The sequence below is a fragment of the Ruminococcus flavefaciens ATCC 19208 genome, from assembly GCF_000518765.1.
GTDB classification, from domain to species: Bacteria; Bacillota; Clostridia; order Oscillospirales; family Ruminococcaceae; genus Ruminococcus; species Ruminococcus flavefaciens.
In genome coordinates this window covers 73792-131462 of the sequence record NZ_JAEF01000017.1, presented here as the reverse complement: position 1 = coordinate 131462, position 57671 = coordinate 73792, and the positions used below count along the sequence as shown (strand labels likewise).

Sequence of the window (57671 nt, the reverse complement as noted above, 5' to 3'; positions counted from 1 at the left end):
CCGTATTTTTCAGCGATCTTGCCGAGAGCCTTGTTCATGATCTCCAGCTTGTCGAGAATGGGGTTATAGCTGTCAGCTCTTGCGGAGCCTGCGGGCATTGGGTGAGCAGTATCATACTTGCCGGAAAGTGCGCCCTGTTCAAGCACCATATAGGAGAAGAACGTAATGCCATTTTCATTGCAGTAGTCCAGAATACCGGACTCCTCCGAGGAACGGTTGATAAGGCTGTAATGGTTCTGAACCGCTGAGAGTTTCAGACCATGCGCTTTGAGGATTTCATCCGCCTGCTTTATCTCCGCAAGGTTATGATTAGAAACACCGATCATTGGCACGTTGTCTTTACCCTCAAAGTATTTTGCAAGCTCCTCTGTCCATTTAGGAGCGTCCCAGACATTGTGGATCCAGTAAATATCAAAGCGGTCAAGCGCCATAAGTTTGAGCTGCATCTCGATCATATCTTTCATGGCTGTCGGAGATGAAGCATCAGCACACTGGGGTGTGAACTTGTCTGAAATCAGGAAGCTGTCTCTCGGCAGGTCTTTCACGAAGCCTGCAAGCACCTTCTCTGAAGTACCCATACCGTAAGCATAAGCGGTATCCCACAGATTCAGACCGTTTTCCATAGCCTTGTCAAATATGGGGCGGAGAGTATCCGCTGTCAGGCTGCCGCCGAATGTTCCGTCATTTCCCCATGCCCACGCACCGAGAGCGATCTTTGGTAAATTGTTCATATTGATTTCCTCCTTAGATTTTCTGATTGCCCGTACCCCAGACGTGTTTGTCATTCTTGTTTGCAGGCTTGTTCTGCGCCATAACGCCTGCCAGCGCATGAGGGACATAGGGTTCTTCGAGATAAGCGATTTCCTCAGCAGTCAAATTTAAATCGACTGCCTTTGCAGCACCCTCAATGTGATGCAGTTTCGTCGCACCGACAACGGGGGATGTTACCTTTATCAGCAGCCACGCAAGAGATACCTCTGTCATTGAAACGCCGTGCTTTTCAGCAAGCTCTGCAACTCGGCGGATGATAACTTCATCCTGTTCTTTCGTGGCATCATACTTGAATTTTGCATAGTTATCTTCTTCGGCACGTTTTGAAGTTTCGCCGGGAAGTCTTGATAGTCTGCCGCTTGCAAGGGCACTGTATGGTGTCATAGCGATATTGTCTTCAGCGCAGAGCATAGCCATTTCTCTCTCCTCCTCACGGAAGATCAGATTGTAATGTCCCTGAACACTGACGAACTTTGCAAAGCCTTCTTTCTCAGCGAGAGCATTTGCCTTTGCAAGCTGCCATGCATAACAGTTTGAAATGCCGATGTACCTTGCCTTTCCTGCCTTGACGATACGGTCCAGACCATCGAGTATATCGTAGATAGGCGTATTCCAGTCCCACATATGATAAATGTACAGGTCCACATAGTCCATTCCGAGATTTTCAAGGCTCTTGTTTATCATACGCTCTATATGCTTCTGTCCGCTGATACCTGCCTCAATATCCGCATGAGTTCTCGGCAGGAATTTTGTTGCAACCACAACTTCATCACGCTTTGCAAAGTCACGCAGTGCTCTGCCGACATACTGCTCGCTGGTTCCGGACTGATAACCGATCGCGGTATCATAGAAGTTTACGCCGAGATCAAGCCCGCGCTTGATGATCTCACGGCTGTGCTCCTCGTCTATCGTCCATGAGTGCTGACCGTTTGACGCATCACCGAAGCCCATACAGCCCATACATATCCTCGAAACGTTCAGATCTGAGTTACCAAGTTTTGTGTATTTCATTTTGTACCTCCTAATAGTTGCATCACGCAGGAATAAATTATCTCATATATGCTGTGCATCCTGAATTTCATTTTTGCATCACGCATGGCGTCAAGCTGTTTTTGTGTCGCTACCGAATACGGATATACACCGAACAGAAACGGAAAGAATACGAAGATAAAGCTTTCGCAGTCCGTTGCGGGAAAGAATTTTCTGACACATACTCTCACTGCATCAAGAGAAGCACCGTAAGCGACCTTGAACTCCGTCAGCCGTTCGGGGCGAGAGTTTTCCTCCATATCGTAGTGATTCATCGCAAGGAGCTTCAGAAGCTGCTCGTGTTTTTCAAGAGAGTGTGCAAGTGCTGATGAAAACTCCTCAGTGGTCATAGTTTCATTTTCCTTTGCAAGCTCGTTCATTTCCTCAGCCCACAGCTCGTACTCACGCTGCATCAGGGCAAGAAAAATTTCCTCTTTCGTCTGAAAATAGTTGTAGATAGAAGTCCTTGTGAATGATGTCACAGCACCTATATCCTTTATTGTGATCTCCTTGAAGCTCATTGTCTGATAGAGCTTTTCGCAGGCGTTCACGATCTCTTCCTTACGTGAAGCTGTCAGCTCCGGTGAACCTTTTGGCATAGTACATTCTCCTTCTTCCTCGTCACAATCAGTGTTTTTTCGCATGGATATTGTCCATTATACGTTGGACAATCTATTCTGACATCGTGTCACTATAGTTAGTATAGCACTATTCTGACACGGTGTCAATATAAAACCCTAACATTTTTGAATTTTCGTCATTACTTACTATATCGGATTTTGTTTTTATAGCAAATTACACAAGCATACTTTATATCAAAAAAGCCTCCCTCGGGAGGCTTTAACTATCATTCAACCGGCAAATCTATAAATGTAGGTTCATGCTTAGCTTCTTTGACATATCCGAGCATATCATCACGGAGCAAGCCTTCTATTAAGTATTGATGTCATATGGAGAAAAAATACTTTATACTTATTCTAAAAAGGCCAGCTCCCTCACGGGAGCTGTCTTATCTATAACATTATATCGCCTTTTCTTCGTGTGAATTCATGTAAAAAACGCCTGTTTTTTCTTCACACGAATCTGCAAAAATGCATTTAAAACTGTTTTCTACAGGCATGAGAAAAGCCTGTATTTCGGTGTTTTTATCGAAATACAGGCTTCTTTAAAAGAGCGGACAGAGAGGGATTCGAACCCTCGATACGCTATTAACGTATACACGAGTTCCAGTCGTGCGCCTTAGACCAGCTCAGCCATCTGTCCATACATTGGTGCGAGTAATGGGACTTGAACCCATACGTCTCTCGACACACGCCCCTCAAACGTGCCTGTCTGCCTATTCCAGCACACTCGCAAAGTACTTAAATATTATACAGCAAAACAATAATAATGTCAATAGACGTCAAAATATTTTTTTATTATTACCTACATTGATATATAATATAACAAATAAAAATATAATTCGCCATAAGCAAAAACAATAAAAATACAAAATATCTCAAAATTCGACAATTTACGCTAAAACCACCTATTGAAATTCCTCTACAACGGGTGTAGAATAGTAAACATAGTAACAAAAGAAAAGGAGTCCTAACATGGAAAATGAAAGAATCAAAGTATTGATCGGTGACGATTCAGCATCAAACGGAGTAAAAGTAGCAGCAAAGCTTAGGGAAAGCGGCATAACAGCCTATACCCGAAGGAAAAATAGCAGAGCGATACTTGATTCCATTCTCAATGACAATCCTGATGTAGTCATGGTAGATCTGACATTACCTGATGCAGATGCCCTGATGATAATGAAGCAGGTAAAGGAAGCTTTTGTTTCACCTCCTGCTTTCATAGTTGTTTCGGATGTAAGAAACAGCTTTATCGAACGTCAGGTAATGGAAAATGGTGCTTCGTACTTCTTGTCAACGCCGTATGATCTTGAAACTATCAGCTATATCGTAAAATCGGTATGCCGAAAACCAATCCCTCTTAACTGTGCCGATACAGAGATCATGGTAACAGATGTTATACAGAAGCTTGGCATTCCTGCACACATCAAAGGCTATCATTATCTCCGTACAGCAATTATAAGCGCTATTGAAGACAGTCATCTTATGGAATGTATCACAAAGCAGCTTTATCCCTGTGTAGCGAAGAAATACGATACTACATCATCACGTGTCGAAAGAGCTATACGCCATGCAATCGAAATTGCATGGGATCGCGGTAATTCAGAGATCATAAACAGCTTTTTCGGCTATACCATAGACAGTTACCGTGGACGTCCGACTAATTCGGAGTTCATCGCACTTGTCACTGACAAAATAAGACTTAAGCTAAAAAATGCATCTATGTCAAACTAATAAACATAAAAATATCAAAAAGCCCGTATCTCTACGGGCTTTTATTTATCTGTCTCTGAATACTCTGCGCAATGGGAATACAGCGGTCGACAGTACAAAAGCTCCTGTCAAAAGCCACTTTTTTTCCGCAAAGCTGCCATGCATCATTGAAAACAGATAGAAATATCCAAGCTTTGTGCCAAATGAAAAATTAAGGATATAATACATCACAGAAGCCATATAGCCTATTATGACATTTCTGCCGATACCAGCAAATGCAAAACCAATTGCTCCAAGTAAAAAAGCAGTTGCCGATGAACCTATAAAATGCCTTACTGTGACCTGTGAATTACAATGCTTCATATACAGCACATATGCACCTATCATAACAGCAGCTATAACCACAGAACACAAAAGTCTTATAATACATACTATATCATGATTAAACTTTTTCGAGCGGACTACATCATATATACTTTCGTTCTGTTCAGGCAAAAATACAGGAGTCATCAGGACTATGCCTATAAGAGGCACATAAACTTCAAGAGGCTGAGCTGCAAGAATACAGTCGAGCTGTGAAAGGCTGAAAAAGATCGGAGAAGCAAGCAGTATTCCCAGTGCAACTATATAATGTATCAGAAAATTATGTTTTACGTCTGAATATACTACCCTTGCCAAACAGCCTGATACCATTAAAGCTTCCTCCCCTCTTCAGTTCATAAATACCAACTGTGAATAAAACCGCTGCTATAGAAATCACCATGTAAAAGACACGGTTAAAAACGAAATTATCCCAATTCATAAGAAATTCGTTTCTGTTTCCCAATGCATTGTGACGGCATATAAACGTAAACTTTCCTATCCGTCCTGATAATCCTGCCGTTCCGCCTGCCATAAGTCCCATAAACCACCATACGAACTGTACAAGTATGGCAGCACCTGCTGACAGTATTTCCGTAACCAACATTCCGGTTGCTGTGGCAGCCATAATATTGGGAAGCAGCCAGAATGTAGGCAGCGTAAACATCGCTGTCATATCTATATCCGAGCCATTATATCTTATAAGTATCTGTATAAGTGCGATGACCATAAATACAAATACAGGAATGAACATTGTTGTCACAAGAGCAATAAAACGAGTGAATACTATGCGTAACGAGGACGATCTGCGCGAATAGACAAGCTCACTCATTCTGCGCCGCCTGTCGGCTGCTGTAAGCGCAGCTGCAACGAATACAGGCAATATCGCAAGTACTATCCCTGCATAGTCACCGAATAATCTTGCATATGCATTTGTTACCCTGTCATCGTTGAAAATGCTGTTATAATCATCAACCGCGTCCTCATATGTCATGGGTACACGGGAGAATTGATAAACCAATCCATCAACAGCGTAATCAGAACCGCCGCCGAGGATATTATCAACATCTTCCATTATATCGGTAAAACGCTCATATGTCATACTCTCGCTTATGGGCATATCTCTAATAGCATATTCGCCGTAATCATGAGTACCGTCCGTAATATAACAAACCTCTGCACTTTTCTTCTTTTCAGCAATACCTGTGCTATCAAGACCTGTGATCTCGCATATGTACTTTTCTATCTTTGCTTGCTCCTCATTATCAAGGTGAACAGCTTTATAAAAACCAAAGGGATAGCATACATACCTGTTTGACAAGAATTCAACTGTCAGTGCGTCTGCAGCTGTTGACATAATAAGATCGTGGTCTTCAACAATCTTTTCACCGTAATCATAGTCACCTTTACTTGGCGGATAAAGCCTTTGACCGCTGTCAATGAAATACTGGCTTATTATCATCAGAATAACGAGCAGACAATATAAAATGTATGTCAGAGAACAAAATATCTTGCCGCATTCTTTTCTGAACAGCATCATTTCTCACCTCCGACAATATCACAGCCGTTACTGTGCAAACAGTAAACATAAGCCCCTTCAAGGTCAGGTTCTGTGAGTACTGTATTCGGCAGATCAGGCTCTGAATCCGATACTATCCTTACTGTAACATAATCCGTCTGTGCAAGCATACCTGTTACTATATACTCGTTTTTTATCTGCGGAAGAAATCTCTTCTCAACATTTGCCGTATAGATATGCCCCTTTACATTTTCAAGTATTTCGTGAACTGTTCCTTTCCAGAGTATCCTTCCTGAGTCCATTATAGCTATATTCTCACAGGTAGCTTCAATATCGCCCACAATATGGGTTGAGAGTATAACTATGCGCTCCTGAGCTACCTCACAGAGCAGATTTCTGAAACGGATACGTTCTTCGGGATCAAGTCCTGCTGTAGGCTCGTCAACTATGAGCACCTTCGGCTCATGTATAAGCGCCTGAGCAATACCGAGCCTGCGCTTCATACCGCCAGACAGTTCCTTTACCTTTTTGTGGCGGTGCTCAATAAGGTTTACCTTCCGAAGAAGCGAAGTAACACGTTTTTTACATTCAATCTTTGGTATGCACGAAAGATACCCGAGATATTCAAGAGCCTCATCGCACTTCATATTGGGATACATTGAAAAATCCTGAGGAAGATAGCCTGTCATCGCTCGTATTTCCTTAGCCTTTTCAATCGGAACACCGCATACTGTTATTTCTCCGCTTTTCTTTTTATGAAGAACAGCAAGTGTTTTCATAAGCGTGGTCTTGCCGGCGCCGTTTCTTCCGAGGAGTCCGAACATTCCCTTTTCAATAGTAAGATCAATGTCAAACAGTGCCTGCTTTTTGCCATAGAACTTATTGACATTTTTTATTACGATCTTTTCGTCCATTTTATCGCCTCCAAAAATAATGACATGATAGCTTTTCCTATCATGTCATTATAATAATCTATGAATTTCAACTTTTTATCTACTTTCTGATTTTTTTACAGAAAATTCTGCCGTGACCTTCCCGCCGCCTTTTTCACCATTGGTAATATAAAGATCACCGCCGCATTTTCTGCATAATAATCGGCAGATGTAAAGTCCGAGACCGAAATGTTCTATCTCATCCTCATTTTCACCGCGGTAAAATGGCTGCCAAGCTTTACGCAGAGCTTCCTCCGAGAACCCCTCACCGTCATCGGAAACCGTAACTCTGAGCCGTTCATTCTCAATTTCTGCAAGGCACTTTATCTCGTTAATTTTATACCGCTCTGCATTTGACACAATATTTTCAAATACCTGCATTATCAGTTCACGGTCACTATAAATAACATCTTCAGCTGCTTCCTTTGCAGTAAATGAAAAAGTATCTTCTCCGCATATGAGTTTTCCTACTTCATCAAAATTACTGCAAAGCTCATTAAATGATATTTTCTCTTCCTCTGGAATGATATCCTCAAGCTTATGTGCCGAGCTCATCTTTTCAGTATAATGCTCAAGACGTTCGATCTGTACACTCATTTTCCTGAGTATATCTGCCTGTTTTTCGGGACTTATCCTTCCGTCAAACTTGTTAACAAGCTCGGTATAACCTTTAAGGACTGTTATGGGAGTGCGAAGATCGTGTGAAAAGGCTGAATTAAGTCTTTTTCGTTCTTCAAGGGATTTCCACAGCTCGTAGTTGCTCGCATACAGATTTTTGCGCATATTCTCAAATGAAACGCAAAGCTTGCCCAATTCATTTTTGCACTCAGTACGGACTTCAAAATCAAGGTCGTCATGAAGTATTCTTTCAGATGCAGATAACAGCGTATCAATAGGCTTTTTGACTTCCGCTGTATAAAAAGCTGTCACAGTGAACCAGATACAAAGGCAGGACCAAAGTGAAACAGCAATATATCTGCCGTAATGAAGCAGATCGTAGATCCACATATCTTCGGGAAGACTGTTCCATACCCGATACTCATCCATTGAAAAATATTCCGGTAAAAACACATTTACATAACGATCAACATACCATCTCTGAAGATAATCGAAAAGCGCATAAATCATCCAGTTACCTATAACGCATATAACAAAGCATACTGCAATGTACTTTACAAAAGAGCCTTTAATTCCGACTTTTTTTACTTTATCCATTTATACCCCATTCCCCACACAGTACCGATATGCTTATCCTCTCCGTATTTTCCCAGCTTTGCTCTTATACGCCTTATATGCTCGGCAATGACCGAGCTGTCACCCTCAGCGTCATAGCCCCAGATCTTTTCGTAAATACGCTCCTTGTCAAAAATCTGTCCGGCATTCAGCGAAAGCAGCTCTATTATGCGGAATTCTTTATTTGCAAGATCAATTATATCATCGCCTGCTGTTATTTTCTTCTCGGTATAATCAATGACAAGATCACCGTAAAACCGAACATTCTTTGCCGCGCTGACGCGCCTGTCCCTGCGGATATGAGCAGCTACGCGAGCTCCGAGCTCGTCAAGTGAAAATGGCTTTATTATGTAATCATCTCCACCTGCCGCAAAACCGTTTATCTTATCCTCGTCTTCGACTTTAGCAGTCAGAAAAAGTATCGGACAGCTTACGTGGTCTCTTATTTTCTGACACACCTCAAAGCCATTGCCGTCAGGCATATTCACATCAAGAAGTATGATATCGGGAGATTTTGATACTGCTTCAACTGCCTGTGAACCGCTGTACGCCGTATATACACAGTATCCCTCAAGCTCAAAATAATCCTTCAGTAATCCTACAACGTCCTTTTCATCATCTGCGATAAGTATACTGTACATATTTTCCGCTCCTTTCCGTATTATTCTAAAACCGAAAAATCAACTTTTTATCAACTGTTTTATTATAACTCCAAATACTTCTGTTGTCAATTGTGATCATATGTTAATTTTCATTTTTTATTCAGTTGTTTACCTTGTTAACATTGATTTATCCGTAAAAGTATGTTATAATTGTAACAAAAAAACAGGAGCAATATCATGTCAAAACTGATATCAGATAAATTTAAAGAATGGGAAAAGCTTTGCGACGAGCGTTTCACCAGACTTAAAAAAAACGAAGAAAAGATCAATAAATTTTTTATCTCCGCATACGGTCTTGAAAAGGAGCTCACACCTGATGTAAATGATGAGGACGTTACTGTGCGCCGTGCTGAACTGCAAAGAGAAATAAAAAGCCTTATAAGCTATGCAGTAGGCTGTATCTTCGGGCGCTATTCACTTGACCGTGACGGCCTTTGCTACGCAGGGGGAAGCTGGGACTCCTCTGCATATTCCACTATTATCCCCTGCACCGACAATATTATGACTGTAAACAGTTCCGACAGCGGTCTGACGGCTGCTGTCATAAGCTTCATCGAAAAAGCTTACGGACAGGATACTCTTAACGAAAACCTTTCCTATATCGCTGTAGCTCTCGGCGGCAGCGGCGATGCCCATGAAGTGCTATATGACTATCTGAGAAAAAGCTTTTTTAAGGAGCATTGTAAGGTATACCGAAAGCGCCCGATATACTGGCAGTTCACATCGGGAAGCAAAAAAGCTTTTAAAGCAATAATGTATATTCACCGCTACACACCCGATACACTGTCGGTACTGGAGAAAAAATACGCGCTCCCCTATTTTGAACAGTTAAAAAGCAGACTATCAGCTCAAAATACGCAGCACAGACTCTCCAACGGCAGTGAAAAAACAGCCATACGAAGAAACATAAGCCGAACACAGGCACTTATAACTGAAATGGAAGGCTTTATACAGCGGCTGCATATACTGGCAGAAGAGAAAATAGCCCTTGACCTTGATGACGGCGTAAAAAACAACTATGAAAAGCTAAATGATATACTCGAATAAACTCTGCTGCACCCACAGATAAGGTAATTTTTTCACTTGACTTTTATATATTATTAATGTATAATAATCGCTGATACATCAGACAAGGAGGATAAAATGAAAAGAATAATCCTGAATATGGCACCATACTGGCATATCGTACTTATCATACTGGTGTTCCTCGGAGTACAGGCATACTGTGACCTTTCACTTCCGCAGTACACCTCAGATATGATAGACATCGGTATCCAGAATCACGGTGTTGAGTATATCCTTCCAGAGAAAATGACATTGGAAGATATGCTTTATTCAACTCTGTACATGACAGAAAATGAGAAACAGGAATGGGAAAGCCTTTACTCTAAGAACGGTGATATTTACGAGAGAAATGCTTCTGATAAGGAGCTTGAAAACTCCACCGAAAAATTTCTTATACCTGTTGCCCTGACTCAGCAGACAGGCAATATGAGTGAAGAGAAATTCAAAGCTAATCTGAAAGCATCAATGGAGAAGGCTCCTCAGCAGTCTCCCGATGAGCTTGATATTGAAAAACTCACTCTTGACGAAATAAGCGAGTATATGCACCTTGACCTCAAAACGCATGAAGCCAAGGACGAAAATGGCGTTCTCATCACCTATGTGGATATGCGTCCCATTATGCTCGGACTTATAAATAACGGTCAGCTTGATGCAGAACAGATTTCAACTCTACGCAGTCAGCTCGAAGATACAGTATCTAAAGTGGGCAGCAATACCATGAAATCAATGGGTATCTCCTATGCTATTTCTGCCGACAAAGCCGCTGGAGTGGACGTAGACGGCATACAGAAGAAATACCTGTGGTTACAGGGACTGAAAATGCTATGCATGGCTGTTCTGATGCTCGCTGCTTCAATGGGAGCAGGCTATTTCGCTGCACGAACAGGTGCCGGCATAGGCCGTGACCTGCGCGAAAAGATATTCACTAAGGTCATCAGCTACTCAAATACAGAGATAGACAAATTCTCAACAGCCTCACTCATAACAAGAAGCACAAACGATGTTCAGCAAATACAAAACGTAACGGCAGTACTGTTAAGAGTTCTTATGTATGCCCCTATACTCGGTATCGGCGGCGTTATAAAGGTACTTAATACAGGCGCACATATGGGCTGGATAATAATTGCTGCTGTTTCTGTTATACTTATGCTTGTACTTGTCCTTATGATAATAGCGCTTCCGAAATTCAAGATCATGCAGAAGCTTTTGGACGGACTTAATCTAATATCCCGTGAGATACTTACAGGTCTCAGCGTTATAAGAGCCTTCGGACGTGAAAAGGAAGAGGAAAAGCGCTTCGACAAGGCAAATACCGAGCTTATGAAGACACAGCTTTTCACCAACAGGGTAATGACCTTCATGCTGCCGGGTATGATGCTGGTAATGTACGGAGTTTCGCTTACTATCGTATGGGTATCGGCTCACAGGATAGACACAGGTGATCTTCAGGTAGGTGCAATGACAGCGTTCATCAGCTACTCAATACAGATAGTCATGTCATTTCTCATGCTTACGGTCATGTCAGTTATACTGCCACGTGCAGGAGTTGCAGCAGACAGAATAGATGAGGTACTCAAAACAGATACAACTGTACTTGAACCCTCAGCCCCCAAGACAATTACATATCCTACGGGAACAGTCTGCTTCAATAACGTTTCATTCAAGTATCCAAATGCCGACGACAACGCGGTAAGCAATATAAGCTTTACAGCAGAATCAGGCAAAACAACTGCTATCATAGGCAGTACGGGCTGTGGAAAAACCACTCTCATAAATCTTATCCCCCGTTTTTACGATGTCTCTGAAGGAAGTATCACCGTTGACGGTGTAGATGTCCGTGAACTGAGCAAATCCGACCTCAGAAGCAGGATTGGTCTTGTACCGCAAAAGGGTGTGCTTTTCTCGGGCACTATAAGCTCTAACCTTAAATTCGGCAAGCCAGATGCTTCAGATGAAGAGCTTGAAAAGGCAGCTCAGATAGCTCAGGCTATGGAATTTATCTCAACTGATGAAAACGGATTTGAAAGACCTATCTCACAGGGAGGAAGCAATGTTTCGGGCGGTCAGAAGCAGCGTCTTGCCATTGCAAGAGCTATAGTAAAGTCACCTGAGATATACATTTTCGATGACAGCTTCTCTGCTCTCGATATGAAAACTGATGCAGCTCTCAGAAAAGAGCTTGAGAAATACGTTAAAAATTCCGTAGTCATCATAGTCGCTCAGCGTATCAGCACTATCATGAACGCAGATCAGATAATCGTTCTCGATGAAGGCAGGATAGTCGGCAAGGGCACTCACAAAGAGCTTATAAAGTCCTGTGAGACCTACAAGCAGATAGCAGGCTCTCAGCTGTCCGAGGAAGAACTGAAAAAGAGCGTGGGAGGTGAGGATAATGAGTGAAAATAATAAAAGCAGTATGCCTGTACAGCGTCCACACGGACACATGGGCGGAGGCGGCAGATTTGCTCCCGGCGAAAAGCCCAAGAACTTCAAGGGGTCGATAAAAAAGCTCATATCCTATCTCGGAGCTTACAAAATAGCGATTTTCATAGTTATGATACTTGCCGCTGTTGCAACCATATTCTCAGTTGCAGGTCCTAAGATAATGGCGAAAGCCACAAACGCCCTATTTGACGGGCTCATGAGCAAGATTGCCGGCACAGGCGGCATCGACTTCGGATACATCGGTAAGATACTCCTCTTTACACTCGGACTCTATATTTTCAGTTCAGTCGTAAGCTTCGTACAGGGCTGGATAATGACAGGAATATCGCAGAAGATATCCTACAGACTTAGAAAGGACATATCCGAGAAGATAGCACGTATGCCAATGGGATATTTTGAAAGCCGAACATACGGCGAGGTGCTCTCACGTATCACAAACGATGTAGATACTATGGGTACAACACTTAATCAGAGTATCACACAGATAATCACATCTGTTGCAACTCTTGTGGGCACACTGATAATGATGCTTTCAATATCACCGCTTATGACTCTCATATCAATAGTGATACTCCCAATATCAGCTGTTCTTCTCTCGTTTGTCATAAAGAAGTCTCAGAAGCATTTCCGCACTCAGCAGGAATATCTCGGACATATCAACGGTCTTGTTGAAGAGACCTACAGCGGACACACAGTAGTTCAGGCTTTCAACAAGGAAGAAGAAACACTGAAGGATTTCTGCAATACAAACAATGTACTCTATAAATCAGCATGGAAGTCACAATTCATATCGGGTATAATGATGCCTATAATGCAGTTCGTCGGAAACCTCGGCTATGCAGGAGTTGCTATTTCTGGCGGACTCCTCGCTATCAAGGGTGTTATCGGTATCGGTGATATACAGGCATTCATACAGTATGTTAAGCAGTTCACCCAGCCCATACAGCAGATAGCTCAGGTCATCAATCAGGTACAGTCCATGACTGCGGCTGCTGAAAGAGTATTTGAATTCCTTGAAGAAGAGGAAGAGGAACAGATACCTGCTGATGCAGTTATACCTGAAAATATAGTCGGCGACGTAAGCTTCGACCATGTTTCATTTGGCTATAACAAGGATAAGATAATCATTGACGATTTCAGTGCAGATATCAAGGCAGGTCAGAAGATAGCAATTGTCGGACCTACAGGTGCAGGAAAAACTACTATGGTAAAGCTGCTGATGCGTTTCTATGACGTAAACGGCGGTACCATCTCTCTCGACGGAACTGATATACGCAGGATACCTCGTTATGAGCTGAGAAAGAGCTTTGGCATGGTACTTCAGGACACATGGCTCTTCAACGGCACTATCATGGAAAATATCCGCTACGGCAGACTTGATGCCACAGATGAAGAGGTCATTGCTGCTGCTAAAGCCGCTCACGCTCACCATTTCATCAAGTCGCTTCCAAATGGCTATGATATGGTACTGAATGAGGACGCAAGCAACGTATCTCAGGGACAAAAACAGCTCCTTACTATTGCAAGAGCTATCCTTTCAGACTCTAAGGTTATGATACTCGATGAAGCTACTTCTTCCGTTGATACACGAACCGAGATACTGATACAGGATGCTATGGACCGCCTTATGAACGGCAGAACAAGCTTTATCATCGCTCACCGCCTTTCAACTATAAAAAATGCCGATATCATACTTGTTATGAAGGACGGCGATATTATCGAACAGGGCAGTCACGAAGAGCTGCTGTCGAAAAACGGCTTCTACTCTCAGCTATACAACTCACAGTTTGAAAGTGCATAAACAAAAACGGTCTCGAATGAGACCGTTTCTTTTACGTTGATTTATTATAAAATATATGTTATACTTATCAATGGAGGTAATATCTATGACTTTTGAAAGACTTGAAAAGAACATATGCGATAATATTTACGAAGCTCAGCTGAAACTCGGTTACGATCACCGTCCCATGAGCCTTAACTATATAAATTCCTCATTATGTCATCTTATGGGCATAAACGACTCTGAGAAACTGCCGCAGCTCCTGGAAAGCTTTGCTGACAGTGTGGCACAAAAGCTTGGAAAACTCTCTTTTCACAGTACAAAAAACAGTTTCTGCATAACTATACCTGTTGAGGGAACAGCTTATGTTAACGCTCAGAGCGACGGCTATGGCTTTATGGAAAAGCTTGTGGAATCAGTCAGGTGTCATGCCGATACAGAAAAAATACTTGATATATTCCGAGAAGCTTCCGAGAATGTTTCCATAACCGAGATCAACAATGAAGAATTCCGTTATCTTGTCTATTTTACCGATATGATACCCGATGAGTATTACTACTGTATATCAGAGGAAGAGGAAATAGACGGAAGTATCCATGCGTCATATCACAGATTTATCCGCGAGGACTACGAAGAACTTGGCTTCTGAAATGGACAAAAGCTGTATTCGCCTAAGAATACAGCTTTTCTGATCTGTCCATTACAAAGAAAATGCCTCAGCTGATCATGTGCAGATATCAACGTCGGCTTTGCTCAAATAATAACCCAATTATTCTTGCAATATAATTATAGCACTTATATCCAACCATGTCAATATGAAAGAGCGTTATCTGTTAAAAGAATACAAATAACGCTCTGTTTTTTATATTTTATATTATTTTTTTGCCTTTTCTATCTTTTCACTCTTAACAATAAGTATATCATTTATCTTTATCTTTACATTATCAACAGGAACTATAGTAAGCTCACCTCTTAAAATAACGTGTATGCTTAGATTATATTTCTCTCTTATATCCAATACACTTATTCCGGAGAAGCCGCTTTTTCGGTCAACAAGTATCTCTCCAACTTCCTTGATATCAGGAAATCTAACATCTGACTGCTGATTTTTGGTGTACTGCTCCACAAAACCTGCACTAATGATACCAGTCGGGATAGCAACTACTCCTACGCCGAGGAAAGCTATACATATTCCTATAAGCTTGCCTATGACAGTTACCGGATAGATATCGCCGTATCCAACGGTAAGAAGTGTTGAAACGCTCCACCATATGCCCGAAAACGCATTGCTGAAAACTTCGGGCTGTGCCTCGTGCTCCACACTGTATATACCCAGCGACGATGCAAGCATCAGCACGATAATAATAAAAACAGATGAAAAGATCTGATTTTTCTTCTCGATCAGTACTGTTGTAATAACATGGAACGAGTCATAATGTGCATTGACTCTGAAAAGATGAAATATTCTGACAACTCTCAGCATTCTGAATACGATAAAGCCATCAAGGAAGAAGAATGGCAGTATAGTAAGCAAGTCAATTACGCCGTCAAAAGATACAAGGAACCTCATTCTTGCCTTGAATTTGCCAAGCTTGGGATAAAGCAGATCAGCTGTCCATATTCTGAGTACATATTCAAAACAAAAGATCGCCATAGTTGATAACTCAATGACAGTAAATAAAACGCTGAATCTTTCAAGCTGATCAAAGGTAGAGAGAAAAACAGTAAGTATATTCAGAATAATAACCGTTACTATAAGGAAGTCAAACGCTCTGCTTGGGAAATCATACTTGTTTCCGATCTGAATAATATCAAAAATACGCTTTTTAAGCTTATTATTCTTAACTTCACTCAATTCCGCTCAGCTCCCTGTAAAGTTTTTGTGCATAGCCGTCTGTCATTCCGCAGATAAAGTCAGTTACAAGCATAAGCCTTAAATACAGCTTTTCATTCTCCTGCTTCCCCTCTGAGCTTATTTTGTAAGCCCGTATATAGTTCTCGGAGACAAGCTTCATTATGCGCTGCTCAATAGCTGAGCTTTCAAGCTCTGTATCATAGAGTACAGCCGCATTGGCAAGCTTGCTCAGGAGAAATTCATATATCTCCCCTGCGGCTATTTCCAGCTTATATATCTCCTTGGACTGAAAAACATAACGGCAAGCCATATCGCCAAGTGCGTATGCAAGTGCATTTCCGTGTGATACTGCAAGGAGCTCCTTTGGAAAGCTTCCTTCCATTATCTCATTATAATTGCTTGTAAATCCGAAAGCTGCACATTTTAAAAGAACGCCCTGCACATAGATTATCCAGCGCTGAACAGCGTTCTGCTCGGGTGATGAAAGCTTCTTTTCGCAAGCCTGTGCATAATAATCCTCAAGCTTATTTACAGCCTTTGCGTATTCCTTACGCTCGGAAGCATCTGCACATCTGTCTATATATCTGTTTTTAAGGTCGTTCAGCAGCTGCTCATATCTCACAAAGCCCTTTTTTACAGCGTCCTCCATATCAGCGGTCTTGTATGCAATGTCATCAGCCGCTTCAAGTATGAATGCAAGAGGGTGACGACAGTTTACAGCACCCGTGCTGTTGACTATGTCCTCGAATATATCCTTATCAGCATAATAATAGCCCATTTTCTTGTCCTTGATGTTTCCGCTTTTTTTATTTATCTCCGTAGACGGTACGGGATACTTTATGATAGTATTCAGCAGAGTATAAGTCAGATTCATGCCGTTTTCATCAACAAGGAAATGCAGTTTTGTCAGCAGTCTCAACGCCTGTGCATTACCCTCGAAGTGGTAAAAGTCGTTAAGCATCTGAGGGGCAAGAAGCTCATCAATTTTCTTGCCTTTGTATTCAAGCTTATTCAGATTTTTCCTGAACCAGTCACGTACATAGTCTTCGCCGAAATGTCCGAAGGGAGGATTGCCGATATCATGGATAAGTCCCGCACATTCAAGTACACTGCATATCTTGTCTATATCCTCAAATGTCAGGTCTTTATCCTTTCCGTATTGCATTATATTGCGGAATATCATCTGTCCGAGAGACTTTGCAAAGGATGATACCTCAAGAGAATGAGTAAGACGAGTACGGACAAAGTCTCCCCTGTCAAGGGGAAAGACCTGTGTCTTGTCCTGTAAGCGTCTGAAAGATGCACTTCCGATTATCCTGTGATAATCACGCTGAAACTCATTTCTTGTATCCGTACTGACAGAAGTAGTTGAATAGCTTCTCCTGCGCTTCTCACATAAAAGTTTTTTCCAGTTCATATTACAGCTCCGTTCTGACGATAATAGGCTTGTCAATTACTATACTATCTGGCTTAACGATACAGTCATAGGCAAGGATATTCACTCCTGCTTTCCGAGCTTCTCTCAGTGCATCGCCAAACTCCCTGTGCATCTCATCATTTGGTCGGAATTCAGTTATTTCCTTCATCTGGATAACAAAAAGAAGGTATGCTCCGTATCCCTCGCCTGCTGCACGAATAAGCTCATATATATGCTTTACCCCGCGTTCCGTAGGAGCATCTGGAAAGCTTGCAATTCCGTCATTTTCAAGAGTAACTCCCTTGACTTCAAGAAATGATGTCTTTCCATCATCTTCTATCTTAAAATCGAAGCGTGAAGCCCCGTATGTACATTCACGGCGTATCACAGCCTGCTCCGAAAACAGCTTGCCTCTTTTCAGCCATTCCTCAGCCGCTGAATTCGGTATCTGAGAGTCCATATTTACAAGCAGAGGATGAAGTCCGTCACGCAGTTTCTCAACTGCCACAAGATCATATGCAGTCTTTCTGTCGGGATTTTCGGAACGCTCAAGGTAAACCGCAGCGCCCTCCCTTAAAAGCTCCCTGCATCTTCCCGTATTCTTTACATGAACTCTTTCCTTTTTGCCGCCGATCATCACATCTGCGATAAATCTGTTGGGACGAGATATGAATACAGCTTTTTCAATATGTCGATATTTCATATTCCTTACCGTATATTTCTTTATAGGTATCCTTACTGCACATTACATATACATTGTAGATATCACATTTATCCTTGAATATTCTTCTTCCCTTTCCCACATAAGCAGTTGCAGCATAGTCGTCATCTATTCCCAGCTCACTACATATAAAAGCAGTTTCATTAGGAGTATCACATATCATAAGATCGGGCTTTCCTGCCTGCTTCCACTTGTTTATTGTCTCCTTACGTTCATTATCATCAACTACTATATGAGTTATGAACGGCAGATCATAATTAAGGTTATAATAGATATTTCTGTCAAAATATGCATTTACAACAATACTCGAAGCATTGACGATAAAAATATCGCTTTCAGCCCATGTTGTAAGCAGCTTTTTATCTTCAGCACCATTGTCCTTTATCCAGTCTGCCAGAGCAGGTGCAGGATCATAAGGGAGCTTTATTTCACGGTAAAAGCTTAAACTATCCCAGTAAATATTGATAGCCGAGAATGCAGCAGCCGTACCTATGATTATCTTCTTTGTAAACGACTCAGACAAGCCCGCTTTTTCCGCAAGCTTTGTAAATTCACTCATTGTTACAGGCTCTTTGTCTGTCGCAGTCCACAGAATAAAGAGCAGATACATAAAGAATATGCCGAAATGATGAGGGCTTATATGCAGTGAAGTAAGTACAGCTATAAAAGAATATGGTATGAAAAGCTCTGCCACCATACGTCTTTTTTTGCATATCACGAACAGCACTGCCCATATGAGGAATGATATTACTCCTGCTGCAATAACTTCACCGACAGGGTTTACTTCCTCTCTCATGTAGAGCAATTCCGACGAGAATGAAGTAAACAGGTTTTCCGACGGAATAAGCAGCCAGCTGAAAATATAGCAAACAGGCAAACTATGAGCACTCTCGCTGACAGTCTGCTTTGCGGCATATGTATCCGAATGCGGCATGATATCTGCGATCATTGCCATTGCAGCCGCTAAAAGTATAATATAGCTGAAAAGAAGCTTCTTATTTGTAATGATGCCCATACACATCTTTTTAACACTGCGTTCTCTTATGGCTTCACCGATCATATCAGACAAAACTATACCGCCTGCAAACGCAATACCGTATGAATGAGCAGTACACATAAAAATAAGGGCAAGGCAGTATCTCACAGGCTTTTCATGTCTTTCCTTGTAGCACATTGCAGCCAGCAGGCATGAAAATGTGAGCATCATATACGGACGCGATATCACACTGTACTGATAAAGCAGGAAGAAGCTCAGAGGTATAATAGTTTTGGCTATCCTGCTGAAAGGTGAACGGAACTGTATAAGCAGCAATACTGCTTCAACAAAAATAAAGTTCACGGATTTTATTGCTGCTTCAAAAGACAAACCTAATGATGCTGCACATTTTAACAGTATATGCCACATGGGAGGATGTCCCTCATAATGAGTCCAGTGTGTGAGAACATCGTGCCATGTGGAATTCTTTGCCAGCAGATACGCCTGAGCTTCATCAAACCACGGCTCATGACAGTAAAGTCCAATTATTGCCAGAACCGATACAGCCACTGTAACAATGGCCGATATCATATGATCAGTCTTATTATTCTTTGAAACCATTTATAAGCACCTCTTTATTTATTCTGCTCCATAACGTCCAGATAGTGCAGTTCCCTGAACTTTTTCGGAGTGATACCGTCTATTTTCTTAAAAACGCTGATGAATGCGCTCTGCGATGAAAAACCAAGTGCAAGAGATATCTCAAGGCATGAAAAATCAGAATATCTCAGCAGATTTTCAGCCGTTGCAACCTTTGCCTGTATTATAAAGCTTTTTATGCTCATTCCCTTTTCCTTTGAGAAAAGCTTTGAAAGATAAGATGGATTAAGTCCCACATGATCTGCAAGCCGTGTCAGCGTAAGCTCCTCATGCAGATGCTCATATATATAATCAATACATTTCCTTACATGAATAGATATTACATTTTCCTTTTTAAGAGTACGCATTCTCTCGGTAAAATCAAGCTGCATCTCTCCGAGAAGGTCAATTATCTTTTCTGCATCGCTGAGCTTGTCGGCGCGCTGTATATAAATATCACTGAGAGTATATGCAGTATTCAGCTCCATGCCGCCCTCGATGCAAAATCTTGCCACCAATGCAACAGCAGTTACAAAATGATACATTACATTCCGCACGGGATCATTTGAAAGAGTTCCCTTGCCCTCGAAAAAATTCCTGCGTATGATCTCGAATCTCTTTTTGATGCCTTCTATATCTCCTGACTGCACCATTCTGTAAACGCTGAGCTCACGCTCAAACGGGCTACGCATAAAGCCGTCATTTCTCTGTATATATAATCTGTAATTAAGATCACGGTCTGTTTTCATAAACTCCCCCCAATCCAAAAATTGCGGTCAGCTCCTCATAAATTGCTGTATTTCTATTATATCCTATTTTTGATACAAATGCAATATTTCTGATATAATTTATTTGTTTGTTCGACTATAATAAACACAATGAAAGACAAAGGAAAACAACGTGATTTTGCTGTAAAGGAGGAGTTTTATGGCTAAAGCAAATGATCTTACACAGGGAAATGTAACAAGCCTTATACTTAAATTCTATTTTCCCATGCTGCTCACAAATATGCTTCAGCAGCTTTACACTATCGCTGATACAGCCATAGTCGGAAAAGGTCTTGGTGACAATGCTCTTGCCGCAGTCGGAAATATGTCCTCTCTTACCTTTCTCATATTCGGTTTTTCAATGGGACTGGCAAACGGATTTTCAGTCATAATTGCCCAGAGCTTCGGTGCAAAGGATTATTCCAAGCTCAGACGCTCTGTAGCTTCATCGGCCATGCTTTGCTTTATGATTGCAATTCTGCTCACCGCAGTAAGCATCTCATTCCTGAGACCTGTGCTGCGTCTCCTGAGGACCGACGAAGCTATTATGCATGACGGTCTTGTATACGGCTACTTCATTTTCGGCGGACTTATAGCTACCATAACCTATAATCTCTGCTCATGCATACTCCGCGCACTGGGCGACAGCAAGACTCCTTTCATTGCTATAATCATATCCAGCGTAGTCAATATATTCCTTGACAGCTTCTTTATATTCGTCCTGAAAACAGGGGTTGAAGGAGCAGCTATAGCTACCATTTTCTCGCAGATAATGTCAGCCTTCATCTGCTGGCTGAGAATACGCAAAATAGAAGAGCTTAACATTACCAGAGCGGATTTCTGCGGCAACGGCAAGCTCTACAGCGAACTGTTCAAAAACGGTCTGCCGATGGCATTTATGAATTCTATTACAGCTGTAGGCTGTATGGTAATACAGTATTTCGTAAACGGTCTCGGAGTTGCTTATACCACAGCTTATTCCGCATGCAGCAAATTTCTCACTATGTTTATGCAGCCTGCCTGCACAGCAGGATTTACGATGTCATCGTTCACAAGCCAGAATTTCGGTGCAAAGAGATTTGACCGTATCCGTGACGGGCTCCATGTCTGCCTTACTATCGCAACGATCTCTTATATTATCCTTGGCTCTGTAATGGTATTCTTCCCGGGAGCACTTGCAAGACTTATGGTAAACGGAACAGAGCCGGTTGAAATCGCAAAGACTTATCTCCCTGTATGCGGTATATTCCTCTTTGCAGTTGACTTTCTCTTCGTATTCAGAAACGGCTGTCAGGGCTTCGGAAAGCCATTTATACCTATGATATCCGGCATTGCCGAAATGGCTCTGAGAATAGCTGTCATCGCTTTATTCATATCTACAGTTGGCTTCAGAGCTACAGCATACGCAGAAGCTTCTGCATGGATAGGAGCGCTTTTGCTCAATATGACTGCCTTTGAGCACACTCTTAGGAAAAACCTAAGCTCGCCTGTAAAAAGCAGGAAAGAGGTAAAAACTGTTGCTTGACCCCCGACTGTTTTATCAGTCGAAATATACACCCAATCACTTCCTCACTCAGCTGTCTGCATATCTTGCAGACAGCGCTTTTTTTGTAAATAATCATTCCCCGTCAAAGACGGGGGTTCAGAAAAAAATCCCCTGTTTTTCACAGGGGATAATTTTTATCTCTTTACAAAATACTCCTCATACCATACAAGGAAAGTATATATAGTCCATACCTTACGCCAGTTATCGGAATTTCCGCCAACATAGTCCTTATATATAGCATTGATCTCATCAACATTAAAGAACTTTGCAGCCATATCACTGTTGAACTTTTCGCGTACATCTGCATTATATCGCTCATCAGCAAGCCATATTCTGACAGGAACGATAAATCCTAACTTTTTCCTGAAAGCAATTTCATCAGGAAGTACCTTTGCAGCAGCAGTTCTGAATGCCACCTTGTTCTGCTCCTCGTTTACCTTATATTTTGAAGGCATACGTGAAGCTATGTCGAATATTCTTCTGTCGGTAAGCGGCATACGTATCTCAAGTCCACAGGCTGTACTCATCTTGTCTACATTGAGATAAATGTCTCCTTCAAGCCATATCTGTATATCTACATCTGACATCTTTGTAAGCGGATCAAGTCCCTCTGTTTCATCATAAATGTACTTTACAAGATCAATAGGAAGGACATTCGGATCATAATGCTTGAGTATGCGCTGCTTCTCATCTTCCTTCATAATATTTGTGTTGCCAACATAGAAGGTCTTGAGGTTGTCGCCGTAACGCTCTGCATTGCGGTACATATTATATCCGCCAAAGAATTCATCTGCGCCCTCACCCGAATAACAAAGCTTGGTGTGCTCAGCCGTAGCCTTGCAGCCAAGTGTGAATACAATAGCAGAAGCATCGCCGAGAGGCTGCTCCATGTTGTACATTACAAAAGGAACAATATCAAAGAAATCCTTAGGCTGTATATTTGCTACACTGTGTTCAACTTTAAGAAGCTCGGCTGTCTTTGCAGCAACACGTGATTCATCAAATCTTTCCTCGTCATATCCGCATGAATCAGCTCTTTTTGCATCACTCATCGCAAGGACATATGATGAATCAACGCCGCCTGAAAGGAAGGATTCAGCAACTTCATCTTCATCCTTGACCTCAGAGAATATATTAGTCAGCGTATCGTGTATCTCATCTGCCCAATCATTAAGGGACTTGCTTTCGTCGGGCTTGAATGTGGGAGTCCAATAGCGCTCTACAGTGAGCTTACCATTCTTGAATTCCAGCCAATGTCCCGGCATAAGCTTTTTTACACCCTTGAAAAAAGTGTCATCACCTGCAACATAGGTAAGTGTCATATAGATCTGGAGCATATCAACATTCAGTTCTTTTACAAAGCCTTCCCTACCGATTATGCTGCTTATATTTGTACCGAAAAGCAGCTTATTGTCAGCAGTTATATAATAATAAAACGGCTTTGTACCAAACTGATCTCTTAAACAGAAATACTTATCTTCTGCGTCATCATAAAGTCCAAATGCAAACATACCGTAAAAATGGTCAGCCATTTCTCTGCCCCATTTTTCATATGCTTTAATAATTATAGCCTTTTCGCGCTCTTCACGTAAAAGTGTATTATCAATACCAAGCTCTTCGCAAAGTCCGCGCCAGTTTCTTATATGACCTCTGTAATCACAGATTTTTATCACTTTTTATTCACCTCTGATAGTATAACTTATATTTCTTCATAGATCTGTGGTCTGTTCATGAGTGCTCCAAGTGCATGTCTGACATCTCCGCCATTGAAAAGCACTTCGTTCAGCTGCTCTGTTATAGGCATTTCAACGCCAAGTCTTTTTGCAAGTGCATATGCAGCTTTACAGCAGAAATAGCCCTCAACAGTTCCGACACGCTCAACAGCCTCCTCGGGAGATACTCCCTGACCGATAAGTATGCCTGCACGTCTGTTTCTGCTGTGCATACTTGTGCAGGTTACTATCAGATCACCAATGCCTGTAAGTCCGCTGAAGGTAGTAACATCAGCTCCGCAGGCTTTTCCGAGACGAGCGATCTCATGTATTCCGCGAGTCATAAGTGCAGCCTTGGTATTATCACCGTAACCCAGACCGTCACAGACGCCAACGCAAAGTGCAATAATATTCTTCAGCGCACCGCCTATCTCACAGCCCTTAACATCGTCATTAAGATATATTCTCATAAAGTTGTTGCCGAATTCACGCTGAACATACTCAGCAGCTTCATGATTTGCAGACGCTGCAACAATAGTTGTAGGCACACATCTTGCAACTTCCTCGGCATGAGAAGGACCTGAAAGAACAACCATTTTTTCAGTATGTATCTCCTCAAGTATCACCTCGCTGAGAGTTTTAAGACTTCCTTCCTCAAGACCCTTACCTGTGTTGACGATCACCATATGTTCGTCAACATATGGAGCAGCTTCCTTAGCTACATCACGAACAAAAGACGAAGGTATTCCGAAAACGAGCATATCACAGCCCTTAACACAGGAGATATCACTTGTCATTGCTATACTCTCCGAAACAGGAACTCCCGGAAGCTTCTGAACGTGTTCTCCGTGTGAACGGATATCATCAATCTCAGATTGAAATTTTGACCATACCGTAACGTTATGTCTGCCGCAATGCTCAGCCATTATCGCAAGACTGAGTCCAAATCCGCCCGAACCAAGTATTACTATATTTGCCATAGCATTTTACTCCTTTCGTCTGATAGCCTCAGTTAATATTTATTTTGTTGAACGAAAATTTATTCTCATTTCCATCAATAAGACGTTGAATATTTGATCTGTGCATCCATATTACCATTGCCGCCATCGGAAGAGACAGCAGCATATAAATAAAGCTTCTTCCGAATGAATAGCCGTCTATAAGCCATGACATAAGCAGTGTAGCCAACGGACAGTAGGTGGTTGAGATAACGGAAGCAAGTGAGACATACTTTGAAAGTGCAAGTATAACTGCAAAAATAGCTATAAGAGCTAAAAACACCTTGTAATCAACTGCAAGGAATGAAGCTGCACCGACAAGCACGCCCTTACCGCCCTTGAATTCGTAATATATCGGGAAAACGTGACCGATTATAGCAAATAATCCTGCAATGTAACCGATATAATGGGTATCATTTCCCGGCATCATGCCTGCATGGAGCAGATGACAAACACCTCTTGCAAGAGCAACTGCGATTATACCTTTTGCAAGATCACCGATAAGTGTCAGAAGAGCACAGCTTTTTCCTGCACATCTTAATGTGTTTGTAAGGCCTGCATTTTTGCTGCCCATATCACGGATATCTTTTCCTGTCATCATTCTCACAACAATGATTGAGAAATTGATACTGCCAAGAAAATAACCTAATCCGGCAGCTGCAATAATTGAAAAAAACACCTTCATTATTTATCATTTCCCCCTCTCTCACGCACTATAAATCTTACAGGCGTACCTTCAAGACCAAATGTTGAACGTATCTGGTTTTCAATATATCTTCTGTACGAAAAATGGAAAAGATCAGCCCGATTTACAAAAGTTACAAATGTCGGCGGCTTAGTTGAAGGCTGAGTCATATAGTATATCTTCAGTCTTCTTCCCTTATCCGACGGCGGCTGGACTCTTGTAGTGGCGTACGCAAGTACATCATTGAGCATACCTGTAGATATTCTCATGCTGTTCTGCTCGTAAACGTACTTTATAAGCTCATAAAGCTTGTTTATACGCTGTCCTGTCTTGGCAGAAATGAACACAAAGGGAACATAAGACATAAAGCTGAAATCGTTTTCAAGCTTTGTTCTGTACTCCTGCATAGTTTTGTCATTTTTTTCTACAAGATCCCATTTATTTACAGCAACAACACAGGCTTTTCCCTGCTCATGGGCATATCCTGCAACTTTTGAGTCCTGCTCTGTAAAGCCTTCGGCTGCATCAAGCATTATCACGCATACATCAGCTCTGTCAACAGCCATATAAGCTCTGAGAACACTGTAATGCTCGACCTTTTCAGTTACCTTTGACTTTTTTCGTATACCTGCCGTATCAATAAATACGAATTTACCGTACTCATTTTCAATAACAGTATCCGTTGAATCACGTGTAGTTCCTGCTATATCAGAAACGATAACACGTTCTTCGCCTGCGATCTTGTTGATAAGTGAAGATTTTCCCGCATTAGGCTTACCGATAACAGCTACCTTGATATGATCCTCGTCATATTCTGTTTCTTCACTTTCAGGTAAGCTTTCATAAACCTTATCAAGCATATCTCCTGTACCATGACCATGAACAGAAGATATGGGATACGGATCACCAAGTCCAAGATTATAGAACTCGTACAGCTCCATAGGCGGATCACCGAGGCTGTCCACCTTATTAACAGCAAGAACGATAGGCTTTCCGCTTTTCAGAAGCATCTGAGCTACCGCATAATCATCGGCTGTTACACCGCATTTTATATCTGTAACAAAAACAATTACATCAGCTTTTTCAATAGCCAGCTCAGACTGTCTTCGCATCTGAGCGAGGATAACATCATCGCTGTCAGGCTCAATACCGCCTGTATCAACCACCATAAACTCTTTTCCGCGCCATTCACATTTGGAATAGATACGGTCACGTGTAACACCGGGAGTATCCTCAACTATTGACAGTCTCTGTCCGATAAGCTTGTTGAATAACGTTGACTTACCAACATTAGGTCTGCCAACAACTGCAACTATCGGTAATGACATATTTCTGCCTCCCCTTTCATATCTTAAAGTGTGATAATTCACAACTAATATTCAATTCCCATTATTGCGTCAAGCAGTTCATAACCATCGCTTGGCGTAGTTCGTATTTTTACATTAAGTGCTTTCTCAACATCATCTATAGTAAGATCGTCAAGAAAAACATCTGAATCTCTTCTGATCATAGCCTGAGACAAAAGAAGATTGTCCCCAAGATCTCTGCCGCTGAGCTGTGCAATAAGATCCTGAGCTGTTATAAGTCCCGTAACGGTTATAGTATCACCGAAAAAGTCATTTCGGATACGGTAAACATCACATTTCAGCATTGGAAATGATTCCTCAGCCTTTTTTGCAAGCATATTTATTGTACCAAAAGCGGAATAGCCGGTTGCAATGGAAACATGGCGTTCTCCGCCTTCCCATTCGGCTATTTCAAGTGCTTTTTCAAACTCATCGATCAATGAACGAAGCATTCCCACACCATTTTCATACTGTGAAAAATCTTCATATGCTTCCATTGGAGGAAGCTCTCTCTCTGCTATCAGATAAAACTCATCTGAGGGAAAAACAGTTCGTGTGCCGAATTTTTTGAGGAATATCTGCTGAAATTCTTCAATTATATCAATAGTTTCTCCTGCGCCCTTCTTATCAAAGCCAACAAGAGGGTAAAGTCCCTGGCGAAATTTAGTAACTCCAACAGGAACAACAGCCATACTTGTTATATTTGGCATAAGCGTACCAAGGTCAGTCAGAGAACGCCTGAGTTCGTCACCGTCGTTCAGGCCGGGACAGCAAACGATCTGACAATTAAGCTTTATGCCGCTTTGAGCAAGCTGCCAGATGAATTTAAGCTTTTCGCCCGCAAAGCGATTATGCATCATCTTTACGCGCAGTTCAGGATTGGTCGTATGGACAGAAACATTGATATTAAGCTTCATTTCAATGATTCTGTCAATATCCTCCTGTTTCATATTGGTAAGGGTAACATAATTTCCCTGCAAAAAGGAAAGTCTTGCATCATCGTCTTTGAAATAGAGAGTTTCTCTCATTCCGGGCGGCATCTGGTCAATAAAGCAAAAAACGCATTTATTGCTGCATGACTGTTTGCTGTCCATAAGGAACGTCTCAAACTCAAGACCGAGATCATCATATTCGTCCTTAATGATATGTATTGTTAAAGGAATGTTATCTCTTTCAATTTCGAGGGTAATATCAGTATCCGCAGCATAATACATATAGTCAAGGACATCTTTGATGTCATGACCGTTTATTCTGACAAGGGTATCGCCGCCTTGAATCCCGTGCTTATCACACGGAGAACCATGCATAACGCTGTTGATCTTAACCATAAAACTACTCCATACACTTAAAAAGGAGAGAAGGATCTCTCCTCCTCTCCTTCTCTTTTATCGGATCAAGCCGATTATTCAGCGTCGATCTTAAGGACCTCAACGCCCTTATAGAATCCGCAATTTTTGCAAACCTTATGCGGAGCCTTATATGCGCCGCAGTTATCACACTTTGACATTGCGGGTGCTTCAAGCTTCCATACAGCACTACGTCTCTTATCACGTCTTGCCTTGGAAGTTTTTCTCTTCGGTACAGCCATTCTGGCACCTCCTTAAAGAGCTTCACAGCTCAGATTAATTAAGATGATCACACTGAGACTCATTCAGATCACAGCCGCAGACCATACAAAGCCCTTTGCAGTCTTCCCTGCAAAGATTTTTTGTAGGCAGACTGAGAAGCATATCAGTCAGTGCGATTTCATTCAATTCAATGCTCTCACCATCTGTAACGATATAATCATCGTTATCATCATTGCTTATGGAAGGAACAACAATATGGTCGAAGCTGAGATCATAATCTCTCGAAAACTCCTTCAGGCATCTGTCACAAGTATGCATCAGCCTGAATACAGCAGAATAGTCAAGATAAACCACTCCTGCTCTGTTATAGAATTTTCCGCTCAGACTTACAGGCGTTTCAAAAACATAGCCTTTGATATCACCAAATTCATCTGCTGATATCTCGTAAGAGAACTCTTTTGATTCTCCGACAATATTGAATATCTGCTTTAAATTGATCTTCATACAACAATCCTTCAGAGCACTATAAGATATATTATACACCAAGCCAAGAAATATGTCAATAGTTCAGTGTAAAAATTTCAAATTTTTTGCAGAATTACTTAATGAACTGCTTAACGCTCTCAGGAAGCTCAGAAGCATCAGCTGAAACTGTGAAAACGATAGTAGCTTCTTCACCTGTAAGCTTGTCGAGCTTTTCAAAAAGTGCGCCAAGTACATCATAGTCACGGCCAACGATCTTGAGGATACCGTCAACGAAAACGTCCTTTATATCATAGTTGCCTGCGAGCATACCTGCAACGAAGCCGTAAAATGCATCTGCACCCTCGATAGCAAAGCTTTCAGTATCGCACCATCTAACTCTGAAGCTGATAGAACGTCTGATATTGTCGCCCTTTTCGATGCAAACAAGGTTGCCGTTTGTTGACTTTACAGCCTCATTGATATTGTCGATGAGTATCTTTGTTTTGCCTGTGCCTTTTTTTCCTGTAATAAGTTTAATCATAATTTACTCCTTCCGTGCCTTGCGGCATTTATGACGTATTTAGTTTTGCATTATGAGCTAAACAGACTTATCAGCCAAGCTTAGCCTCAAGAGCAGCCTTTGCCCCCTCATATCCCGGCTTGCCGAGAAGAGCGAACATATTTGATTTATAACTCTCAACACCCGGCTGATTGAACGGATTTACACCAAGTACATAGCCTGAAATTGCGCAAGCCTTCTCGAAGAAGTATATCATATAGCCGACGCTTTCTTCTGTAGTGTCGTCAAGTTCAAGAATAATATTAGGAACTCCGCCCTCTGTATGAGCGAGAACAGTACCCTCGAATGCCTTTCTGTTAACAACAGACATATTCTGATTTGTAAGGAAGTTAAGACCGTCAAGATTTTCAGCATCTGCTTCAAGGAAAAGATCAGTCTTTGGCTTCTTTATATCAACAACAGTTTCAAAGAGTATTCTTGCACCGTCCTGTATATACTGACCCATAGAGTGAAGATCAGTTGAGAATACAGCTGCTGACGGGAATATACCCTTGTTGTCCTTGCCTTCGCTCTCACCGAAGAGCTGCTTGTACCACTCAGACATCATAACGAAGCTTGGATCATAAGAAACGAGCATTTCTACAGACTTACCCTTTCTGTAAAGGATATTTCTGAGTGCAGCATATTTATAGCAGTCATTATTATCAAAATCAGCGCAGAAATCAGCCTGTGCCTTTGCAGCGCCCTTCATAAGAGCATCTATGTCACAGCCTGCAACTGCGATAGGAAGAAGACCAACAGCTGTAAGAACAGAGAAACGTCCTCCGACATCATCAGGAATAACAAAAGTTTCATAGCCCTCAGTATCAGAAAGGCTCTTGAGAGTTCCTCTTGCCTTGTCTGTTGTAGCAAAGATACGGTTTTTAGCCTCTTCCTTACCATATTTATCCTCAACCATTTTCTTGAAGATACGGAAAGCAAGTGCAGGCTCTGTAGTTGTACCTGATTTTGAGATAACATTTACAGAGAAGTCCTTGCCATCGCAAAGAGCAATGATCTCGTTAAGATATGCAGGATTGATGCTGTTTCCGACATAGTAGATGTCAGGTGTATCCTTCTTCATATTATTATAAAGAGGTGATTTAAGAAGCTCGATAGCAGCTCTTGCTCCGAGATAAGAACCGCCTATACCGATAACGATAAGGATATCGGAATTAGCCTTGATCCTCTCAGCAGCAGCCTTTATACGAGAAAATTCTTCCTTATCATAAGCAGTAGGAAGATCCACCCATCCTAAGAAGTCATTTCCAAGACCTGTTTTGTTCTGAAGAGACTGAGCAGCAGCCTCCACCTGTGCCTTGATTCCTGCAAGCTCGTCATCATTGACGAAATCCTTCAAGTATTTGGTGTTGAGTTTTAATGACATTAAAATTTACCTCCAATATGTATGGAAAGCCATACAAATATAATTTACCATCTTTATGATACTATATTTTTGATTTTTTTTCAAGTACCTTTACATAACATTTCCAACATTTGTATAAACCCTACAATTTTGATATCATTTTTCTATCATTTTAAGCAATGTTTGCTTTAAAACATAGCTCCACGATAGTTTATGAACAGCGCTTTTGGTTATGATATCAGTCTCAAAAACAATAGTATCACCGTTATAAAACGCAACCGCTCCGACAGGCTGACCTTCACGCACCGGAGCTGTAATATATTCGGGAATAACGACCTTCGCCCTGATAGTTTTATTCTCTTTGGGTACAGCCGCGCTCCCCTGTTCTTTTATACCTATTTCGACTGCCGATTCAACGCCGTTTTTAACCTTGATCGGGACAAGCATTTCTTCGGGAAATTCGGTCGAGACAACTCTGTATTTTGAAAAAGCCTCTTTAAGGAGTTCTTTTCCCTTCTTAAAAGATATATCTTCATTTTCTGCCCCAAAAACGGCCGCCACAAAAGTGTTTCCGTTTGAATTTCTGCCGCCTTCTGCTAAAAAGAAGCCTGTATCCTCAGAATGACAGGCTTTGAACCCGATATGCGGCTCATAAGTCCTTGTAAGTGTATTCTCGCTCACAAGCTCTACCTGTTGATTTTTTACGAAATCCCGCCATGTCTTGAAATACGGCTGCAAAAAATCATATTTTGAAAGTTCCGAGCATACAAGAGCAATATCGTATGCCGTCGTATATTCAAGTTCGTTATAATAACCGTAAGGAGATACAAAATAAGAGTCACGGAGCCCAAGTTCAAACGCCTCGGCATTCATGTCCATAACAAAAGTTTCGATATCACCTGAAACAGCTTCTGCAAGAACGGTCAGTGCATCATTGGCATTGCCTATTATAACAGCCTTCAGCAACTCATCGACAGACAATTTATCTCCGCTCTGAAGCCAGATGACCGAACCTTTAGTTCCGTTTACTCTTTCAGAAGCTGTAAGCTCATCGGAGATCGAAAGTTCACCATTATCAATATGCAGTGCAATTACAAGAATGCTCATTAATTTTGAAAGATAGCCTGCATTCATTCTCGTTTTTTCGTTTTTGGCATTAATAATTGTTCCTGTATCAGCTTCCATAACCACATAAGCTTCAGGCTCTGAGACCTCTGTTACATCAGCGCTTATGAATGTAAGCGAAATCAGAATAAAAGCAAGAAGAAACAGCATTTTAAAGCAGCTCCGCATAAATATCACCTCATATAACAATATGCGATGACAACGAATAAAATGAAAAGGAGCGGTACAAAAACCGCTCCGTAAAAATCAATTTTTCTGCATTATTATAAACGAATTCCTGTTATCACCCGACAATTCGTAATTTCCCGATATAGGCACTCTGGTCTCGAGTCTGTCGTCATTGCCCGAAACGCTGTATATCTGGTATGACTCGTTGTTGAATGTAAAGGAATATGGTTGTTCAAAGGTATACTGTTCAAGATAATCAATATACTCTTCGAGACACATTTCCTTACTTGCCATAATAGCTGCGTGAACTTCGCCTACAAATCTGAGATGCCACGGACAATAATCATTGCCTGTTTTATTCTTCTTACCTTCAGGATATCTAACTACAAAACCGTACTTCCAACAGTTCTCGTCTACCCAGCCTTCAGCATCACAGCCATCGTATTCAAGAATATTTCCGTACGCATTTAAAGCAAGATCAACACAATATCCCGCTTTAGACTCGCTAAATCCCTTCGAGCACGGAGAATCCTCTCCTGTATCTGTATCCGTAGTTCCGTAAACCATAAAGTCCGCAAGCCCCGTCTCGTTAGCATAATCCTCCATCATACGATTGAGAGCGTCTGCTGCATCATCATCGAGATATAATCTTTTTTCATCAGCAAGAGAATAGAACTCGTTTTTCTCTTCTGCAAGATCTACCAATTGTCCCTGGTCGCTTGCTCTTGCAGGAGCTTTCTCCGTATATAATGAAAGAATACCCTTTGATACATCATCTTTTGAAAGCTCATATTCTGAATAGCCCAGATATTTTATACCTTCAAAAGCTGTTGTTGCCTCATTCGTTGTTTCGTATGAAAGGCCGGTGCTTGCCGAAAGCTCTGCAACTTCCAAAGAATTGCGGAAGTCTCCGTGAACCTTTATATTATACGGCTGCTGACTTTCAAAACTTCTTCTTAAACAATCAGCTCCGAAAAGTGTCCCAACTGTTATACCCATTGCAAGAAAAACACGGCCTACTCTGAGCCTGCATTTCTTTATCTCACTCATCTTTCTATGTCCTCCAAGGTTTTGTTCTACACTAAAAGCCGCCTATTTATCTGCTTTTTTATATTTATTCAGGCGGCGTATATGCTTTACCGCCTGTGCAGTAAACGCTGTACGCGCTTAACGTATTGTATACATTGTTCCAATTTGTATTGCCTCCGCAGAGCACGAGTATATATGTCTTTCCGTTTATCTCTGCAAAAGTTGCCATGCAGTTTCCTGCTTCATCTGTAAATCCGGTTTTTCCGCCGATTATCTTTACCCCGGGCATTTCGTCACCGTACATTCTGCTGAAAAGTGTACTTTCAAACGTAAGACCATCGGGATTTTGTTTTGTAGGCGGAACTTTATACTCAACTGCTGAAAGAACTTCCCGACAGACAGGATCTTGTATTGCATATTCAAGCATCATAGCAATATCCTCGGCTGTACTGTAATTATCTTTATCATGAAGTCCCACAGCATTTGTAAAATTCGTATTTTTTAAGCCTATTTCCCTGCATTTGTCATTCATAAGCCTGACAAACGCTTCCTCACTGCCTGCAACGTATTCAGCCGCTGCAAGTGAAGCATCTGCTCCCGAGCACAATATCATGCCATAGAGAACATCCTTTAGTGACGGAGTCTCATCAGGCTCAAATCCTGCCCTTGAAGCATCCAGAGCAATATAAGGTGCTACCATATCATATGTGATCGGTACAGTAGCTGAAAGATCATCTATATTTTCGACAGCAACGATCAGCGTCATTATTTTTGTAAGCGACGCGGGATACAGTTTAATTTGTTCATTTCTGTAAGCGACCACTTCACTGTCGTCAACATTTATCAGGATAGCATTTTTCGCGTCGTAATCTTTTGTAAATTCCTTAGACTTGTCCGTCTTTTCAGGGAAAATAATAAAAGGCACCGCCGCTTCTCCTGTATGTTCTGTAGTAGTTTCGGAAATATCAGACAATTCGTCTGTATGTGCAGCAAAGCTGTCCGATACAGCACTATCAGGAACAGTACGCCTGTTATGCTTTATCAGATACTTCGCAGCAGTTATTCCGCCAAATATAAGAACTAAAAGGAAAAACGCTGTGCCTGCTTTTAACAAGTTAGCATTGCGCCATTGCTTCCTTCTTTTGTTCATTCTACACCTCAATTTTATATCTCTGTATCTTTCATTATAATACAATCTTCATATATTGTCAACAAAATTTGCAAAATCTACACTTTGCACAAATTTGAACATACTTAATATTGCAAAACGCTATATGACATGTCTGACCATATATAGAAAAAGTCCCTGTAAATCTGAATATACAGGGACTTTCCTTTATATCTCAACTGCAATATGTTTTTTAAGTTCAAACGAATACAAAAAGGCTTCTTTGACCTTCTTGCCTGTTGTGAGCTCAATAGCAGCTTTATACAGTTTAAGCTGCATAGAATACCTTTCTTTCAGCTTGTCCAGAGACACTCCTCTGTCCGACTTGTAATCAACAATAACAATTCCGTCTTTTTCTTCAAACATAAGGTCAATAATTCCCTTTATCATGCCGTCGGAATGCTTGAGCTTCTCAAGAGCTTCGTTCTCAGCGTTTAGCTGTGAAACAGCCACCATGAACTTCTTTTCTCTGACATAAGATATCGAAGCACATATGCGTTCATATAATGAACTTACAAAAAATGCTTTTACATTATCAATATTTATCGACTCTGCTTCCGCTAAGGATATATATCCTTTGTTCATTACATTCTCGATCTCTGCCTTTGTGTCGTTGATAGCATTTTCAAAATTACAATACTGAAAGAAGGTATGTATTGCTGTTCCTCTTTCAGCTCCGCTTAGTCCTGAACCTGTTGACTTGAATTTAGGACGCTTGAGCTTGAAATCGAAGATTTCCTTGCTGTTTTTCAGCTTCTTTGTGATCTCGGTAACACTTAGCTTTGCAGGAGTTTCCGAGAGAGTTTTATCGTATTGATATGAGATTATGGCTTTCATATCCGATATCAGTTTCTCATCAGGCAATACTTCGTCATTTTCATCGTCCTGCTCCGTAGCTGATATATCTATACCGTCAACAAATTCGTACTCAAAAAGACGCGTTTCATTTTTTAGTGAACCGCCCGAAGGTACTTTATCAAGCTCATAATGCTCTGATATCTCCGTAAACGACGCATCACGAATAATACTTGCCCATATCCAGTCCGAGAAGCTCTTCGCTTCGCATACACTGTCAGTTATGTCTCCGTTATGAAGTATGCAGCTCTCTGCAATGGAATTCACTCTTTTCAGTGCTTTTTCGCCGCATTTCAAGTTGATAAAAAGCTTCTGCTTGGCTCTTGTAAGTGCAACATACAAAAGGCGCATTTCTTCGCTTCTTGTATCCTGTTCCTCCTCAGCAGAAAGCATTACCTGCTGAAAGGTCTTGTATTTTCTGTAGAGAGCAGGATCATACAGCACATAACCTATCCTTCCGTCAGGACTGCACATAACTATTTTAGAGTCGAACTGAAAATTCACCGACGTTTCCGCGATAAAAACAAAAGGAAATTCCAGTCCTTTTGATCTGTGCATAGTAATCACCGAAACATAATCACCGGAGGAGGCTGCTACCTTTCCCTGAGCATAGTCTCCGTTTTCCAATACTCTGTCAAGATGTCTCAGAAAGCCGTTAAGACCGCCTGAGCCATCAAACATAGCTGTCTTTTCGTAATTCTGAGCATACTGTATAAGCGCGCGCAGATTGGCTCTTTTCTTTTCTCCGTCGCTATAAAGCTGCATAACTGATATAAAGTCTGTTGAGTCGTATATCTCGCCTATAAGCTCGCCTATAGTCATGGTAACTGAATCAAGACGAAATGCATCTATAGATTCAAGGAAATCACAGCATCTGTCACGAAGGAACATATCATCGCATTCAGGATACTCTCCGTCTGCTATTCCGCGTATTATCGGAAAGAGCGCTCTCTTTTTATCATAAGACCTTATAACGGCTATATCCTCGATACTGAACATATACATAGGCGAAGTCATTACGGCTGCAAGAGGTATATCCTGTATCGGATTGCTTATTACTCTTAACAGATCAATAAGCACAGCTATCTCTCGTGCTTTAAGATATCCCGATTCCTCGCTGCCCTTGGCAGCAATGCCAATTTTGTTAAGTTCTTCCGCATATGTGTTTATATGCTTGTTGTTCCTTACAAGTATGCAGAAATCAGAAGGACAGCATGGACGCTCCGAGCCGTCTTTATCTGTGACTGTTACACCTGCTCCGAGCATATCCGATATTTTCTTCGCTGTATATACCGCCTCAATATTCAGCTTTTCAGCTTCTTCATCTTCGGCTGCATCATCGTTTATAAATGCAATGTGGGTAAGTCTCTGCGGCGCATTATTTTCCGAGTAATATTCTGCACCGAAATATAGCTTTTCATCGTCTGTATAGTTTATATCTCCGCATCTTTCAGTCATTATCTGAGTAAAGACAAAATTTACAAAATCAATTACCTGCGGTGAGCTTCGGAAATTCTTATTTAGAATAACAGCCTGATTCTTACATATGTTTTCAGGCGAATAAGGTCGAGAGCTGTGAAGAGTATTTATAAAATTCTTCGGATTTGCGAGTCTGAAACGATAAATAGACTGCTTGACATCACCTACAAGGAATACATTTGTTCCGTAAAGAGGCTCTCCGTTATCATCAGTACGGAAATTCTTTGAGATAAGCTTAAAGATCAGATCCTGCTTGTTGTTTGAGTCCTGATACTCATCTATCATTATGATGTCGTAATAATCAGCTATCCTCTCAGCTATTTCACTTCTTACAATATTTCCGCTGTCATCCGACTCGGTAAGCAGCTCCAACGCTAATCTTTCTCCGTCATCGAAGGAAAGACCGTTTTTCTCGCATTTCTTTTCCCAGATAAGCTCCTGATACTTTTTCAGCATTTCCGCAAGAATCACAGTTACTTCTCCGCACTCTCTGTAATCGCTCTCAACAGACAATACACTGTTAATTACTTTTACCGCAGTCTTTTTTATAAGATCCCGCCTTTTCTTGTATACCTCACGCAGCGCTTTGTCATGCGGAGTTTTTCCTACTCTTACAAGGTCGGAGAACGCCTGTGCATTTGCCGCTTCGTTTTCATCGGGAAGTCTGTCAGTTCTGAAAACAGCAAGAAGATCGGATATTCTGTCATAGTCCTCTTCCGCAAGTGCATATGACTTTACCGCAGCTGCCGATGACATATCAGGGAAGATCCTGCTGATAAGACCTATATTATCATCGGCTGTTTTTAGCGCTTTTTCAAGCTCTGATATCATAGAAGCCGTAAGGCTTCTGAAATAATATGAGTCCTTTATATCGCCCTTATACATTTCAACAGCTTTACGAAGCCACTTATCCCTGAAAGCTACAGACGAAAGAAAATTATCTGCTCTTTCTATTACTTCAATGAGTCTTTTCTCGTCCTTTATGCAGAATCTGTCATACATGAAGGATATCTTTTCGTACTCATTCTCACTGTAATAGTTTATAAGCTCGTCCATAGCACGTGCTCTGAGCACCTTGTTATCACTGTCATCAAGTACCGTAAATCCCGAAGTAACACCTGTTTCGCCCATATTGTCACGTATAAGGTCAAAGCAGAAGGAGTTTATAGTAGATATTCTTGCGCTCTGGAGAAGTATCTGCTGTTTTAAAAGATGTTTATCGTCGGGACGTTCATTTATAAGCTCTCTCAGCTTTATATCAAGACGTTTTTTGAGTTCGGAAGCCGCGTCATTTGTAAATGTTACAACGACCATTCTGTCTGCCCTTACGCCTGAGCTGCTGTCTGCAATGAGCTTGATAAGCCTTTCTGTAAGAACTGCTGTTTTGCCGCTTCCAGCCGCAGCCGAAACAATAAGAGATGTATCTCTTGCATCAATGGCGTTCTGCTGTTGTTGCGTCCAGCTCATGTTCACTTCTCCTTTCCGCTGAATTTATTGCCGAGTATCTCCTCTGCTTCCAAGACCTGAGATATATCAGGTGTCCTTTTGTGTTCAAGCTCGGAATTATCACATATATTTGAGTATTCGCAGTAGGTACACGGTATGTTTCCGTCGATAACAAGAGGCTCTGCTTCTGCATTGCCATCAAGAAGGGACTCCGCCATGCTTACAAGCTTGGAATAGGTGTAATTTCTCAGCTGTGTCATACCCTCTGCGGATACACAGGAAGAGTTTTTATCGGGTACTCCGTTCTTATCAAGCTTTACAGGTATGAATTCTCCGCCTACATCTTTTTCCATAGCCTCAAGTATATCAATATCTCCCAGCACAAGACCGCTTGTTTTTAATGATGACTTTACCGCACTGCTGTTTCTTGATGCTACCTTATGTGATTCAAGATGAACATCTGATATCCTTACGGGAGAATAAAGAACTCCCGCAGGCTCATAGCCTTCGTATAAGCCGCCTTTATCGGTTGAAGCGAACAGATAAAGCAGCATCTGCATATTTATTCCGCAGGCGAGAGTTTCGGCAGTTATCTCCTTGCGGCTGCTCTTATAATCTATTATTCTGAGGTAATCCTCGCCGTTTATACTGCAAACATCTGCTCTGTCGACTATACCTCCAAAGCTCAGATTCTTTTTATCAGCGAACGGAAGAACCACCGAGTGACTTTCACGAAGGTCCAGCTCAAAGTCATGTGGCACAAAATCCGAAGCCATAAGAGATTGCTGCGTATAAAGAAACACATCTGACATACGCTCGGTAAGCTTGTTGAATATCAGCTCAAATTTCGCATCTTTACCGAAATCACCTGCAAGGGTTTCGTTCTTATACTTTTCAGCACACCTATTCACTTCATTCTTTACATCATCATATGACATATTTACAAAGTCAGACTTTGTACGTAAAGCAAGTATACCGTAGAAGCACTCATGTGTAAGTTCACCTGCTATCCTTGCGTCAAGGCTGACTTTTTCATTCAGTCTTAATCTGAGGCATTTATCACAGAAATACTTAAAGTGGCAGAGATTATACTCTTCAAGACCTGTTGAAGACAGCCTGAGCGGCTCAAAGTCCTGAATTTTCTCCATAATGCTTCTGCCTATCTTGTAATTCTGAGCGCGATCGCCCCTGTTGAGAACATAATTAAGCCTTCTTCGATACTCAGGATCGCTCATAAGCATTTTCTTAATAGAAGCAACCGTAGCATCTGCGGTGTTGCGCTCCTGCATATAATGATAAAAAGCTGAATGAAGCGTTACAGCATAGAAGTCAACAGGAATATCGTCATCTTTTTTTCTGATGCTTTTATCCCCGAACATTCCTATTATCCTGTCGATTATTGGCGCAGGATATTTAGCCTGTCCTGCAAGATCAGAAAGCGGATAGGTTATAAAAAGCTTATCCGAAGCCGCAGATATTGCCTTATATACTACAAGACGCTCTGACGCAATAAGCTCGGACAGCGAAGTAGAAAGCTCTATCCCATGTTCAGCAAGCTTGGATCTATCAGCTTCCGAGAAAAGTCCGTGCAGACTTATCTGATTCGGGAAATCTCCGTCATTTGCTCCCATTATGAAAACTATTTTCGGAGAATCAAGTCGCGCCATTCTTGCAGAAGCAGCTGTGACAGCATCAAGAGTCTGAGGCGGAACGGAGTATTTTATCCTGCCGATCATTGATCTGATGATCCTGTTGAGCTCAGAAAAGCTTATTTCACGCTCTCCGAGAGTATCGTTGATACAGTCAAGTATATCTATAAGGCAGCCCCATAACCTTTTCAGCTCTGCCGCTTCATAGTCCTTGTCCTGATCTATAAGTCCTCCCATAAGACGGGCTGTATTTTTTTCTGCACCGCATTGAACAAGATGATCGTACAAATGCATACACATCTTATCTGCTGTTTTATCACGCTTCAGGCGTTTTTTCAGCTTTATGATCGGTTCGGTAACACGGCATCTTATCCCTTCAAGGAGTTCAAGCTCGTTATCCTGTGCCGTGAACGGCTCCGTCCACATATCACCGTCAACGTCCCATTTATAGCAATAATTTTCAAGCAATGAAGCTTCCGTAAGCGATACATCAAGAAGTCCGCTTTTCAGAAGCCTGAATATCTGTTCAGACCTGAATTTACGGCTCACGAGAATATCCAGAAGAGTAAGAAAGAATACCATGACAGCAGTATGGTCAACAGCTTTTTCAAGGCTGAGAAAATACGGGATATCGTATCTTTTGAATGCTGCTTTCAGAACATCTGAATAGCTTGCGATATCATTTGAGATTATAGCAATATCACGATATCTGAGTGAACGATCCTCATACAGCAGATGCTTTACTGCAGCACATACATATTCCGCTTCGCTGTACATATCTCTTGCTTCAAAGATATGGATATTCTCCGCTTCAGGTGCATTGTCAGGCTCATTCCTGAGATTTCTCAGTGCGCGGCTGCTTACATATTCAAGATCAGGAGTTTTGAACCTGTAGTATTCATTACATTCGGTTATGATACTCTCTTTACCAAGCTCATGGCATATGCCCGACAATTTTCTGTATGTATCGTTTACTGTTTCAAAGAGAGTGTATTCCCCTGCATTAACATCATCTGTTCTTAAGGCTATAATTACGTTTTCAGCCGAAGAAAGCATTACCCTCAGCATTTCATACTGATCAGCGGTAAAGCTCTCAAACTCATCGAGAAATACAGTCTTTCCGCAAAAATATCTGTTCAGATTAGCAACACTTGCAGCTTCGCGTATATTGTCAAGCTCGTCCTTGAAACCGTATTCTTCCATTAATCGCTGATATTCAAGGAATATGGCTGCCACATCATTGGTCTTGTCCATAAGCCTTCTGTCGAGAAACTGCGAACGCAGCATAAGCTCATCGGGAGTTACTCCTGAACGCTTCATATCACGTATCAGAGTTGTTATCTCCTCCGCAAAGCCGCTCTGCATACTCTGTCTGCGGAAGCTGCTGAGGGACTCAGGACGCGACAAAGCTGATGAAACAGCCTGATACACAAGTATCATCTTAGCCATTTCATCAGCAAACTCACCTTTTCTGTCAGGATCACCGTATATCTGAAAAAGCTGTCGTGCGAGACCTGTAAAGCTCAGTGAAAAGAGCTCGTTGAAATTCTCGGCACCGAGGTAGAAATACAGCTTTTTATCAAAATCCTGCGAATACTGTTCAGGGACCAATATACATAATTTATCCGCAGCAGAGCACTTTTCCTCTATACGCCCGAACATCTTAGTAGTTTTTCCGCTGCCCGACGGACCGATAATGAATTCAACCATGATATCTCCTGTTATACAAAATATGCATACCGCTTAATACGGTATGCATATTGGATTTCATTGCTCAAAAACCGTTAAGATGAGCTTCTTTCATAACCTTCGGGAAATTGATATATGCGTAATCGCAGTTTACAATCCCGTTTATTCCGTTTACCTTGCCTGTATTTGAATACTGCCACATATTGTAGTTTTTGGTAAATCCCGGCTTTGCAACTCCGTAATGTGCTACCCAGACATCGTAAGCCTTGAATAATGATTCATCAAGTCTTGTGCTGAGGAAGCTAACATTGCTCTTGATACCTACATAATAGCCCTTTTTCTCAAGAGTTGAACAGAAAGCCTTTGCAATGTCGGAAAGCTCCTTGTTGCTCAGTGAATTAAGACAGACATCTTCAAGGCTGTAATATACAGGATATGCAAATTTCTTACCCTTTATTACTTCGTAGCAAGCTTCAGCCTCAAGAACTGCGTCCTCCGGAGATGAAGCATAGCTGTACCAATATACTCCGCAATCGATGCCAACCTTTGCTGCACCTTCGATATTTGCCTCAAAATACTTATCCTTCTGAGAAGCAAGATTACCGTAGCCTGCACGTACTATAGCATAGTCTACACCTGACTGTGCAACCTTGTCCCAATCTATCTTAGCCTGCCATACCGAAACATCAATTCCTTTAGCAACGACCTTATCTGTTGATGCAGGGTGTTCTACAGAAGAAACATTTGTCTCTGTTCCATCTGGATCATAAGTATCAGGTGAAATAATATAAGGATAATTTATGTAGCAATGATCGAGATCAACAACTGTATCAATACCGTTGACTCTTCCGCAATCACTATGCTGCCACATACCGTAATTTCCTGTATATCCGGGAACTTTAACGTTCCAGTGAGCTACCCACACATCATATTTGTCAAGTATCTGCTGATATACCTTAGTTGTCAGCAGACTTGAAAAGCTGTATACGCCTGCACGATATCCCTTTGACTCGATAGTTGAGCAGAAAGTGTCTATCATAGCAGATACCTCAGCAGTTGACATCTTCTTATGCTTTGGCTCTTCAATATCAAAATAAACAGGATACTGAATGGTATAATCCTTTATGATCTGATAACAGCCCTCTGCTTCCTGACGAGCATCTTCAGCATTATCAGCATAGCTGTACCAGTAGATACCAACATTCATGCCGACCTTCTGGGCTTCTTCAATATTATATTTGAACCATGTGTCGATCTGATTGGGATACTTATATGCATTACCGTAGCCTGCTCTTATAATAGCGAAATCAATTCCGCTTGCCTTTACAGTTTTCCAGTCGATCTTGCCCTGTGCATAAGAAACATCAATGCCTTCGGAATTTCTGTACATAAGCTCGGGATCGCCCGCATGAAGCTTCACATACTTCTGATGTGCATCATAAATATCAAATACATTGAATGGCGTTTCAGATACTGCTTCAACAGCAGGCTCCGCAGTATCAAGTTTTACATCTGACGAGCTTCCGACAGCCCATACGTTTGATGATATTCCCTGGCTGCCCGACTCTTTACTTTCTTCAAAAATTGTGCTATCATATATATCAGTAACAGGATTGTTCGCAGCGAAAGCCTGCAACGCTGTAACCGAACACATAACAGTACTGCATATCAATACTGAAAGCAAGCTTTTTAATTTGCCCATGGCTGATCTAACTCCTTTTCGTAAACGTCACAAAAAGAAAACATTGTGAACGTTTCAATTTTGTATATTATAACATTTTTTCAGATATAATTCAACCTCTAAAGCTGAAAAAGAAGATTTAAACATTAAATTTTGTAAGGTATGAAGAAAAACAGGATTTTTTTTTGTAACTTATAGATACTTTTTTGTAACATTTGGGAGATGAAAAATGAAAGAATTTGTAATTAATGACAATGACAGTGGTCAGAGAGTAGATAAATTTGTTGCAAAAGCTCTCCCTGATCTTCCTAAAAGTATGATGTATCGACTTATTCGCAAAAAGGACATAAAGATAAACGGTAAGAGATGTAATATCTCAGACCGCCTCAATACAGGAGACGTTATAACAATTTATGTCAAGGACGAAGTTTCTGCCGCGAAAAAACATGATATGAATTTCCTGAAATGTTCACCCGAACTTGACATAGTTTATGAAGATGAAAACGTTCTCATAGTGAACAAGCCCGTAGGTCTCGATTCTCACTCAAACGGCAGCCCCATGACTGAAACTCTTATTGACAGGATAAAGCACTATTTATATAATAAAAAAGAATACCTTCCCGATTCCGAAAGCTCATTTGCACCTGCTCTTTGCAGCCGCCTTGACAGAAACACCTGCGGACTTGTTACAGCCGCTAAGACAGCAGCAGCCCTTAGAACTATAAATGAAGCAATACGCACTGGAAATGTACATAAAATATACCATTGCATAGCTGTAGGAAAGCTTCCCCAAAAAGAAGATATAATCACCGCTTATCACCAAAAAGACGAGTCAAGAAATCTTGTAAAGATCTCCGACTCGCCTATTGACGGTTATAAACCAATAAAAACAGGATATCGCGTTCTCAAGGAAAAAGGTCAGCTGTCCCTTGTGGAAGTAAAACTCTATACGGGAAGGACTCACCAGATACGTGCTCATCTTGCACATATCGGTGCACCTATCCTCGGTGACGGAAAATACGGAATAGTCGCTGTAAACAAAAGGTACAGCACCTTCCGTCAGGCACTATGTGCCTTTTCGCTTGAATTTCATATTCCTGAAAGCTCTGATATGCATTATCTCAATGCATTAAACATAAAAGCACCCACACCTGATTTTGAAAAAAAGCTCTTTTAGTTAGGCTGACCGACTCTGTGTCTGAGGTTCTCTTCTTTAAGCTCACGACCTTCCGCAATGAGCGCACGCATAGTATCTGCATCTGATTTTTTCAGTGCCTCACTGTACTTCATAAGGTTGCCGATAAGTATATCAAGCTCATACTGAAGGTTTTCCTTATTCTGCATAAAGAGGTCGGTCCACATTCTTTCATTCATAGTAGCTATTCTTGTCATATCCTGAAAGCTTCCGCCGCTGAATCCGCATTCAAGTCCAAGCTCGGGGCTCTTTACATATGCGCTGGATACGATATGAGCAAGCTGTGATGTATAAGCTATCATTTTATCGTGATTCTCGGGAGAAGTAACAACTATCTTGCCTGCTCCGACTTCCGCTGCAAGCTTTCTCAGTAATTCCGTATCCTCTTCTCTGCTGTCATCAAACGGAGCAACAATAAAATTGGCTTTTACGAACAGATCCGCTGTACTGTTGTAATATCCGCCGAACTCCTTTCCTGCCATCGGGTGGATACCTACATATCTGAGTCCGTTTGTCTCAGCTATTTTTTTCATGCGCTCAGAAAATGCGCCCTTAATACCGCATACGTCGGTAATAAGAGTGTTTTTGCTTATCTCGGCAGCGTGATCTCTGAAAAATCTCTCCGTTCCCTCAGGGAAAAGAGCAGCTATAATAAGATCATAGCCGTTATAATTACCGTCAAAAACTTCATCAAGCGCAACGTCACGAAGTGCAGCATTTTCTATATCATGGTTAAGATCACAGCCGACAACAGTGTGATAAGTATATTTTTTCAGTGCCTTACATAATGATCCGCCTATAAGACCAAGTCCGACAACAAGAATTTTCATTGCAAAATACCTCCGATATTCTTTTATCATTTAAAGTATAACGCTTTAAAAGAAAAAAGTCAATAGCATATTGCTATTTTATAATAACAATTTATTCTGACCGAGCATAAAATAATATGAGAGATATCTCAAAACCAATAAGAATGGAATGATTTTATGCCAAAGGTCTTTTTGAGTCCGTCTACGCAGGAATGGAACAAATATGCCACAGACGGCAATGAAGAATTATATATGAATTTACTCGCTGACAGGATAGAACCATATCTTCGCTCATGCGGAATAAGCTTCGTTAGGAATGATCCTGCTCGAAATGTCACGGGAGCAATTGCAGATTCAAATGCAGGATATTACGACGTTCATCTTGCCCTGCATTCAAATGCAGCTCCTGAAAACCTTGTAGGAAAGCTAAGAGGCATAGATATCTACTATGCCCCCAAAAGCTCTCAGAGCGAAAGGCTCGCAAATATCATAGCAAATAACCTGAAATCCATTTATCCGCTGCCTGATAAGGTCAGAGCCATACCAACGTATTCACTCGGCGAGGTATTAAGGACGAAGGCGGTCGCCGTACTTTGCGAGCTTGGTTACCATGACAATTATGCCGATGAAGCATGGCTGAAAAGCAATCTTGAAGCTATAGCAAGAAATATTGTTGATTCACTGTGTGACTATTTCGGTATCCCATTTGTTCCCGCAGGAGCAGTCCGCTGGGGCACAGTTACAACTGACGGAAGCAATCTTAATATACGGGATTATCCGAGTCTTTCAGGCAATATAATAGGCTCTATGCCCGACGGTGCACAGGTCATGATAAACGGAGAGTCAAACGGCTGGTATATTGTCAATTATAACGGAACTACAGGCTATTCGAGCAGTCAGTTCATAACACTGTAAAAAAATACCGTACAGAATAACTGTACGGTATTTTGCTTTATTCATCTTTATTCTGCGGCGGACGTCTGCGCTTCTTCTTGTCATTCATCTTAGGAACAGCGTAAATAGGCTTCATAGGCTTTGCCTTGCTCTTGAATACTATATAAGAATAAATACATACAAGAATATAGATAGCACATAAGAGGAATGATACCAGAAGCGCTTTATTGAACCATTTGGACTTACGGAACATTTTAGCAGCATAAATATTATATTTTGAAGTTGAACGTTCAACATTGCTTACTGCTACGATCTCAACTTTTCCAAGCTCTTCACCTGAATACTCAAGTGTAACTTCTCCAAGCGGTTCACCCTTGGCAACAGGTGCCTGAAGTGAATTCTTGTACCATACCACCTTATCACGGCTGATCGTAGAAATGTCTATCTCATCATACCACAGAAGCGTAAACTCTTCTTTAGGACGTGCAAGTACATAATCATTACCCTCTGCAAGTTCAACAGGAAGCTCTCCTACCTCGGCAGTATCCGCAAGTATCACCTGATATGAAAAATGATTGAATGCCCAGTTGAAAAGTGACTTAGCATCAACAATATGATAGAAAGTCGTTTCACCGTCAGCATCGTTCAAAGGCGATTTCATAAGAACTGCAAGATACTTGTTTCCGTCACGGCTTGCCATTGTAACGATATTTCTTCCTGCAAGTTCAAGATTTGCGGTTTTTATACCCTTAGCTCCGTTATAGGTATAATCTCCGTCAGGCTCCATCATAATATTTGAATGAGTCCATACCCATTCAGTCGCCTGATTAGGATGACTTTTCAAATTAGGAACAGAAGGAGTATACGAGTACGTTGTGGAAATATTTTCAAAGTAAGGAACAGTAAGTGCATACATTGTAAGCGCAGCCATATCGTTGGCAGTTGTATACTGATCGGGATCATACATACCCGTCGCATTTGTGAAGTGAGTATCATTTAGTCCAAGCTCTGCTGCCTTCTCATTCATCATCTCAACGAACTTTGAAGTATTGCCGTCACCGACTTTATACGCAATGGTCTCTGCTGCTTCTACCGAAGAAGTAAGCATCATCGCATACAGCAGGTCAGTCATAGTAAGCACATCACCGTCAAGTATCTCCGCAAACCTGAGATCATCGGGGTATTCTATATTATAGAGATAATCATAGACCGATTCGTCTATCGTGATCTCTTTTGAAAGATCAGGAAAATTTTCAATACAGACAACAGCTGTCATAATATTTACAAGAGGTCCGGGCATCTGTTTTCTGTCAGCATTTTTCTGATGTATTACCGTTTTTGTATCAAGATTTACAAGCACAGCCGATTCGCTCATAATACTAACATTCGACGGAAGCGGAAAATTAACAGCTTCTGATCTCATACAGCACATAAACGGCAAAACCATTATAATTGCTGCAAGTGTACATAATAACCTTTTCATATATTCTCCTTTATTTAAACGCAATAATAAGCGATATTTTCAATATAGAGACTCCAAATTTTATTATACCAGATTTTTTCGGATTTTAAAAGGGGTTTCAGAAAAATTTTTTTAAATTTCAGAAAATTTTTCCTATGCTATTTACCTTTTTGATAAAATGTGATACAATGGTAATATACAAAACGAAAGCAGCATAGAAAAAAACAAGCTGCTTAAAATTGAACAGAAGAACGGAGGTTTTTAATGTGATCTACGTTACAGGAGACACCCACGGAGATATTACCCGCTTTAAAAGCCCTGAAATGAAAAAGGTAGGGCGAGGAGATACTCTTATAATTGCGGGAGATTTCGGCTTTTTATGGGATAATTCAAAACAGGAAAAAGCTGCGCTTAAAAAGCTTGCGGATAAGAATTTTACAATTGCTTTTCTTGACGGCTGCCATGAAAATTTTGATATTCTTGAAAAATACCCGAAGGAAGAGTGGAACGGCGGAAAGGTACATATGATCGCACCTAATATCATTCATCTCTTACGCGGACAGGTCTACACCATCGAAAAGAGGAAAATATTCACATTCGGCGGCGGACACAGTCAGGACATCGAGTTCAGGCGCGATAACGACTGGTGGGAGCGTGAACAGCCTTCTCATGAGGAAATAAAAGAGGGCATCGCTCATCTGCGTGAAAACAACTACAAATTCGACTATATCATCACTCATGAGCCGCCTGCATCTTTAAAAGAATGCCTCGGCGTCGATGTATTTGAGCGTCTTGAAGTCCATGCATTTTTTGAGGATATCATCAAAACCTGTAAATACAGGGAATGGTTTTTTGGAAAATGCCACATAGATAAGCATATCCCTATAAAATTCCGTGCTGTATTCAACAGTGTGATCCCACTTAAATAAGCATAATACGAGCAGATCCGACATAGTATATACTATCAACACAAAGAGGTATTGCTATGAAAAAAATCAAAATTACGGATCTGCTTATCTTTATTGTGACAGCAGAGCTCGTCGGAGCATTATCAGCTCTTTTATCAGGTGATTTCAAATCTTTTTACGCTGATATCATTCGTCCTCCCCTGTCGCCTCCACCGTGGCTTTTCCCTGCGATATGGGCTGTGCTCTATGCACTTATGGGGATATCAGCCTATATTATATGGAGGGATAACGGCAGTGAGGTACGAAAAGCAGCTGCATTAAAGCTGTATTTCCTGCAACTTGCTGTCAATTTCTCATGGAGCATAATTTTTTTCCGTTTCAGATTGCTTGAAGCTGCCGCCGTTACAGCTATCCTGCTGTTTGTGCTTGTTGTATTAATGGTAATGACATTCAAAAGGATAAACAATATTGCGGCTTGGCTGAATGTCCCGTATATTATCTGGCTTATGTTTGCTTCCTACCTTGCTATCGGCATTTATATTCTTAACTGAAAATGTAAAAATTACTTCCAGCATTTTAATATTGATTTAACTATCTACCTCTGGTATAATTAAATTATCCCGAAAGGGACAATACATTCAGGAGGTATATACTATGTGCTGCAACAATATTTTCAAGATGCTCTGCGAGTTATTCGGCATCTGCTGCAAATAAGCAAAAACTGCACGGTAATGTTTTACCGTGCAGTTTTTATATACCGAAAAATCTTTTTGTATTTTCTTTAAGCGCAGCTGTCAGCTCTTCCTCGCTGATGCGCATATTACGTGCAAGCTCAGCTACAACATACTTGATATTCTGCGGCACATTAGTACGATCAAGTCCCTTGATATTACGCGGAGTAAGATACGGAGCATCAGTCTCTACCATTATCCTGTCAAGAGGTATGAGCTTTACAGCCTCACGAAGCGCTCCGCCTCGCCTCTCATCGCATATCCAGCCTGTAATGCCGATGTAAAATCCCATATCAAGATATCTTTTCAGCGTATCCTTATCACCTGTAAAGCAATGCACTACCGATCGTTTACAGATATCGCCATGCTTTTTGAAACGCTGTACAAAATCGTCAGCTGCTTCTCTTTCATGCAGAAATAAAGGCTTATCAAGCTCTTCTGCGATTTTGATATGATGCTCAAAGCAGCGTATCTGATTTTCACGAGTTGAGAACATACGGTCAAAATCAAGTCCGCATTCGCCTACTGCAACTATCTTATCATTGCTTGATGCGATTTCACGAATACGCTGAAAATCCTCAGCCTTTGCACTGTCAGCACTGTGCGGGTGAATACCGCAGGTACCATAACATTCATGTGTTTTCACAAAGCGATTCACTGCTTCGCTGCTCTTCATATCCGAGCCTGTAAGTATACATCCAACCTGCTCAGCAGCCGCATCATTTATTATTTTCTCGGGCTCTCTGAACTGTTTGCAGAACAGATTCAGCCCAATATCATAGTATTTCATATTATTTCCTCATAAAAATGTCTTGCGTACAACCTCACAAAGCTTCTCAGCTGCCGCTTTTATATCTTTTGCGCCGAATACTGCCGAAACAACTGCGATACCGCTGTGTCCGCAGCCTTTTATTTCCGGTACGTTCTCGGCTGTTATGCCACCGATGGCTACAGCAGGTATATTGACACAGCTGCATATCTCAGAAAGCTGCTTCGGTGTTATCCTAATAGCATTAGTCTTTGTTGGTGACGGAAAAACCGCTCCGACTCCAAGATAATCAGCTCCCGAGCTCTCGGCGAGCTTCGCCTGTTCAACCGTCTTTGCTGTAGCTCCGATAATGAAATTCTCCCCTGCTATCCTTCGTATCTCAGCAACAGGAGCATCCTCTATGCCTACGTGTACACCGTCAGCACCGCTTCTCAGAGCTGCCTCATAATCATCATTGATTATCAGCGGAACACTGTATTTTCTGCATATTTTAAGAAGCCTCTGTGCTTCCTCGATAATCTCCTCCGCAGAAGCATTCTTTTCCCTCAGCTGTACACAGGTAACGCCACCGAGTATAGCCTCTTCAACTGCTTCCTCAAGGCTCTTCCCTTTAAGGCAGTCTCTGTCAGTAACTGCATAAAGCAGAAGCTTGCTTTTATCTATATTCATATTATCACTTCTTTTCAAATTTTCTGATATATTCCGCAGGATCAGCACATCTCATAAAACCGCTCATTGCGCAGCCTCCGGCTGCTCCGAATTCGCGCACAAGACCGATATTATCAGGAGAAATACCGCCGATAGCATAAACAGGTATCTCAACGCTTTCACAGACATTTCTCAGAAAATCCAGTCCGCGCGGTTCAAGTCCCTTTTTACAGTCTGTAGCAAAAACGTGACCTGCTGTTATATAGCATGCTCCAAGCTTTTGTGCTTCAATCGCATCATCAACTGAATGGCACGATACACCGATATGCTCAAAGTTTCTTTTATCATCTTCCGAAAGCTCTCTCAGAATATGAAGCGGAAGATGTACATTCTTCCACTCAAGCTCTATAGCTGTTTTCCAATAATAATGAAGCATAAGCTTTGTATCGTATTTCCTGCATATATCTATTGCTTTTTCGGCAAGTGAGCGGTAATCCTTCTCCGACAGGTCTTTTTCTCTGAGAATAATAAACTTTGGTGTAGCAGCTGCTATCTTTTCAAGCTGACTAAGAAAACTCCCCTCGCATAGATTACGCGCAGTAACACAAACAATATCAGACATAGAGGTAATCATTCAGCACCGGCTGAAGTCCCTCCGATGACATATCCTTATACATCTTGTCAAAGCTTCTTCTGTCATTTATTTCAAACTGTTCATCGCCTTCAGCAGCTTCGCTTTCCTTGCCTGTATATTTGCTCTCGTGGTCGCCGATACCTGTTGAAACGCCTGCGGACACCTTTGTTGCAGCTATCTTTACGATACCGTTGCGAAATGTCTCGCTCTCACGTGAAGAAACTGTTATACCGCAGAACGGAAGGAATATCCTGTATGCGCAGAGTATCTGACAGAGCTGCTTTTCATGTACGTCAAGCGGATTAATTTCATCATTATTGATAATAGGACGCAGTCTCGGACATGAAAGTGATATCTCAGCCTGCGGATACTTTCGCTGCAAATAGTATACATGAAGCGCACTTGCAAGAGCGTCCTTTCTGAAATCAGATAGTCCGAGAAGCGCCGAACAGGCAATGCCTCTCATGCCGCCCATAAGAGCTCGCTCTTGAGCCTCAAAACGATATGGCCATACACGCTTATGTCCCATGAGATGAAGCTGTTCGTATCGGTCGCTGTCATAGGTCTCCTGAAATACAGTAACATAGTCAACTCCGCATTCGTGAAGATACTTGTATTCATCGGTATTGAGCGGATATACCTCAACGCCTACCATACGAAAATACTTTCGTGCAAGCTTACAGGCTTCTCCGATATATTCAACGCTGCTCTGCGCACGGCTCTCACCTGTGAGAATAAGTATCTCCTCCATGCCGCTGTCTGCGATGACCTTCATCTCGTGCTCTATCTGCTCCATGTTGAGCTTCATGCGCTTGATATCATTGTAGCAGTTGAAACCACAGTAAACGCAGTAATTTTCACAGTAATTTGCAATGTACAGCGGAGTGAACAGATATACCGTATTGCCGAAATGCTTCTGTGTCTCAAGCTTTGCCTTCTGAGCCATTCTTTCAAGGAAAGGCTCTGCCGCAGGAGAAAGGAGCGCCTTGAAATCTTCGACCGTGCAGGTGTCATGATTAAGAGCTGCGTTTACATCACGGGCAGTATACTGAGAATAGTCGTAATTCTTCATCTCGGTGATGACCTTATCCATGATATCGGACTTTATACGCTCCATTCCCTCCATGTACTCCATATGATTTGTACGCGATGACGGATAAGTTTCAAGCATATGCTTTTTCTTCAGTGCAGCCTCGGAAAGCTTGTCCGAGTCAACAAAATAATGATTTTCCATTAAATTACCTTCTTTACAGATTTAAGACGGCTATGATCTCGTCGCCGTCTTTTTCACCATTAGGCACAAAGCCAAATGAACTATATAACTTTTCAGCAGCAGTATTCTCAGGCTCATATGAAAGCCAGCATTTTTCAGCTTTTCCGCAGGGATATGTTCTTATAAAGTCAAGTGCAAGCTGCATGGCAGCTTTACCGTAACCCTTATGCTGAAAACGCTTATCTATCATAAAACGCCATATATTATAGTTATTTTGTGCTATCTTTGGCGGAGATTCCCAGTATTCGTCCGTTCCGTAGCCTATCATGACAAAACCAACAGGCGTTTCATCATTATAAATCCCAAACGTAAAAACACTTCCACCGCTTGAAATAGCAGCGTAAGCCTCAATTATACTTGTTTTATTATCAGCCACAAATTTTTTCTGAGACCAGAATACGCTTAGAGCAACTATATCCCAGATATTACCGCCGTTTACTTTTTCAAGATGCACCATTATCAGTCGTGCAGGAAGCCTGTAAGGGTATCTGACGGTGCCGCACCTCTTGTAAGAACTCTTCCGAGGCCTGCCAAATAAGCCTTTCTGCCTGCTTCGATCGCCTGTTTAAAGGCTTCAGCCATAGCAGGAAGATCACCTGCTGTAGCAAGTGCGGTATTTGACATCACCGCAGCAGCTCCCATTTCCATAGCTTCGCAAGCCTGTGATGGTCTGCCGATACCTGCGTCAACTATTATGGGCAGGTCTATTTCATCAATAAGTATCTGTATAAAGTCCTTTGTAGCAAGTCCCTTGTTAGAGCCTATAGGTGAAGCAAGTGGCATAACTGAAGCTGCGCCTGCATTCACAAGATCACGGGCAGTGTTGAGATCTGGGTACATATAGGGCATTACAACAAAGCCTTCCTTTGCAAGTATTTCAGTAGCACGTACAGTCTCTTGATTATCGGGAAGAAGATACTTTGTATCGCGCATTATCTCAATCTTTACAAAGTCTCCGCAGCCAAGCTCACGGGCAAGACGAGCTATACGAACAGCCTCATCGGCATTTCTTGCACCTGAAGTATTCGGAAGAAGTGTAACGCCCTTTGGGATATAATCAAGGATATTTTCATGATCCTTTGAATTTGTGCGGCGTACCGCAAGTGTGATTATTTCCGCACCTGCATACTTTACAGCAGCTTCAATAAGACTGAGGGAATACTTTCCCGAACCAAGTATAAAACGTGAGGAGAACTCATGTCCCCCGATTACCAATTTATCATCTTTCATTACAATTACTCCTTATATATCGAATTCATCTGCGATTATCCTTATGACCGCATGAGCCTGATGACCTGCACAGATAAGTACTCTTGACGAAACAAGCCCCATTCCGTCATTAACGTCACTTACTCCGTCACCGCAGACATAAAAGCGCTTAGTAACGCGCTTTGTTGTTATCATATTTGAGGGGGCTATCCCTGCCATACCCGAACCTGATACAAGATACTTTTCAGGCATATTTTCAAGAACGCAGTTTACAAGCATGGCTTTCTGGTCAGCCTTATCAAATGCTTCAACGATAATATCGGCATCTGCAAGAAGCTTGGTGATATTCTCAGCATCAAGCTTAACGCAGTCTTTTCTTATATCACAATATGGCGCAATACGCTTCAAGGTATCATAAAGGGCATCACTCTTGTACATTCCGAGCTGCTGCGGATAATACTGCTGCCTGTTAAGGTTTGAGATATCCACTTTATCAAAATCGATTATATGCAGCTGCCCCACACCTGCCCTTGCAAGTGCAGCCGCAATATTTGAGCCAAGTCCGCCAAGTCCGCATACTGCAACAGATGCCTCGTTCAGTTTTTTCTGCAATTCTTTTCCGTGTCTCTCTTCAAGAGCAGCATACATCTCCTCTTTAGTCGGTATCATATATCAGCCGCCTCCAACAAAGCGAACTACCTCTACAACATCGCCGTCTTTAAGGATAGTTTCATCGTATTTTGCCTTTGAAACTATCTCTTCATTAAGTTCCACAGCAACGTGCTGACTGTTTATCTCCATTTCGGCAAGTATCTCCGAAACTGTTTTTCCGTTCTTGTCAAGAAGCTCTCCGTTTATCTTTACCATTCAGATACCTCCTAAATAAAATCAGGGAACAGCCTGCGCAGTTCCCTGTAAAGTACATAACAAAATAGGACTCCCTACGCTGGCATTAACCAAATCAGGTCGAAGGGTCGAAGGTCACACCTTCCTCTCAGCCTGTTCCACAAGCTCCCCTGCAAAAGTATTATAACACACTTTTAAAGCTAAATCAAGTACCGTATCAAAAAATATCAGAATAAGGTAAGCTGCTCATATTTTTCTGGCAGCTCATTAAGATACGCAAAGCATTGGTCATTATCGTGCATTATCCCGTACTTTTCACAAAACTGAGAAAGCATATCCATGAGTTTTATACTGTCAGGACTTGCAATTTCATATGAATAGCCGAATTCACAGCGATATCTGTCAGACAGTCCATGAAAATGCCTGTCAAGAGCTGAGTAAAAGTATTCCCTGTTGCCTTCTCTTAAAGTAAGCCCTATGCCAAAGCTTATTATGCCTTTAACGCCTGCCTCTGCGCAGTAATTAAGAAGTCCCCTGAGATTTTCTTCATTATCGTTTATATATGGCAGAAACGGGCATAACCACACAATTGTAGGTATTCCAAGCTTTTTCATCTCCATAAGTACTTCAAATCGTCTGCTTGTCCTGCAAACATTCGGTTCTATGATGCCGCAAAGCTCATCGTCAAAGGTGGTCATAGTAATTTGTACAACGGCTTTCTGCTGTTCATTTATAGCTGCAAGAACATCGGCATCTCTGAGTATAAGATCGGATTTTGTCTGCACGACTGCCCCGAACTGATACTGCTCAATAAGCTCAAGACATTTCCGGGTAAGCTTTAGTTCAGCTTCAGCAGGCATATAAGGATCGCACATTGAGCCCGTACCTATCATGCACTTTTTCCGCTTTGAGCGCAAGGCTTTTTCAAGAAGCTGCGGTGCATTTATCTTTACCTCTATATCCTCGAAAGCATGAGTCATATTGTAACAAGCGCTTCGGCTGTCGCAGTAAATACAGCCATGAGTGCAGCCTCGATATATATTCATTCCGTTTTTTGAGGATAATATTCCCTTAACTTCAACAAAATGCATAGTATATTCTCCTGTAATGTATTGATCATATTATAACATGAATATACGTTCTGTGCAATAGTAAACTCATAAAAAGCGGTCTCACTTATATATGAGACCGTTTGTAATTATTCAAATTAAATGAATTATACACTCTTATTTCTCGTACCCGAGAAGCATCTTTTGTATAGCCTGTGCATCACCGACTGTAAGTCCGTTGCCGTCCATGTCAGCATTCGTCTTGCCCTGCTCAGTCAGATGATTTTCTGCCGTACCGTTTATGCCGTACTTATCGGGATTTGCAAGAGCCTGCATTATCATTACGACATCTGAAAGATCGACCTGACCATCGCAGTTAGCGTCGCCATTGACTGTTTCAGCAAGTATAGTAACACTTGTTGTAGTCGTTGTTGCTGTAGGCTGACTGAACGCTGTAACAACAAGATCGTTTAATTCGCTGAAATCGGGTAATTTTTCAAACTCATACGGTATACCGCTTTCATCAAGACCTATTTCGGAAATATAAGCTCTCAGTTGTGCTTCATGGTCGCCGTGGAAGCCAATAGATAGTTTTTCATCAGGTACAGAACGCGAAACAACGCCCTGTATGGAGTTATGAACCATATATTCGGCAATGGCTTCACCGTATTTCTGTGCAGCAGTTTTTTCTTCATCATTTTTATCAGAAACTATTATGTCATCACGGCTCTGCCTGTATTCTACAAGGCTTTCATCAATACCTTTTTCTGCAACGTAAGCCTGTATCTTATCTAAAAAGCCGTCAAAGACGATAAGTAATTTCTTCTCTGTGCCGCCTATGGTTTGAACATAAGTATAACCTGATATACCGTTGGAACGCATATACTCGTTTATATCCTCGGCAGTCTCGCTTAATGTACTTTTTTTCTCTTCGTCAGGTGTTTCAACCACATTTTTTGCAGCTTCATAGATGATAATGCTCTTATCCATATGCTTTGCATCAACGTAGAATTTTATCTTATCTACATATGCGGAATATGTAACGACAACTTTGTCATCGCGTACAAAAGCGTAACCAGCAAGGCTGTTCATCATCATATAACTGCTTATATCATCAGCATATTCCTGTAAAATGCTTTTCTCGGTATCTGCTTGGGGAGCAGATACGCTGTCTGCCTTTTTTACTTCGTTATTTTCTGCACATACAGACATTAGAGAAGCTGAAGCTGCTGTGATTATCGCTGCTGTTAAAGCTGCAACTATTCTCTTGGTCTTACTCATAAATATCATCCTCTCGTTTAAAATTTATTCCTCAGGGGAAATAAGTTCTTTGATAGTATCTACTGTCGTATTATTATTCCTGTAAAGGTAATACCCCTCGTCCTCTTCAAATTTTACTGCAATAGCCACAGTCTCATCTATGCCTTTGATCTTAAATGCCTTGGCATAATATATACTTAACTGACCTCGCATTCCTACTGTGCCTATATAATCGCCTACATTATCAGGGGATATTCTGTACGTATTTCTGTACAGTATCATATCTCCATCAAAAATTCCAAGGGGAAATTTTTCGTTCATAGGCTGAGTCGGGATATTGTTGTCAATAATGTTAGTAGTCGTCGTTACAGCTGTCGTTGAAGTGATCAGCGTTGTAGCCGAAACAGTTGTACCAGACTGCGTAAGTGTATGTATAGCCATATCATCGCCGCCAAAACTGCCGAATTTGGTGGTCGTACTTGTGAAAGCAGCTGTAGTCTGACCGTTAGTAACAGTAGTCTGCTTAACTGTTCCTATATCAGAAACCTGTGTGGCTTTTGTGGTTACCTGAGGTCTTGCAGCAGCTGTAGTATACGTTACATGAGCAATATCCGTAGTGTTTGGCTGAGCTGTAACATGAATCGTTTTTACAGACCTACTGTCTGTGTTCGTGTGAGTCTTTGCTGTAGTTGTAACAGTCTTAACAGCCGAAGTGCTTTCTGTCACAGCAGCTTCAGTTGTTTCAGTAACTGTTGGGAGCGTCACATCAAATGTATCGGGATCAGGCGGTATTATCTGCATTTTTCCGATATGCCTCCAGTAACCCAGTCCCAGTCCAACGATCAGACAAAAACAAGCAAAAACGGGAATTGTACGTTTTATGATCCTTAATTTTCTTTCCCTTTTATTTCGATATTCACTACGTTTGGAAAGTACACTTTGATAC

Annotated in this window: 51 protein-coding genes, 2 tRNA genes and 1 riboswitch (1 of these 54 running past the window's edge); of the genes, 10 read left to right on the top strand and 43 right to left on the bottom strand. The window is 41.5% G+C overall.

The window, feature by feature from the left end; all coding sequences use genetic code 11:
* From L870_RS16755 to L870_RS0105805, 5 genes are all read right to left on the bottom strand, one after another.
* Nucleotides 1-731 carry the 5' portion of an aldo/keto reductase gene (locus L870_RS16755; protein WP_242836492.1) on the bottom strand. Its footprint begins 73 nt before the window's first position, so 731 of the gene's 804 nt are visible here — the first part of the coding sequence; its start codon is at nucleotides 729-731; the stop codon falls past the left edge of the window.
* A gap of 13 nt (nucleotides 732-744) precedes the next feature.
* Complete coding sequence (locus L870_RS0105820; protein ID WP_028517348.1) at nucleotides 745-1782, bottom strand: aldo/keto reductase; 1038 nt, start codon at nucleotides 1780-1782, stop codon at nucleotides 745-747.
* A complete protein-coding gene (locus L870_RS0105815) occupies nucleotides 1779-2399 on the bottom strand; it encodes a TetR/AcrR family transcriptional regulator (protein ID WP_028517347.1) in 621 nt (206 codons plus the stop codon). Before L870_RS0105815 ends, L870_RS0105820 begins: the two co-directional genes overlap by 4 nt.
* Nucleotides 2400-2974: 575 nt before the next feature.
* Nucleotides 2975-3063 (bottom strand) — tRNA-Ser (locus L870_RS0105810).
* A gap of 6 nt (nucleotides 3064-3069) precedes the next feature.
* A tRNA-Leu gene (locus L870_RS0105805) sits at nucleotides 3070-3154 on the bottom strand.
* Between the two features lie 241 nt (nucleotides 3155-3395).
* Here L870_RS0105805 and spo0A point away from each other — a divergent pair.
* Nucleotides 3396-4154 carry a sporulation transcription factor Spo0A gene (gene spo0A, locus L870_RS0105800; protein ID WP_028517346.1) on the top strand — a complete coding sequence of 253 codons (759 nt, stop codon included), beginning with the start codon at nucleotides 3396-3398 and terminating at the stop codon, nucleotides 4152-4154.
* A 45-nt stretch (nucleotides 4155-4199) separates the two neighbouring features.
* Here the strand turns inward: spo0A and L870_RS0105795 are convergent, their stop codons facing one another.
* The 5 genes from L870_RS0105795 to L870_RS0105775 all read right to left on the bottom strand — a co-directional run bounded on the left by L870_RS0105795 (nucleotide 4200) and on the right by L870_RS0105775 (nucleotide 8818).
* Nucleotides 4200-4826 carry a hypothetical protein gene (locus L870_RS0105795; RefSeq protein ID WP_051411428.1) on the bottom strand — a complete coding sequence of 209 codons (627 nt, stop codon included), beginning with the start codon at nucleotides 4824-4826 and terminating at the stop codon, nucleotides 4200-4202.
* Nucleotides 4777-6033: a Yip1 family protein gene (locus L870_RS0105790; protein WP_242836491.1), complete on the bottom strand. Its 1257-nt coding sequence runs from the start codon at nucleotides 6031-6033 to the stop codon at nucleotides 4777-4779. The genes L870_RS0105795 and L870_RS0105790 overlap by 50 nt, the downstream gene beginning before the upstream one ends.
* Nucleotides 6030-6926, bottom strand: coding sequence for an ABC transporter ATP-binding protein (locus tag L870_RS0105785; protein ID WP_028517343.1), 897 nt, complete (start codon nucleotides 6924-6926; stop codon nucleotides 6030-6032). The genes L870_RS0105790 and L870_RS0105785 overlap by 4 nt, the downstream gene beginning before the upstream one ends.
* 75 nt (nucleotides 6927-7001) lie before the next feature.
* Nucleotides 7002-8159, bottom strand: a complete 1158-nt coding sequence (locus L870_RS0105780) for a HAMP domain-containing sensor histidine kinase (protein WP_028517342.1) — start codon at nucleotides 8157-8159, stop codon at nucleotides 7002-7004.
* A complete protein-coding gene (locus tag L870_RS0105775) occupies nucleotides 8147-8818 on the bottom strand; it encodes a response regulator transcription factor (RefSeq protein WP_028517341.1) in 672 nt (223 codons plus the stop codon). The genes L870_RS0105780 and L870_RS0105775 overlap by 13 nt, the downstream gene beginning before the upstream one ends.
* 198 nt (nucleotides 8819-9016) lie before the next feature.
* Between L870_RS0105775 and L870_RS0105770 the strand changes: the two genes are divergently transcribed.
* The 4 genes from L870_RS0105770 (at nucleotide 9017) to L870_RS0105755 (ending at nucleotide 14778) form a co-directional block, all read left to right on the top strand.
* Entirely contained in the window at nucleotides 9017-9886 is an 870-nt protein-coding gene (locus L870_RS0105770; protein WP_028517340.1) for a BREX-1 system adenine-specific DNA-methyltransferase PglX, read from the top strand.
* Nucleotides 9887-9982: 96 nt separating this feature from the next.
* The gene (locus L870_RS0105765; RefSeq protein WP_028517339.1) at nucleotides 9983-12304 is read left to right on the top strand and encodes an ABC transporter ATP-binding protein; all 2322 of its coding nucleotides are present in this window, start codon (nucleotides 9983-9985) and stop codon (nucleotides 12302-12304) included.
* Nucleotides 12297-14150 carry an ABC transporter ATP-binding protein gene (locus L870_RS0105760; RefSeq protein ID WP_028517338.1) on the top strand — a complete coding sequence of 618 codons (1854 nt, stop codon included), beginning with the start codon at nucleotides 12297-12299 and terminating at the stop codon, nucleotides 14148-14150. Before L870_RS0105765 ends, L870_RS0105760 begins: the two co-directional genes overlap by 8 nt.
* Nucleotides 14151-14235: 85 nt before the next feature.
* Nucleotides 14236-14778, top strand: coding sequence for a DUF3877 family protein (locus tag L870_RS0105755; RefSeq protein ID WP_037271346.1), 543 nt, complete (start codon nucleotides 14236-14238; stop codon nucleotides 14776-14778).
* Nucleotides 14779-15003: 225 nt separating this feature from the next.
* Here the strand turns inward: L870_RS0105755 and L870_RS0105750 are convergent, their stop codons facing one another.
* Genes L870_RS0105750 through L870_RS0105730 form a run of 5 tightly spaced genes read right to left on the bottom strand, consistent with a single transcriptional unit; the run spans nucleotide 15004 to nucleotide 20486 of the window.
* Nucleotides 15004-15984, bottom strand: a complete 981-nt coding sequence (locus L870_RS0105750) for an ion transporter (protein ID WP_028517336.1) — start codon at nucleotides 15982-15984, stop codon at nucleotides 15004-15006.
* A complete protein-coding gene (locus tag L870_RS0105745) occupies nucleotides 15977-17401 on the bottom strand; it encodes a deoxyguanosinetriphosphate triphosphohydrolase (protein ID WP_028517335.1) in 1425 nt (474 codons plus the stop codon). The genes L870_RS0105750 and L870_RS0105745 overlap by 8 nt, the downstream gene beginning before the upstream one ends.
* 1 nt (nucleotide 17402) lies before the next feature.
* Nucleotides 17403-18104, bottom strand: coding sequence for a DNA/RNA nuclease SfsA (sfsA, locus tag L870_RS0105740; RefSeq protein ID WP_028517334.1), 702 nt, complete (start codon nucleotides 18102-18104; stop codon nucleotides 17403-17405).
* Entirely contained in the window at nucleotides 18085-19719 is a 1635-nt protein-coding gene (locus L870_RS0105735; protein ID WP_028517333.1) for a hypothetical protein, read from the bottom strand. Before L870_RS0105735 ends, sfsA begins: the two co-directional genes overlap by 20 nt.
* Before the next feature lie 14 nt (nucleotides 19720-19733).
* Nucleotides 19734-20486 carry a helix-turn-helix transcriptional regulator gene (locus L870_RS0105730; protein WP_037271343.1) on the bottom strand — a complete coding sequence of 251 codons (753 nt, stop codon included), beginning with the start codon at nucleotides 20484-20486 and terminating at the stop codon, nucleotides 19734-19736.
* Nucleotides 20487-20664: 178 nt separating this feature from the next.
* Here L870_RS0105730 and L870_RS0105725 point away from each other — a divergent pair, with 178 nt between their 5' ends.
* Nucleotides 20665-22029, top strand: a complete 1365-nt coding sequence (locus L870_RS0105725; RefSeq protein WP_028517331.1) for an MATE family efflux transporter — start codon at nucleotides 20665-20667, stop codon at nucleotides 22027-22029.
* A gap of 155 nt (nucleotides 22030-22184) precedes the next feature.
* Here the strand turns inward: L870_RS0105725 and asnB are convergent, their stop codons facing one another.
* The 15 genes from asnB to L870_RS18410 all read right to left on the bottom strand — a co-directional run bounded on the left by asnB (nucleotide 22185) and on the right by L870_RS18410 (nucleotide 43059).
* A complete protein-coding gene (gene asnB / locus L870_RS0105720; RefSeq protein WP_028517330.1) occupies nucleotides 22185-23723 on the bottom strand; it encodes an asparagine synthase (glutamine-hydrolyzing) in 1539 nt (512 codons plus the stop codon).
* 26 nt (nucleotides 23724-23749) lie between these two features.
* Nucleotides 23750-24742 carry an NAD(P)H-dependent glycerol-3-phosphate dehydrogenase gene (locus tag L870_RS0105715; RefSeq protein WP_028517329.1) on the bottom strand — a complete coding sequence of 331 codons (993 nt, stop codon included), beginning with the start codon at nucleotides 24740-24742 and terminating at the stop codon, nucleotides 23750-23752.
* A gap of 28 nt (nucleotides 24743-24770) precedes the next feature.
* A complete protein-coding gene (gene plsY, locus L870_RS0105710) occupies nucleotides 24771-25445 on the bottom strand; it encodes a glycerol-3-phosphate 1-O-acyltransferase PlsY (RefSeq protein WP_051411427.1) in 675 nt (224 codons plus the stop codon).
* The gene (der, locus tag L870_RS0105705) at nucleotides 25445-26773 is read right to left on the bottom strand and encodes a ribosome biogenesis GTPase Der (protein ID WP_028517327.1); all 1329 of its coding nucleotides are present in this window, start codon (nucleotides 26771-26773) and stop codon (nucleotides 25445-25447) included. The genes plsY and der overlap by 1 nt, the downstream gene beginning before the upstream one ends.
* A gap of 44 nt (nucleotides 26774-26817) precedes the next feature.
* A complete protein-coding gene (locus tag L870_RS0105700; protein WP_028517326.1) occupies nucleotides 26818-28119 on the bottom strand; it encodes a DUF512 domain-containing protein in 1302 nt (433 codons plus the stop codon).
* A gap of 74 nt (nucleotides 28120-28193) precedes the next feature.
* Complete coding sequence (gene rpmF, locus L870_RS0105695; protein ID WP_019678749.1) at nucleotides 28194-28379, bottom strand: 50S ribosomal protein L32; 186 nt, start codon at nucleotides 28377-28379, stop codon at nucleotides 28194-28196.
* A 34-nt stretch (nucleotides 28380-28413) separates the two neighbouring features.
* Nucleotides 28414-28863, bottom strand: coding sequence for a YceD family protein (locus L870_RS0105690; RefSeq protein WP_028517325.1), 450 nt, complete (start codon nucleotides 28861-28863; stop codon nucleotides 28414-28416).
* Between the two features lie 94 nt (nucleotides 28864-28957).
* Nucleotides 28958-29365 carry a hypothetical protein gene (locus L870_RS0105685; protein WP_028517324.1) on the bottom strand — a complete coding sequence of 136 codons (408 nt, stop codon included), beginning with the start codon at nucleotides 29363-29365 and terminating at the stop codon, nucleotides 28958-28960.
* A gap of 70 nt (nucleotides 29366-29435) precedes the next feature.
* Nucleotides 29436-30770 carry a glucose-6-phosphate isomerase gene (locus L870_RS0105680; RefSeq protein WP_028517323.1) on the bottom strand — a complete coding sequence of 445 codons (1335 nt, stop codon included), beginning with the start codon at nucleotides 30768-30770 and terminating at the stop codon, nucleotides 29436-29438.
* A 135-nt stretch (nucleotides 30771-30905) separates the two neighbouring features.
* Nucleotides 30906-32024: a D-alanyl-D-alanine carboxypeptidase family protein gene (locus tag L870_RS0105675; RefSeq protein ID WP_028517322.1), complete on the bottom strand. Its 1119-nt coding sequence runs from the start codon at nucleotides 32022-32024 to the stop codon at nucleotides 30906-30908.
* A gap of 96 nt (nucleotides 32025-32120) precedes the next feature.
* Nucleotides 32121-33092: a M15 family metallopeptidase gene (locus tag L870_RS18415; protein ID WP_051411426.1), complete on the bottom strand. Its 972-nt coding sequence runs from the start codon at nucleotides 33090-33092 to the stop codon at nucleotides 32121-32123.
* Between the two features lie 64 nt (nucleotides 33093-33156).
* Nucleotides 33157-34221: a D-alanyl-D-alanine carboxypeptidase family protein gene (locus L870_RS16745; RefSeq protein WP_051411425.1), complete on the bottom strand. Its 1065-nt coding sequence runs from the start codon at nucleotides 34219-34221 to the stop codon at nucleotides 33157-33159.
* A gap of 186 nt (nucleotides 34222-34407) precedes the next feature.
* Nucleotides 34408-38040, bottom strand: a complete 3633-nt coding sequence (gene addA / locus L870_RS0105660) for a helicase-exonuclease AddAB subunit AddA (protein WP_037271339.1) — start codon at nucleotides 38038-38040, stop codon at nucleotides 34408-34410.
* Between the two features lie 2 nt (nucleotides 38041-38042).
* Nucleotides 38043-41378, bottom strand: coding sequence for a PD-(D/E)XK nuclease family protein (locus L870_RS0105655; RefSeq protein WP_028517320.1), 3336 nt, complete (start codon nucleotides 41376-41378; stop codon nucleotides 38043-38045).
* A 64-nt stretch (nucleotides 41379-41442) separates the two neighbouring features.
* Nucleotides 41443-43059: a glycoside hydrolase family 25 protein gene (locus L870_RS18410; RefSeq protein ID WP_028517319.1), complete on the bottom strand. Its 1617-nt coding sequence runs from the start codon at nucleotides 43057-43059 to the stop codon at nucleotides 41443-41445.
* Between the two features lie 208 nt (nucleotides 43060-43267).
* Between L870_RS18410 and L870_RS0105645 the strand changes: the two genes are divergently transcribed.
* Nucleotides 43268-44215 carry an RluA family pseudouridine synthase gene (locus tag L870_RS0105645; protein WP_028517318.1) on the top strand — a complete coding sequence of 316 codons (948 nt, stop codon included), beginning with the start codon at nucleotides 43268-43270 and terminating at the stop codon, nucleotides 44213-44215.
* Here the strand turns inward: L870_RS0105645 and L870_RS0105640 are convergent.
* The gene (locus L870_RS0105640) at nucleotides 44212-45063 is read right to left on the bottom strand and encodes a prephenate dehydrogenase (protein ID WP_037271336.1); all 852 of its coding nucleotides are present in this window, start codon (nucleotides 45061-45063) and stop codon (nucleotides 44212-44214) included. The genes L870_RS0105645 and L870_RS0105640 overlap by 4 nt on opposite strands.
* A 156-nt stretch (nucleotides 45064-45219) precedes the next feature.
* Here L870_RS0105640 and L870_RS0105635 point away from each other — a divergent pair, with 156 nt between their 5' ends.
* Complete coding sequence (locus L870_RS0105635) at nucleotides 45220-45957, top strand: N-acetylmuramoyl-L-alanine amidase (RefSeq protein ID WP_028517316.1); 738 nt, start codon at nucleotides 45220-45222, stop codon at nucleotides 45955-45957.
* A 37-nt stretch (nucleotides 45958-45994) separates the two neighbouring features.
* Here L870_RS0105635 and L870_RS0105630 read toward each other — a convergent pair whose 3' ends face one another.
* A complete protein-coding gene (locus L870_RS0105630; RefSeq protein ID WP_028517315.1) occupies nucleotides 45995-47419 on the bottom strand; it encodes a D-alanyl-D-alanine carboxypeptidase family protein in 1425 nt (474 codons plus the stop codon).
* A 245-nt stretch (nucleotides 47420-47664) separates the two neighbouring features.
* Between L870_RS0105630 and L870_RS0105625 the strand changes: the two genes are divergently transcribed.
* Nucleotides 47665-48327, top strand: coding sequence for a metallophosphoesterase family protein (locus tag L870_RS0105625; RefSeq protein ID WP_028517314.1), 663 nt, complete (start codon nucleotides 47665-47667; stop codon nucleotides 48325-48327).
* A 56-nt stretch (nucleotides 48328-48383) separates the two neighbouring features.
* Nucleotides 48384-48857 carry a TspO/MBR family protein gene (locus tag L870_RS0105620; protein WP_028517313.1) on the top strand — a complete coding sequence of 158 codons (474 nt, stop codon included), beginning with the start codon at nucleotides 48384-48386 and terminating at the stop codon, nucleotides 48855-48857.
* 199 nt (nucleotides 48858-49056) lie between these two features.
* On the opposite strand, the gene L870_RS0105615 is transcribed toward L870_RS0105620, so the two are convergent.
* The 11 genes from L870_RS0105615 to L870_RS0105565 all read right to left on the bottom strand — a co-directional run bounded on the left by L870_RS0105615 (nucleotide 49057) and on the right by L870_RS0105565 (nucleotide 57526).
* Nucleotides 49057-49827 (bottom strand): TatD family hydrolase, encoded by a 771-nt coding sequence (locus L870_RS0105615; RefSeq protein WP_028517312.1) that lies wholly within the window; start codon nucleotides 49825-49827, stop codon nucleotides 49057-49059.
* A 9-nt stretch (nucleotides 49828-49836) separates the two neighbouring features.
* Nucleotides 49837-50475: a thiamine phosphate synthase gene (gene thiE / locus L870_RS0105610; RefSeq protein ID WP_028517311.1), complete on the bottom strand. Its 639-nt coding sequence runs from the start codon at nucleotides 50473-50475 to the stop codon at nucleotides 49837-49839.
* Nucleotides 50476-50479: 4 nt separating this feature from the next.
* Nucleotides 50480-51076, bottom strand: a complete 597-nt coding sequence (locus L870_RS16730) for a thiamine phosphate synthase (protein WP_037271332.1) — start codon at nucleotides 51074-51076, stop codon at nucleotides 50480-50482.
* Nucleotides 51069-52322, bottom strand: coding sequence for a 2-iminoacetate synthase ThiH (gene thiH / locus L870_RS0105600; protein WP_028517310.1), 1254 nt, complete (start codon nucleotides 52320-52322; stop codon nucleotides 51069-51071). The genes L870_RS16730 and thiH overlap by 8 nt, the downstream gene beginning before the upstream one ends.
* A 13-nt stretch (nucleotides 52323-52335) precedes the next feature.
* The gene (locus L870_RS0105595; RefSeq protein ID WP_028517309.1) at nucleotides 52336-52818 is read right to left on the bottom strand and encodes a GNAT family N-acetyltransferase; all 483 of its coding nucleotides are present in this window, start codon (nucleotides 52816-52818) and stop codon (nucleotides 52336-52338) included.
* A gap of 2 nt (nucleotides 52819-52820) precedes the next feature.
* The gene (locus L870_RS0105590) at nucleotides 52821-53591 is read right to left on the bottom strand and encodes a thiazole synthase (RefSeq protein ID WP_028517308.1); all 771 of its coding nucleotides are present in this window, start codon (nucleotides 53589-53591) and stop codon (nucleotides 52821-52823) included.
* 12 nt (nucleotides 53592-53603) lie between these two features.
* A complete protein-coding gene (thiF, locus tag L870_RS0105585) occupies nucleotides 53604-54239 on the bottom strand; it encodes a sulfur carrier protein ThiS adenylyltransferase ThiF (RefSeq protein WP_028517307.1) in 636 nt (211 codons plus the stop codon).
* Between the two features lie 3 nt (nucleotides 54240-54242).
* The gene (thiS, locus tag L870_RS0105580) at nucleotides 54243-54437 is read right to left on the bottom strand and encodes a sulfur carrier protein ThiS (RefSeq protein WP_028517306.1); all 195 of its coding nucleotides are present in this window, start codon (nucleotides 54435-54437) and stop codon (nucleotides 54243-54245) included.
* Nucleotides 54438-54490: 53 nt separating this feature from the next.
* A riboswitch (TPP riboswitch) is annotated at nucleotides 54491-54598 on the bottom strand.
* A gap of 45 nt (nucleotides 54599-54643) precedes the next feature.
* Complete coding sequence (locus tag L870_RS0105575; RefSeq protein ID WP_028517305.1) at nucleotides 54644-55507, bottom strand: SPL family radical SAM protein; 864 nt, start codon at nucleotides 55505-55507, stop codon at nucleotides 54644-54646.
* Between the two features lie 135 nt (nucleotides 55508-55642).
* A complete protein-coding gene (locus L870_RS0105570; RefSeq protein ID WP_028517304.1) occupies nucleotides 55643-56746 on the bottom strand; it encodes a dockerin type I repeat-containing protein in 1104 nt (367 codons plus the stop codon).
* Nucleotides 56747-56770: 24 nt separating this feature from the next.
* Nucleotides 56771-57526 (bottom strand): hypothetical protein, encoded by a 756-nt coding sequence (locus L870_RS0105565; protein WP_028517303.1) that lies wholly within the window; start codon nucleotides 57524-57526, stop codon nucleotides 56771-56773.
* Nucleotides 57527-57671: the final 145 nt, after the last annotated feature.

Coding starts and splice junctions, on each gene's coding strand:
- L870_RS0105820 (WP_028517348.1), bottom strand. CDS start 1,782: ATGAAATACACAAAACTTGGTAACTCAGATCTGAACGTTTCGAGGATA.
- L870_RS0105815 (WP_028517347.1), bottom strand. CDS start 2,399: ATGCCAAAAGGTTCACCGGAGCTGACAGCTTCACGTAAGGAAGAGATC.
- spo0A (WP_028517346.1), top strand. CDS start 3,396: ATGGAAAATGAAAGAATCAAAGTATTGATCGGTGACGATTCAGCATCA.
- L870_RS0105795 (WP_051411428.1), bottom strand. CDS start 4,826: ATGGTATCAGGCTGTTTGGCAAGGGTAGTATATTCAGACGTAAAACAT.
- L870_RS0105790 (WP_242836491.1), bottom strand. CDS start 6,033: ATGATGCTGTTCAGAAAAGAATGCGGCAAGATATTTTGTTCTCTGACA.
- L870_RS0105785 (WP_028517343.1), bottom strand. CDS start 6,926: ATGGACGAAAAGATCGTAATAAAAAATGTCAATAAGTTCTATGGCAAA.
- L870_RS0105780 (WP_028517342.1), bottom strand. CDS start 8,159: ATGGATAAAGTAAAAAAAGTCGGAATTAAAGGCTCTTTTGTAAAGTAC.
- L870_RS0105775 (WP_028517341.1), bottom strand. CDS start 8,818: ATGTACAGTATACTTATCGCAGATGATGAAAAGGACGTTGTAGGATTA.
- L870_RS0105770 (WP_028517340.1), top strand. CDS start 9,017: ATGTCAAAACTGATATCAGATAAATTTAAAGAATGGGAAAAGCTTTGC.
- L870_RS0105765 (WP_028517339.1), top strand. CDS start 9,983: ATGAAAAGAATAATCCTGAATATGGCACCATACTGGCATATCGTACTT.
- L870_RS0105760 (WP_028517338.1), top strand. CDS start 12,297: ATGAGTGAAAATAATAAAAGCAGTATGCCTGTACAGCGTCCACACGGA.
- L870_RS0105755 (WP_037271346.1), top strand. CDS start 14,236: ATGACTTTTGAAAGACTTGAAAAGAACATATGCGATAATATTTACGAA.
- L870_RS0105745 (WP_028517335.1), bottom strand. CDS start 17,401: ATGAACTGGAAAAAACTTTTATGTGAGAAGCGCAGGAGAAGCTATTCA.
- sfsA (WP_028517334.1), bottom strand. CDS start 18,104: ATGAAATATCGACATATTGAAAAAGCTGTATTCATATCTCGTCCCAAC.
- L870_RS0105735 (WP_028517333.1), bottom strand. CDS start 19,719: ATGGTTTCAAAGAATAATAAGACTGATCATATGATATCGGCCATTGTT.
- L870_RS0105730 (WP_037271343.1), bottom strand. CDS start 20,486: ATGAAAACAGACCGTGATCTTAATTACAGATTATATATACAGAGAAAT.
- L870_RS0105725 (WP_028517331.1), top strand. CDS start 20,665: ATGGCTAAAGCAAATGATCTTACACAGGGAAATGTAACAAGCCTTATA.
- L870_RS0105715 (WP_028517329.1), bottom strand. CDS start 24,742: ATGGCAAATATAGTAATACTTGGTTCGGGCGGATTTGGACTCAGTCTT.
- plsY (WP_051411427.1), bottom strand. CDS start 25,445: ATGAAGGTGTTTTTTTCAATTATTGCAGCTGCCGGATTAGGTTATTTT.
- der (WP_028517327.1), bottom strand. CDS start 26,773: ATGTCATTACCGATAGTTGCAGTTGTTGGCAGACCTAATGTTGGTAAG.
- L870_RS0105700 (WP_028517326.1), bottom strand. CDS start 28,119: ATGGTTAAGATCAACAGCGTTATGCATGGTTCTCCGTGTGATAAGCAC.
- rpmF (WP_019678749.1), bottom strand. CDS start 28,379: ATGGCTGTACCGAAGAGAAAAACTTCCAAGGCAAGACGTGATAAGAGA.
- L870_RS0105690 (WP_028517325.1), bottom strand. CDS start 28,863: ATGAAGATCAATTTAAAGCAGATATTCAATATTGTCGGAGAATCAAAA.
- L870_RS0105685 (WP_028517324.1), bottom strand. CDS start 29,365: ATGATTAAACTTATTACAGGAAAAAAAGGCACAGGCAAAACAAAGATA.
- L870_RS0105680 (WP_028517323.1), bottom strand. CDS start 30,770: ATGTCATTAAAACTCAACACCAAATACTTGAAGGATTTCGTCAATGAT.
- L870_RS0105675 (WP_028517322.1), bottom strand. CDS start 32,024: ATGCTGTTTCTTCTTGCTTTTATTCTGATTTCGCTTACATTCATAAGC.
- L870_RS18415 (WP_051411426.1), bottom strand. CDS start 33,092: ATGAGTGAGATAAAGAAATGCAGGCTCAGAGTAGGCCGTGTTTTTCTT.
- L870_RS16745 (WP_051411425.1), bottom strand. CDS start 34,221: ATGAACAAAAGAAGGAAGCAATGGCGCAATGCTAACTTGTTAAAAGCA.
- addA (WP_037271339.1), bottom strand. CDS start 38,040: ATGAGCTGGACGCAACAACAGCAGAACGCCATTGATGCAAGAGATACA.
- L870_RS0105655 (WP_028517320.1), bottom strand. CDS start 41,378: ATGGTTGAATTCATTATCGGTCCGTCGGGCAGCGGAAAAACTACTAAG.
- L870_RS18410 (WP_028517319.1), bottom strand. CDS start 43,059: ATGGGCAAATTAAAAAGCTTGCTTTCAGTATTGATATGCAGTACTGTT.
- L870_RS0105645 (WP_028517318.1), top strand. CDS start 43,268: ATGAAAGAATTTGTAATTAATGACAATGACAGTGGTCAGAGAGTAGAT.
- L870_RS0105640 (WP_037271336.1), bottom strand. CDS start 45,063: ATGAAAATTCTTGTTGTCGGACTTGGTCTTATAGGCGGATCATTATGT.
- L870_RS0105635 (WP_028517316.1), top strand. CDS start 45,220: ATGCCAAAGGTCTTTTTGAGTCCGTCTACGCAGGAATGGAACAAATAT.
- L870_RS0105630 (WP_028517315.1), bottom strand. CDS start 47,419: ATGAAAAGGTTATTATGTACACTTGCAGCAATTATAATGGTTTTGCCG.
- L870_RS0105620 (WP_028517313.1), top strand. CDS start 48,384: ATGAAAAAAATCAAAATTACGGATCTGCTTATCTTTATTGTGACAGCA.
- L870_RS0105615 (WP_028517312.1), bottom strand. CDS start 49,827: ATGAAATACTATGATATTGGGCTGAATCTGTTCTGCAAACAGTTCAGA.
- thiE (WP_028517311.1), bottom strand. CDS start 50,475: ATGAATATAGATAAAAGCAAGCTTCTGCTTTATGCAGTTACTGACAGA.
- L870_RS16730 (WP_037271332.1), bottom strand. CDS start 51,076: ATGTCTGATATTGTTTGTGTTACTGCGCGTAATCTATGCGAGGGGAGT.
- thiH (WP_028517310.1), bottom strand. CDS start 52,322: ATGGAAAATCATTATTTTGTTGACTCGGACAAGCTTTCCGAGGCTGCA.
- L870_RS0105595 (WP_028517309.1), bottom strand. CDS start 52,818: ATGGTGCATCTTGAAAAAGTAAACGGCGGTAATATCTGGGATATAGTT.
- L870_RS0105590 (WP_028517308.1), bottom strand. CDS start 53,591: ATGAAAGATGATAAATTGGTAATCGGGGGACATGAGTTCTCCTCACGT.
- thiF (WP_028517307.1), bottom strand. CDS start 54,239: ATGATACCGACTAAAGAGGAGATGTATGCTGCTCTTGAAGAGAGACAC.
- thiS (WP_028517306.1), bottom strand. CDS start 54,437: ATGGTAAAGATAAACGGAGAGCTTCTTGACAAGAACGGAAAAACAGTT.
- L870_RS0105575 (WP_028517305.1), bottom strand. CDS start 55,507: ATGCATTTTGTTGAAGTTAAGGGAATATTATCCTCAAAAAACGGAATG.
- L870_RS0105570 (WP_028517304.1), bottom strand. CDS start 56,746: ATGAGTAAGACCAAGAGAATAGTTGCAGCTTTAACAGCAGCGATAATC.
- L870_RS0105565 (WP_028517303.1), bottom strand. CDS start 57,526: ATGCAGATAATACCGCCTGATCCCGATACATTTGATGTGACGCTCCCA.